The organism is Pseudomonas syringae pv. coryli str. NCPPB 4273 (assembly GCF_000972175.1).
GTDB lineage: Bacteria > Pseudomonadota > Gammaproteobacteria > Pseudomonadales > Pseudomonadaceae > Aquipseudomonas > Aquipseudomonas syringae.
In genome coordinates, this window is the sequence record NZ_AWQP01000007.1 from 1 (window position 1) to 57671 (window position 57671).

At 58.9% G+C, this 57671-nt stretch carries 28 protein-coding genes and 3 pseudogenes (1 of these 31 running past the window's edge); 23 read left to right on the forward strand and 8 right to left on the reverse strand.

Going from position 1 to position 57671, the window contains the following annotated elements; all coding sequences use genetic code 11:
• The 7 genes from P406_RS05130 to P406_RS05160 all read left to right on the forward strand — a co-directional run.
• Positions 1-5148, forward strand: a 5148-nt coding sequence (locus P406_RS05130; RefSeq protein ID WP_156174820.1) for a non-ribosomal peptide synthetase, incomplete at its 5' end; no start/stop codon positions are given.
• A gap of 22 nt (positions 5149-5170) precedes the next feature.
• Positions 5171-12727 (forward strand): non-ribosomal peptide synthetase, encoded by a 7557-nt coding sequence (locus P406_RS05135; protein ID WP_082100709.1) that lies wholly within the window; start codon positions 5171-5173, stop codon positions 12725-12727.
• The gene (locus P406_RS05140; protein WP_046235533.1) at positions 12727-14391 is read left to right on the forward strand and encodes an MBL fold metallo-hydrolase; all 1665 of its coding nucleotides are present in this window, start codon (positions 12727-12729) and stop codon (positions 14389-14391) included. Before P406_RS05135 ends, P406_RS05140 begins: the two co-directional genes overlap by 1 nt.
• Positions 14388-18632: a non-ribosomal peptide synthetase gene (locus tag P406_RS05145; RefSeq protein ID WP_082100710.1), complete on the forward strand. Its 4245-nt coding sequence runs from the start codon at positions 14388-14390 to the stop codon at positions 18630-18632. Before P406_RS05140 ends, P406_RS05145 begins: the two co-directional genes overlap by 4 nt.
• The gene (locus P406_RS05150; RefSeq protein WP_082100711.1) at positions 18620-19963 is read left to right on the forward strand and encodes an MFS transporter; all 1344 of its coding nucleotides are present in this window, start codon (positions 18620-18622) and stop codon (positions 19961-19963) included. The genes P406_RS05145 and P406_RS05150 overlap by 13 nt, the downstream gene beginning before the upstream one ends.
• Positions 19964-20163: 200 nt before the next feature.
• Positions 20164-21231, forward strand: coding sequence for a methyltransferase (locus P406_RS05155; protein ID WP_046235535.1), 1068 nt, complete (start codon positions 20164-20166; stop codon positions 21229-21231).
• A 110-nt stretch (positions 21232-21341) separates the two neighbouring features.
• Entirely contained in the window at positions 21342-22061 is a 720-nt protein-coding gene (locus P406_RS05160) for an aspartyl/asparaginyl beta-hydroxylase domain-containing protein (protein ID WP_046235536.1), read from the forward strand.
• Between the two features lie 515 nt (positions 22062-22576).
• On the opposite strand, the pseudogene P406_RS27180 reads toward P406_RS05160, so the two are convergent.
• Positions 22577-23430, reverse strand: a pseudogene (locus P406_RS27180) (IS5 family transposase).
• Between the two features lie 88 nt (positions 23431-23518).
• On the opposite strand from P406_RS27180, the pseudogene P406_RS05170 reads away from it, so the two are divergent.
• The 3 genes and pseudogenes from P406_RS05170 (at position 23519) to P406_RS05185 (ending at position 32510) form a co-directional block, all read left to right on the forward strand.
• Positions 23519-24494 (forward strand): annotated as a pseudogene (locus P406_RS05170) (IS5 family transposase).
• 1312 nt (positions 24495-25806) lie between these two features.
• Positions 25807-30132, forward strand: coding sequence for a tetratricopeptide repeat protein (locus P406_RS05175; protein ID WP_144431187.1), 4326 nt, complete (start codon positions 25807-25809; stop codon positions 30130-30132).
• A 1307-nt stretch (positions 30133-31439) separates the two neighbouring features.
• Positions 31440-32510: an alpha/beta fold hydrolase gene (locus P406_RS05185; RefSeq protein WP_046235540.1), complete on the forward strand. Its 1071-nt coding sequence runs from the start codon at positions 31440-31442 to the stop codon at positions 32508-32510.
• 26 nt (positions 32511-32536) lie between these two features.
• On the opposite strand, the gene P406_RS05190 is transcribed toward P406_RS05185, so the two are convergent.
• From P406_RS05190 to P406_RS05205, 4 genes are all read right to left on the reverse strand, one after another.
• On the reverse strand, positions 32537-33862 hold the full coding sequence (locus P406_RS05190) for an NAD(P)/FAD-dependent oxidoreductase (protein WP_032698527.1): 1326 nt from the start codon (positions 33860-33862) through the stop codon (positions 32537-32539).
• Between the two features lie 40 nt (positions 33863-33902).
• Complete coding sequence (locus P406_RS05195; RefSeq protein ID WP_046235541.1) at positions 33903-34571, reverse strand: haloacid dehalogenase type II; 669 nt, start codon at positions 34569-34571, stop codon at positions 33903-33905.
• A gap of 191 nt (positions 34572-34762) precedes the next feature.
• Positions 34763-36118: an aspartate aminotransferase family protein gene (locus P406_RS05200; RefSeq protein WP_046235542.1), complete on the reverse strand. Its 1356-nt coding sequence runs from the start codon at positions 36116-36118 to the stop codon at positions 34763-34765.
• Between the two features lie 26 nt (positions 36119-36144).
• Positions 36145-37230 (reverse strand): phosphotransferase, encoded by a 1086-nt coding sequence (locus tag P406_RS05205; protein ID WP_046235543.1) that lies wholly within the window; start codon positions 37228-37230, stop codon positions 36145-36147.
• Between the two features lie 287 nt (positions 37231-37517).
• Here P406_RS05205 and P406_RS05210 point away from each other — a divergent pair, with 287 nt between their 5' ends.
• Together P406_RS05210 and tspO are read left to right on the forward strand one after the other, a co-directional pair.
• On the forward strand, positions 37518-38201 hold the full coding sequence (locus P406_RS05210; protein WP_024692534.1) for a GntR family transcriptional regulator: 684 nt from the start codon (positions 37518-37520) through the stop codon (positions 38199-38201).
• Between the two features lie 155 nt (positions 38202-38356).
• On the forward strand, positions 38357-38797 hold the full coding sequence (tspO, locus tag P406_RS05215) for a tryptophan-rich sensory protein TspO (protein ID WP_046235544.1): 441 nt from the start codon (positions 38357-38359) through the stop codon (positions 38795-38797).
• A gap of 130 nt (positions 38798-38927) precedes the next feature.
• Here tspO and P406_RS05220 read toward each other — a convergent pair whose 3' ends face one another.
• From P406_RS05220 to P406_RS30100, 3 genes and pseudogenes are all read right to left on the reverse strand, one after another.
• The gene (locus tag P406_RS05220) at positions 38928-40106 is read right to left on the reverse strand and encodes a DUF2252 domain-containing protein (RefSeq protein ID WP_024960363.1); all 1179 of its coding nucleotides are present in this window, start codon (positions 40104-40106) and stop codon (positions 38928-38930) included.
• Positions 40107-40336: 230 nt separating this feature from the next.
• Positions 40337-41200, reverse strand: coding sequence for a methyl-accepting chemotaxis protein (locus tag P406_RS30095; protein WP_370737588.1), 864 nt, complete (start codon positions 41198-41200; stop codon positions 40337-40339).
• Positions 41195-41965, reverse strand: a pseudogene (locus P406_RS30100) (MCP four helix bundle domain-containing protein); the annotation flags it as partial. The gene P406_RS30095 and the pseudogene P406_RS30100, both read right to left, overlap by 6 nt.
• Before the next feature lie 595 nt (positions 41966-42560).
• Between P406_RS30100 and P406_RS05230 the strand changes: the two are divergent.
• The 11 genes from P406_RS05230 to P406_RS05280 all read left to right on the forward strand — a co-directional run.
• A complete protein-coding gene (locus P406_RS05230; RefSeq protein WP_046235546.1) occupies positions 42561-43916 on the forward strand; it encodes an SrfA family protein in 1356 nt (451 codons plus the stop codon).
• A gap of 11 nt (positions 43917-43927) precedes the next feature.
• The gene (locus tag P406_RS05235; protein WP_046235547.1) at positions 43928-47062 is read left to right on the forward strand and encodes a virulence factor SrfB; all 3135 of its coding nucleotides are present in this window, start codon (positions 43928-43930) and stop codon (positions 47060-47062) included.
• The gene (locus tag P406_RS05240) at positions 47059-49758 is read left to right on the forward strand and encodes a putative virulence factor (protein WP_046235548.1); all 2700 of its coding nucleotides are present in this window, start codon (positions 47059-47061) and stop codon (positions 49756-49758) included. Before P406_RS05235 ends, P406_RS05240 begins: the two co-directional genes overlap by 4 nt.
• 3 nt (positions 49759-49761) lie before the next feature.
• Entirely contained in the window at positions 49762-50790 is a 1029-nt protein-coding gene (locus tag P406_RS05245; RefSeq protein ID WP_046235549.1) for a hypothetical protein, read from the forward strand.
• A complete protein-coding gene (locus tag P406_RS05250; protein ID WP_004417697.1) occupies positions 50787-52778 on the forward strand; it encodes a vWA domain-containing protein in 1992 nt (663 codons plus the stop codon). The genes P406_RS05245 and P406_RS05250 overlap by 4 nt, the downstream gene beginning before the upstream one ends.
• Before the next feature lies 1 nt (position 52779).
• Complete coding sequence (locus tag P406_RS05255) at positions 52780-53472, forward strand: ABC transporter ATP-binding protein (protein WP_046235550.1); 693 nt, start codon at positions 52780-52782, stop codon at positions 53470-53472.
• A complete protein-coding gene (locus P406_RS05260; RefSeq protein WP_046235551.1) occupies positions 53456-54679 on the forward strand; it encodes an FtsX-like permease family protein in 1224 nt (407 codons plus the stop codon). Before P406_RS05255 ends, P406_RS05260 begins: the two co-directional genes overlap by 17 nt.
• Before the next feature lie 88 nt (positions 54680-54767).
• Positions 54768-56216, forward strand: coding sequence for an SUMF1/EgtB/PvdO family nonheme iron enzyme (locus P406_RS05265; RefSeq protein ID WP_370737589.1), 1449 nt, complete (start codon positions 54768-54770; stop codon positions 56214-56216).
• Positions 56217-56248: 32 nt separating this feature from the next.
• On the forward strand, positions 56249-56986 hold the full coding sequence (locus P406_RS05270) for a lipoprotein (RefSeq protein ID WP_011267834.1): 738 nt from the start codon (positions 56249-56251) through the stop codon (positions 56984-56986).
• A 7-nt stretch (positions 56987-56993) separates the two neighbouring features.
• Positions 56994-57494: a hypothetical protein gene (locus P406_RS05275; protein ID WP_046235553.1), complete on the forward strand. Its 501-nt coding sequence runs from the start codon at positions 56994-56996 to the stop codon at positions 57492-57494.
• A gap of 55 nt (positions 57495-57549) precedes the next feature.
• Positions 57550-57671, forward strand: the 5' end (the start) of a protein-coding gene (locus tag P406_RS05280) for a VWA domain-containing protein (protein WP_046235554.1). 1138 nt of this gene lie beyond the right edge of the window; 122 of the gene's 1260 nt are visible here — the first part of the coding sequence; its start codon is at positions 57550-57552; its stop codon lies off the right edge, out of view.

Below are 57671 nucleotides of genomic sequence, written 5' to 3' on the forward strand. Positions count from 1 at the left end.
TCCGTCGAGCATTGGCAGGTGCTGTTGAAGGCGATGGTGCTTGATGCCACGCAAACCCTGACCCGCCTGCCGTTGTTGACTGAGGCGCAACGCAAGCAAGTGCTGCACGACTGGAACCCCAGCGCGGTGGATTACCCGCGCGAAGCGCTGGTTCATCAGTTGGTTGAGCGCCACGCGGCTCAATCGCCCGACGCGATTGCCTTGGTGCACGAAGACCAGCACCTGAGCTACGCACAATTGAACCGACGCGCCAACCAGTTGGCCCACGCCCTGATCGCCCAAGGTGTTTTGCCCGATGCCCGCGTGGCCGTCTGCCTGCCTCGCGGAATGGAAATGGTGATTGCGCTGCTCGCGGTGCTGAAGGCCGGCGGCGCTTACGTGCCGATTGACCCCGACTACCCGCTTGAGCGTATCGACTACCTACTCGACGACAGCCAACCGCAACTGCTGATCACCCGCACCGCGCTGCCATCCGCGCTGCCTGTGCTCGACTTGGACGCCGCCGAGGACGGTGCGCCCTGGCCGGATGTGAACCCAGACCCACGCTTTTTGGGGCTGGACGCACAGCACCTGGCGTATGTGATTTATACCTCGGGCTCCACCGGCAAGCCCAAGGGCGTGATGATCGAGCATCGCCACGTGTGTCATCAGGTCTTCGCGTTGCAGTCGACCTATCACCTGAGTGCGCGTGATCGCGTGCTGCAATTTGCACCGTTCACCTTTGATATGTCGGTGGAAGAAATCTTCGGCGCGCTATGCTCCGGTGCCGCGCTGGTGCTGCGCACCCCGGCATGGATCAGCGACGCTTCGACGTTCTGGCACCTCTGCCAACGCAATGCGATCACGGTTGCGAACTTGCCGGTGGTGTTTTGGAATACCTTGCTGCGCGAAAAGCAGGCGTGTATTCCCGACTGCATTCGTCAAATCATGATCGGCGGCGAAGCGGTCAGCCAGGCCGCGATCGAGGTCTGGTACGCCCGCGACGGCTGGCTGCCTGCACTGTTCAACGCTTACGGCCCCACCGAGGCGACGGTGAACGCGACCGTGCACCTGATCGAGCGGGTCAACACACCCGGTTGCATCGGCCGACCGCTGCCGAACACGCGGGTCTATGTACTCGACCACGCGGCGCAACCGGTGCCGGTGGGCGTGATCGGGGAGCTGTATATCGGCGGCGCCGGTGTGGCGCGCGGGTATTTGAACCGGGCGCAATTGACCGCGACGTGTTTTGTCGATGACCCCTTTGCCGAACAGCCTGCAGCGCGCATGTACAAGACCGGCGACCGTGTGCGTTGGCATGCCGACGGCTCGCTGGAGTACCTGGGGCGCAACGACAATCAGGTAAAAATTCGCGGCTTCCGTATCGAGTTGGGTGAAATCGAGGCGCGCCTGCGCAGCCACGCAGCGGTAACTGACGCGGTGGTTAGCGCCTGGCAGGAGGCGGCGCAGGAGACGCGGCTGGTGGCCTACTACCTGGCCGCCGAGGCGCAGGATGCGAGCCAGCTTCGCGCCTGGGTGGCGCAGCAGTTGCCGGATTACATGCTGCCGGCGGCGTGGGTGCACCTGACGGCCTGGCCGCTGAACAGCAACGGCAAGCTGGACCGACGGGCATTGCCGGCGCCGGGTGCGGCGGCGTTTGCCTCGCAAGGTTACGTGGCACCGCAAGGCGAACCCGAAACCACCCTGGCGATGCTCTGGGCCGACGTGCTGGGCGTTGAGCGAGTCGGGCGGCACGACAACTTCTTTACCCTCGGCGGGCACTCGCTGTTGGCAGTGCAGCTGGTATCGCGCATTCGGCAGATGATGGGGCGCGCTGTATCACTGAGCGCGCTGTTCGCGCAGCCGTTGCTGGCGGATTTCGCCACGGTCGTCGAACAGGCACCGCTGGGCAGCCTGCCGCCGATTACACCGGTGAACCGGGCTGCGCCACTGGCACTTTCGTTCTCTCAGCAACGACTGTGGTTCTTGTCGCAGTTGCAAGCCAGTGCCAGTGCCGCTTATCACATCGCTGGCGGCGTAAAAATCAACGGCCAGCTCAATCGCCCGGCCTTGCAGGCGGCACTCGACCGTATCGTGGCGCGTCATGAGGCGTTGCGCACCGGTTTTACCAGCCTGAACGGCACGCCGTTCCAACACATTCATGAGCCTGCAGCGTTTGCGCTGGCGGTGCACGACCTGCGCCATCAACCTGACGTCGAGGGCGCGTTGCAGCATTTGAGCGCATTGGAGGCTGCAGCGCCTTTTGACCTGGAGCAGGGGCCGTTGATTCGCGGGCAATTGGTGCAGGTGGGCGAGTGCGAGCATGTGTTGCTGATCACGCTGCACCATATTGCCTCTGATGGCTGGTCCCTGGTGCGCTTTCTGCGCGAGTTGGGGGCGCTGTATGACGCCTTCTGCACCGGGCAGAGCGATCCGCTGCCACCGTTACCCCTGCAGTATGTCGACTATGCCGCGTGGCAGCGCCGCTGGATTGATGGTGCGGTGCTGCAAGGGCAACTCACCTACTGGCGCGAACAACTGTCGGACGCGCCGCCGTTGCTGACGTTGCCCGCCGACCGTCCACGCCCTGCGGTGCAGGAGTATACCGGGGGGCGGGTGGATTTCAGTTTGGACACTGCGCTGACCGCCGAACTCAAAGCATTGGCCGCACGCCACGACGTCACCCTTTACATGACGTTGCTCGCCGCTTGGGCCGCTTTGCTGGCGCGCCTGAGCGGCCAAGAGGACATCGTCATCGGTTCGCCCGTGGCCGGGCGCACCCGCACCGAGCTTGAGCCGCTGATCGGTTTCTTCGTCAACACCCTGGCACTGCGTTGCCGCGTGAACGGCAGTGAAACGCTGGCTGCGCTGCTGGCACAGGTCAAGGCCACCACGTTGGCGGCGTTGGCTCACCAGGACCTGCCGTTCGAACAATTGGTCGAAGCCCTCAACCCCCAACGCAGCCTGGCGCACAGCCCGCTGTTCCAGACGTTATTCGCCTGGCAGGAAGCTGGCGGCGATGGGCTGACGCTGCCCGGTCTGCAAACGCAGCCGCTGAACGTCGGGCAAGTGACCGCCAAGTTCGATTTGCTGCTGGCCCTGGAAGACGATGGCGAACAACTGCAGGGCAGTATCGAGTACGCGTCCAGCCTGTTTGATCAGTCGACCGTTGAGCGCTACGCCGAGCATCTGCAGATCCTGCTCGGTGCGATGGTGCGCGATGCTTCGCAGCCACTGGCGAGTTTGCCGGTGCTCTCGGACGCGCAACGCCGACACGTGTTGTACGACTGGAATACTACCGCCGCCGACTACCCGCGCGCCCAGGCTATTCATCACCTGTTTGAGGCGCAGGTGGCGCGCACACCGCAGGCCGTGGCGTTGCTCGACGACGATCAACAGCTCAGCTATGACGCGCTTAATCAGCATGCCAACGTGCTGGCGCACACGCTGCTCTCGAGTGGCGTTGGGCCGGGTGAGCGCGTGGCTGTCTGCCTGCCGCGCGGCGTGCAAAGTATCGTAGCGATTTTGGCTGTATTGAAGGCGGGCGGTGCTTACTTGCCGATCGATCCGGCTTACCCGGACGAACGCCTGCGCTACATGCTCCAGGATGGCCAGCCACGGGTGGTGCTCACCGATGCCGCGCTGGCAGCGCGTGTGCCTTCAAGCAGCGCCGGTGTGCGCTTGATCCTGACGGACAGTTTGCCGCCGCTGCCGGCATCGCCGCCCGCCAGCAACCCGGCTACCGCCTTTACCGCGCAGCAATTGGCCTACGTGATCTATACCTCCGGCTCGACCGGTCAGCCCAAAGGCGTGTGCATGCCACACCGCGCGCTGGTTAACTTGATGCACTGGCAGCAGCGCACTCAAACAACGCCGGGCGGGCTGCGTACGCTGCAATACGCCGCGCTGGGGTTTGACGTGTCGTTCCAGGAAATTTTCAGCACCTTGCTCTCGGGTGGCGAACTGGTGCTGATCAGTGAGGCTGAGCGCCTGGATATGGCGATGCTCGGCGAGTTACTGCGTCGACGTCGAATCCAGCGCCTTTATCTGCCTTACGTGGCCCTCAAGGCACTGGCCGATCAGGTGCGCGCCGACCGTCAGCCAATCGACGATTTGCAGCAGATTATTACGGCTGGCGAGCAGGTGGTGATCACCGAAACGATCCGGCAGGTTTTTGCCGATCAGCTCGCGCATGTGCGTTTGCATAACCACTACGGGCCTACGGAAACGCATGTGGTCAGCGCGTTTGAATTACCGGCGTGTGCGCACCACTGGCCGCGGCTGCCGTCCATCGGCCGGCCTGTCGCGAATGCTCGCGTGTATGTGCTCGACGCCTTGCAGCAGCCGGTGCCGGTCGGCGTCGGCGGGGAGCTTTACCTGGCCGGCGATGCCGTCGCGTGCGGCTATTTCAACCAGCCTGACTTGACCCTCGAACGGTTTCTGCCCGACCCCTTCAGCGCAGCGTCGGATCAGCCAGCGCCGATGATGTACCGCAGCGGTGACCTGGGCTGCTGGCAGGCGGATGGCACGCTGGCGTACCTGGGCCGTGCCGACCGACAGGTCAAAGTGCGCGGCTTTCGGGTCGAGCTGGAAGAAATTGAAGCGCAGTTGAATACCGTGGCCGGTATCTCGCAGGCAGTGGTGCTGCTGCGCGAGGACGACCCGCAGTCTCAGCGCCTGGTGGCGTATCTGTTGGTGGATGAGGCGATGCGTGACGCCTGCGATCCGCAGACGCTGCGCAGCTACCTGTCGAACCGACTGCCGGAATACATGGTGCCTGCCGCGTATGTGCCATTGAGCCATTTTCCCATCAGCCCTAACGGCAAACTTGATCGTGACGCGCTGCCGATGCCGGATGCCGGCGCCTATGCCAGCCAAGCCTACGAGCCGCCGCAGGGCGAGATCGAACCACTGCTTGCCGCCCTTTGGTGTTCGCTGCTGAACGTCGAGCAGGTTGGGCGCCAGGACCACTTTTTCGCGCTGGGCGGGCATTCACTGCTGGCGGTACAGCTTATCTCGCGGATCAAAAATCAGTTGATGGTCGAGATCCGCCTTCAGGACGTCTTTGCGGCACCGCAGCTTCACAGAATGGCTGATTTGTTGGTTCAACGTATTGATCTTCAACTGAAAGAGTTGATGTCGCAAGACGACTCTCTTGACCGCCGTTGAAGCAACGTAGTGGAGGTACAGGATGGCTGATAACACGTATTCAGGTAACGGCGATGACGGTGCTTCAGGGCAGATGTCGGTTACGCAACGCCTTGCTTTATTGAGTCGACTTAATGCAGAGCGGGCCGATCCGGCATTGGCGCTGGGACGTTGCAACCGTTCGGTGCCGATACCTTTGTCGTTTTCCCAGCAGCGCTTGTGGTTTTTGTCACAGCTCGAAGCGCGCGCCAGTGCCGCTTACCACCTTGCCGGTGGGTTGCGGCTGCGCGGTGAGCTGGACAGTGAGGCATTGCAGGCCGCGCTCGACCGTATCGTATTGCGCCATGAAGCCTTGCGCACGCGCTTTGTCGAGGTTGACGGTACGCCTTGGCAGCAGATTGATGAAGCCGCGCCCTTTGCGCTGACGCTGCACGACTTGCGCGGGCATGCGCGCCCCGCTGAGGCACTTGATCGACTGGCCGACGAGGAAGCCAGCGCGCCTTTCAGGCTCGATGAGGGCAAGCCTGTGCGTGGGCGGCTCATAAGGCTTGGCGAGCACGAACACGTGTTGCTCGTCACGCTGCACCATATCGTCTGCGACGGCTGGTCGCTGGGCTGTTTCATTCGGGAACTGGTCACTCTGTATCAGGCCTTCTCCAGCCAGCAGCCCGACCCGTTGCCGCCGCTGGCTATCCAGTACGCTGACTATGCGGTCTGGCAGCGCCATGCCGTGGCGCAAGCGCCGATTCAGGCGCAGCTGGCTTACTGGCGCGAGCAGCTGCGGCACATCCCGTTGACCCCGGTATTGCCCACCGACCTGCCGCGCCCGACCGCGCAAGACTACACCGGGCAATGCATTGAATTTACCCTTGAACCGGCGTTGGTCAGCGGGTTGAAGGCGTTGGCCGGGCGGCACAACGCCACGCTCTACATGACGGTGCTGGCCGCTTGGGCCTTGTTGCTGCACCGCTTGAGTGGGCAAGAGGATATCGTCGTCGGCTCACCGGTGGCGGGGCGCTCACGCACCGAGCTGGAGCCGCTGATCGGCCTGTTCGTGAATACGCTTGCGCTGCGTTTGCGCGTGGACGGCGATGCCTCGGTCAGCTCACTGTTGGCGCAGGTCAGGGAGACGACGCTGGCGGCGCAGTCACATCAGGATCTGCCGTTCGAACAATTGGTGGAAGCGCTCAACCCGACGCGCAGCCTGTCGTACAGTCCGATTTTTCAGACCATGCTGGCTTGGCAGAGTAGCGTCGACGAGTCCTTTGAGTGCGGCGGCCTTACCGCCACGCCGTTTAATGGGGAACAGCGCAGCGCCAAGTGTGACCTGTTGCTGTGCATGGGTGAACAGGACGACCGCCTGGTTGGCAGCCTCGATTACGCCGACAGCCTGTTTGAACCGGCTACCGCGCAACGCTATGTCGCGTACCTGAAACGCGTATTGGCGGCGATGGTCGGCGACGCGTCGCAGACGCTGGCAAGCCTGCCGTTGCTCGCCGATGCAGAGCGCCGGCAGGTGCTTGATGAGTGGAACAGGGTCTCGACCGATACGCCTGTTACGCGCTGCCTTCATCAGCAGTTTGAGGCGCAGGTTGCGCGCTCGCCCGAGGCGGTCGCGCTGGTGCATGAGCACCGACAGCTGAGTTATGACGCGCTCAATCGCCAAGCCAACCAGTTGGCCCATGCGCTGATCGCCCAAGGCGTGGGCGCGCAGTCGCGGGTTGCGATCTGCCTGCCACGTGGTGTGGAGATGGTGGTGGCGGTGCTGGCGGTGCTCAAAACGGGCGGTTGTTATGTTCCGATTGATCCGGTCTACCCACCCGAGCGCATTCAGTATCTGCTGCAGGACAGCCAGCCGCAGGCGCTGGTGACCTTTATCGAACAATGGCGCAGCGTGCCTGAAGGCGTCACGGTGGTCGACCTGAGCACCGCGTCGCAGCTGACCGCTCAACCCGACACCAACCCTGCGTCGAGCGATCATCATTCAAGCCAACTGGCCTACGTGATTTACACCTCCGGCTCCACCGGCCAACCCAAAGGCGTCATGGTCGAGCACGGGCAGGTCATCGGGTTGCTGCAGAGCACAGGCCGTCTGTTCAATTTCGGGCCAGACGATGTATGGACGTTATTCCATTCGCTGTCGTTCGACTTTTCCGTGTGGGAACTGTGGGGCGCGCTGCTGAATGGCGCGCGATTGGTGGTGGTTTCTCAGGAGACGGCGCGATCGCCCTCGGCGTTCTATCAGTTGCTGTGCACGCAGGGCGTCACGGTATTGAACCAGACGCCGGAGGCGTTCCGGCAGTTGATCCAGGCCCAAGCGCACAGCCACCAAGCGCATGCGTTGCGCTGGGTGGTGTTCGGCGGCGAAGCACTGGAGCCGGCCATGCTTGCGCCCTGGTTTGCGCGCAATGGCGAGCACACGCAATTGGTCAATATGTACGGGATCACCGAGACGACAGTGCACGTCACCTGGCGGCGTCTTGCGCCGACGGACACCGCGCTCAATCACAGCCCGATTGGCGAACGTATCCCGGACATGCGTACCTACGTGCTGGATGCGGCACGTCAGCCGGTGCCCGTGGGCGTGGTCGGCGAGTTGTACGTCGGCGGCAGAGGCGTGGCGCGAGGTTACCTCAATCGTTCGGAGTTAACGGCAGAGCGTTTTATCGACGATCCGTTCGTTGACGGTGCGCGCCTCTATAAGAGCGGTGACCGCGCACGCTGGCGTGCCGATGGCTCACTGGAGTATTGGGGGCGCAACGACCAGCAGGTAAAAGTGCGTGGTTTTCGCATCGAACCAGGGGAAATCGAAGCACGCCTGCGCGCCCATGCGCAGGTGGATGACGCGGTGGTGCTGGCCCAGCAAGAGGGCGATGGCGATACCCGTCTGGTGGCCTATTACCTGGCGGCTACGGCGCAGGATGCGCGGCAATTGCGCCAGTGGGTAGCGGCGCAACTGCCGGACTATATGGTGCCGGGAGCGTGGGTCCATTTGACGGCATTTCCACTGACCGCCAACGGAAAACTGGATCGGCGTGCGCTTCCAGCGCCGGATGCCACGTCTTATGCGCTGCATCAGTACGTCGCGCCGCAAGGGACAAGTGAAATCACCTTGGCGCAGTGGTGGAGTGAACTGCTGGGCGTGGAGCAAGTAGGGCGGCATGACCACTTTTTTGCCTTGGGCGGGCACTCGCTGCTGGCGGTGCAATTGCTCTCGCGGGTTCGCCAGGTCATGGCGCGTGATGTGGCGCTGAGCACGCTGTTTACGCAACCTGTATTGGCGGGCTTTGCTCAAGCGGTTGAACAAGCGCCCTTCGCTGCGCTGCCGCCGATTACCCCGGCCGACCGCAGCGCGCCCTTGGCGCTGTCGTTTGCCCAACAGCGTCTATGGTTTTTGGCGCAACTGGAAGCCCGCGCCAGCGCGGCTTACCACATGGCCGGCGGCCTGCAACTGAGCGGCGAGCTGAACCAGGCTGCTTTGCAGGCTGCACTGGACCGCATCGTGGCGCGACACGAAGCGCTGCGCACCTGTTTTGTAACCCGCGAGGGCGCGCCGGTACAGCAGATTAACGGCCCGGCCCCCGTTGCGCTGGGCCACTACGATTTGCGTGAGCAGCCAAACCCTGCGCGTGAGTTGCGCCAGCTGGCGCACGTGCAAGAGTCGCAACCCTTTGACCTGAGCCGTGGGCCGTTGCTGCGTGTGTGCCTGGTGCGGCTCGACGAGCAGCGTCACGTGCTGTTGATCACCTTGCACCATATCGTCTCGGATGGCTGGTCCATCGGGCGTCTCATGCACGAGTTGGACACGCTCTACAGCGCCTTTGCGGCGGGGCTCGCCGACCCGTTACCAGCGCTGGGCATTCAATACGCCGACTACGCCGCCTGGCAGCGCCAGTGGCTGCAGGGCGAGGTATTGCAAGGCCAACTCGCCTACTGGCGCGAGCAACTGGCAGATGCGCCGCCCTTGCTCGAACTGCCCACCGACCACCCTCGGCCGCCGGTGCAGAACTACGTCGGTGGCCGGGTGGATTTCACCCTGGACGCCGCGCTGACCGCTGCACTCAAACGCTTGGCGGCCCGGCATGACAGCACGCTGTACATGACGCTGCTGGCCGGCTGGGCGATGTTGCTCGCGCGTCTGAGCGGGCAGGACGACATCGTGGTCGGTATGCCGGTAGCAGGCCGCACGCGCACCGAGCTGGAGCCGCTGATCGGGCTGTTCGTCAACACCCTGGCCCTGCGCTGCCGGGTGCCGGGCACGGCGACAGTCGCCGAGTTGCTGGCGCAGGTCAAAGCCACCACGCTGGCGGCGCAGGCGCACCAGGACTTGCCGTTCGAGCAGTTGGTGGAGGCGCTCAACCCTGCGCGTAGCCTGGCGCACAGCCCGCTGTTCCAGACGCTGTTCGCCTGGCAGAACGCCGCCGATGACGCGCCCACGCTGGATGCCCTGCATATCGAGCCCTTTGCCTTCGAACAGGTGACAGCACAGTTCGACCTATCACTGGCGGTGGGTGCGCGCGCTGATCAGCTTGAGGGCAGCATCGAATACGCGAGCAGCTTGTTCGAACATGCAACCGTAGTGCGCTATGTCGAGCATTGGCAGGTGCTGTTATGCGCGATGGTGCTCGACGCCTCCCAGGCACTGGCGCACCTGCCGTTGTTGACGCAAGCGCAACGCCGGCAAGTGCTGTTTGACTGGAACGCCTGCGAGGTGCACTCCCCGCGTGAGGCGCTGGTTCATCAGTTGTTTGAGCGCCAGGCAGGGCGATCGCCCGACGCCATTGCCTTGGTCTGCGAAGAACAGCAACTGAGCTACGCGCAGTTGAACTTGCGCGCCAACCAACTGGCGCATGCCCTGATCGCGCAGGGTGTGCTGCCTGATGCGCGCGTGGCCATCTGCCTGCCACGCGGGCCGGAAATGGTGTATGCGGTACTGGCAGTGTTGAAGGCTGGGGGGGCTTATGTGCCGATCGATCCTGACTACCCGCTCGAGCGTATCAAGTACATGCTCGAAGACAGCCAGCCGCAAGTGCTGGTCACCCGCAGCGACCTGAGTGCAACGCTGCCGCAAGGCTTGAAAATGATCGAATTGGACGTTGCACCGCTGCCGATGCAGGTGGCCAATCCGAACGTTTCACTGGCAGCGGATAATCTGGCCTACGTGATTTATACCTCCGGGTCATCGGGGCAGCCCAAGGGAGTGATGGTTCCCCATCGTGGGGTGGTCAACGTGCTGTGTTCGATCACGCAGCATATCGATCTGCGCCCGGATGACCGCTTGCTCAGCGTCACTACGTTGAATTTTGATATTGCTGCGTTGGAGCTTTTCGCGCCCTTGCTGTGTGGCTCGCGCCTGGTGCTGGCGGATCGGGAAACCGTACTGGACCCGCAACGGCTGGCGCACAGCCTGCGGTATCACCAGATCAGCGTGATGCAGGCAACGCCTTCGGTGTGGCGCCTGTTGGTAGACAGCGCAGGGCTTGAGGGCGTGCACTTGCGCGTTGCCTTGTGTGGCGGTGAAGCCCTCAGTCATGAACTGGCACAGCCGTTATTGAACGTCACCGACCAGCTCTGGAACCTTTACGGTCCCACGGAGACCACCATCTGGTCCACTGCACAGCGGGTGCGCGCTACGTCGCAGGGCAGGGGGGCGCCGCCGATTGGTCGGCCGCTGGCTAATACCCGCATCTACATTCTGGATGAGCAAGGCAGGCCTGTACCGGCAGGTGTATGGGGGGAGATCTACATTGCCGGGGACGGCGTGACAAAGGGGTATCTCAATCGCCCCGAGCTGACCTCGGAGCGTTTTGTGCCCGAGCCTTTCATCACACCGCGTGCCGGGCAAAGCGGCGCACTGATGTACCGCACCGGCGACGTGGGTCGCTGGCTCGGCGACGGCAGCATTGCCTACTACGGGCGCAACGACAATGAAGTGAAAGTTCGCGGTGTGCGAATCCAGCCGGCTGAAATCGAATCGGTGTTGTTGGCTCACGACGATGTGCAGGAAGCGGTAGTTGTCGGTCAGCAAACCGAGCAGGGAAAACGCCTGGTCGCCTATGTGGTGACGCGCAACCCAATGCAGGCTGCCACCGAATCCGGCGAGCAAAGCGTCGGCTTCAGCCTGTTCTATTTCGGCGGCGATTCGCGCGATCAGCAGGATAAATACGCACTCTACCTTCAAGCCGCTCAGTACGCTGATCAGAACGGATTTGAGGCTGTATGGACGCCGGAGCGTCATTTTCACGCGGTGGGCGGCATTTACCCGAACCCATCGGTGTTGTCCGCCGCGCTTGCCACCGTCACCACGCGAATAGGCTTGCGCGCCGGGAGCGTGGTGCTGCCGCTGCATCACCCGGTACGGGTCGCGGAAGAGTGGTCGATGGTGGATAACCTTTCCCATGGGCGAGTCGGGCTATCGGTCGCCTCCGGCTGGAACCCGAAAGATTTTGTGCTGGCGCCGGGTGCTTACGCAGAGCGCAAACAAGCAATGTTCGACGGCGTGCTAACCCTGCGCTCATTGTGGCGCGGCGAGGCTGTGTGCCTGCCGGATGGCGAGGGCAAACACAGTGAAATGCGCGTGTTCCCGACGCCTGTGCAAGCGCAGTTGCCGCTGTGGGTGACGGCGGCCGGCAACCCCGAGACGTTTATTCAGGCGGGAAAATCCGGCACACACTTACTGACTCACTTGTTGGGCCAGGAGCTTGATGAGCTGGCGGAAAAAATCGCCCTCTACCGCGAAGCCAGGGCACAGGCCGGGCATGACCCGCAGGCCGGTCGCGTAACGTTGATGGTGCACACCTTTCTTGGCGAGGACTTGCAGGCCACGCTCGCCACAGCCAGAACGCCGTTTACCGACTACCTCAAACAGCACTTTGGGCTGAACTTTTTCTCGCGTGGTGTGAGCAGCGAGGCGTCCTCGATGCAGGAGCAAGACATTCAGGAAATGACGGCGCTTGCCTTTGAGCATTACTCCTCTTCTGCGGCACTGATCGGTACGCCACACAGCTGCTTGCCAACGGTGCAGGCGATCAGAAACTCCGGCGTCGATGAAATAGCCTGTCTGATCGATTGGATGGACGCGCAAAACGTAATGGCAGGGTTGCCGCACCTGAACGCTTTGCGCCAGTTGTCGATGTCGGTCGCTCCAGGCGTCAGAGACCTGCGTCAGTTCCTGACGGCGCGGTTGCCCGGCCACATGATCCCGCAGAACGTGGTGTTCCTCGACGCCATCCCGATGACGGCCAACGGCAAGATCGACCGTAACGCGTTGCCGTCCCCGGCGCAGGACACGCTCCAAACGCACGACTACGCGCCGCCGCAGGGTGAACTTGAGTCGCGGGTGGTTGCCTTGTGGCACGCGTTGCTGGAGGTCAAGTCGATTGGTCGGCATGACAACTTCTTTGAGTTGGGCGGCAACTCGCTGATGGTGGTCAGCTTGCTTGAACACCTGCGCCAGGCAGGTGTTCCCGCGCACGTGCGGATGCTGTTCGCCAACCCCACGCCTGCCTCCCTGGCCAACGCCATCGCCACCGAAAAACACGCAGGCGACCACGCGCCCGCCGACCATAACGCTGCCGACACGATCGAGGTTCTATTCTGATGCGTCCCTCAAATGGCTCTGCACCTCTGTATCGCCTCGCCGCTTGCGCGATTGCCGAACCCCTGGTCAATGGATGGAGCGCGTGGTGGTTAAACGTCGCACCCCTTCCGGCCAGCCTGCATTTTGCCCAAGTGCAGCGCAAAGTGATGCAGCTCTACCTGGACAACCCGGCGCTGAACTACCAGATGGCGATAGACCCCGCACTCAGCGGCAACGCCTGCATCGGTGTCCCGCCTGAGCACGCAGGGCAGGTCGCGGCGCTGCTGGCCAGTTCCGAAAGTGCGCTGCATGACTGCCTCGGTTTGTCTGAAGCGGTGCACGCGCTGCAGCAGCTTCTGCTTACGCACGGCAATGGTCAGTCACTGGAGCCGTTGTACGCGCAGATACCCGGCCCGTTGCGCGGGCTGGTGGAGCTGGTTTACGACTACTTCAACCGCCCCTCTTTTCGCACCATTGAGGCGCTGACTTACCGCAGTCGTTACTACAAGCCCTGGTTACAAAGCGTGCGTATCCGTCAGTTGCGGCATGACGGCGACCGGCCGTTTCTGTTCAGCACCCCGCATGCCATCGAACCGCAGGACGCTTGTTGGCAAGTGCCTTTTGCCAGCCCGCGCCTGGACGCGTTGTTCCAGCTCGACACCCGCCCTCAGCCGCTGCACGCGCTCTTCGAGCGGTGTGAGGCGGACGAGGCGCTGCAACGCCAGCTCTACCCGCTGTTGACGCAATGCTCGCCGCTACCGCGACCTGCGCAAACGGAGGTTGAGGCCGACACTGTGCGGTATCTGGGGCACGCCACGGTATTGGTCCAGACCCACGGTGTCGCTGTTCTGGTCGACCCGTTTATCAGTGCCGAGCCGTTGCAGGGTGGGGATGCACGGGTGACGTTTCAGGCGCTGCCTGAGCACATCGATTACGTGCTGATTACCCATGCCCACCCCGACCACTTCTCCCTGGAAACGCTGTTGCGCCTGCGTCACCGCATCGGTTGCCTGGTGGTCCCGCGCTCAAGCGACTTTTTGCTCGGCGACGTGTCGCTGCGGCTGATGGCCCAGACGCTAGGGTTCACCCATGTGGTGGAACTGGCGCCGCTGGAATCTATCGGCTTGCCGGACGGTGAAATCATCGGTGTGCCGTTTCTGGGGGAACACGGCGATTTAGCCCATGCCAAGAGTGCCTACGTGATCCGCCTGGGGCGTCGGCAGATGCTCTTCGCGGCGGATTCGGCCTGCCTTGACCCGGCATTGTACGAACGGGTGCGCGAGGCGGTGGGCACCCTCGAAACCGTGTTCATGAACACTGAAACCGAAGGCGCGCCAGCCTCTTACACCATCGAAGCACTGTTCCCGCAGGAGCGTGACCGGCAGCCGGAAAAGAACCGGCGTTGCCGTGGCAGTAATTCCGGCGAGGCGATCGAGCTGCTCAAAGCCGTTGGTGCCAAACGGCTTTACAACTATGCCATGGGGCTGGAGCCGTGGTTCCAGCATGTACTGGGCCCGGCGTCGAAACCTGGCGACGCCAGAATGCGCGACTCCGACGCGCTGCTTCGCGACGCTCTGGCCGCCGGGCTTGAGAGTGCTCAGCGTTTGCATGGCCCACAGTTGATTTCGTTGGGGGATAACCCTGCACCGCCCGGCCCCATCGGCGATTACGAGGTAACACTATGATGAGCCCTCCACGGGATTCCCGCGTTCAGATCGCAAACCCTGCGTTCTCGCAGTTGTTGCTCGAACTCGCCAAGCGCGGCGTGGCGCTGCGTCGTGAGGGCGACGATATTAAGCTGCGCGCCGATAAAGACAGCCTCGATCCTGCGCTGCTGAACAGCCTGCGTGAGCATAAGTCGCAGCTGTTGGAATGGATCGGCCAGCCTGGCCTCAACTGGAAATACGCGCAGGCCGAGGCCGTCCAGCTCTCGCCCATGCAGAGAGCGCGCATCGTGCAAAGCGTCAAGGGCGCGGAGCAAAACCTGCAGGATATCTATCCGCTTACACCGCTTCAGGAAGGTATTTTCTTCCACCATCTGGCCAGTCAGGACGCCGCTGACCCTTATGTGCTGCCATGGCTGATGGCGTTCACCTCGCGCGCTGAACTGGACCACTTCACCCACGCCCTGCAACAGGTGATCAACCGCCACGACATGCTGCGCACCGCCATCGCCTGGGAGGGCCTGCCAGCGCCAGTACAGGTGGTGTGGCGTGAGGCAACGTTGCACATCGAGACCCTCACACTAAACGAGGGTGAGGACGATATACAGGCCTGGCTGCTGGCGCGTTTCATCCATCAGCCCAGTCGCCTTGACCTTGAGCAGGCACCGCTGATGCGAGGATTCGCCGTGCATGATCGGCAACACAACCGGTGGTTGTTTATGTTGCTTTGTCACCACTTGGCGGTAGACCACACCACACTGGATTTCATTGTGGAGGAGGTGCAAGCCTGTTTGCGCGGCGAGCAGGACACATTACCGGTGCCGGTTCCGTTCAAGCACTTTGTCATGCACTCCCGGCAGGCGGCCAGCGATCCCTCGCATAAAACGTTTTTTCGCCAGATGCTCTCAGGCGTCGACGCGCCGACCGCACCCTATGGCCTCATCGATGTCAGGGCCGACGGCTCGCTGCTGACATTTGCCTCACGCCAATTGGAGGGCCGTTTGTGCGCTCGCCTGCGGGCCTCGGCCAAAGCCCTGGCGGTCAGCCCCGCAAGTTTGTTTCATGTGGCCTGGGCCGCCGTACTCGCGCGGTTGGCGGTGCGCGACGACGTAGTGTTCGGCACCGTGCTGTTTGGGCGAATGCAGGCCGGTGAAGGTGCGGGACGCATGCTTGGCGCTTGCGTGAATACGCTGCCGTTGCGCATCAAGGTCGGCCAGCGGTCGGTCGTCGACACCATCAAAGAGACGCATATTCTGCTGTCGGAGCTGCTAAGTCATGAGCACGCACCCCTGGCGATTGCACAGGGCTGCAGCCAGGTGCCACCGTCAATGCCGCTGTTCAGCGCCGGTTTCAATTATCGTTACAGCCAGCGTCAGCAGACCTTGGCCGCCAGCCAGCAGGCTGAGTGGGCGGGTATGGAGGGGCTGTTTAACGAGGAACGCGGAAATTACCCGTTGCATGTCGAGGTGGACGATTTCGGCGACAGCTTTGCATTAACCACGCATGTTCAGCGCCCGATGTCGCCACAGCGTGTGGCGCGCTATTTTGAGACGGCGCTGGAGGCGCTGGTCACCGCCCTGGAACGCTCACCTTCGCAACGCATGGACAGCCTGGACGTGTTGCCGGACGAGGAGCGTGCGGAGCTGATCGAAAGCTGGAACGACACTCGCAAAGACTTCCCGGACCAGACCTGCATTCACACCTTGTTCGAGGAGCAGGTTGCACGCACACCGCTGGCGACTGCGGTGGTGTTCGGCGAGCGTATCCTGACCTACGCGCAACTGAACGCAAAGGCGAACCAGCTGGCGCACCATTTACGCGCTCAGGGCGTTGGCGTCGGCGCGTTTGTCGCTATCTCGTTGCCGCGCGGCATCGACATGGTGGTGGCAATACTGGCCGCGCTAAAGGCGAGCGCAGCTTATATCCCGCTGGACACGGGCTACCCGGTCGAGCGCTTGCATTTCATGTTGCATGACAGCGCGGCCCAGGTTCTGGTCACCGACCGCCGCTGTCGCGCTGCGCTCGGCACACTGGGCGAAGGCGTGACGGTGATTGTGCTCGATGCTGAGCAGACGCCGTGGCTGGCCGGCGACGACACGAACCCGCACGCCGAGGCGCTGGGGCTGACGGCCGAGGCGATTGCCTATGTTATCTATACCTCAGGTTCCACCGGCACGCCAAAAGGCGTATTGGTCCCGCACCGCGGCCTGTGCAACCTGATCGTTGCGCAGGTTGCCGCCTTCAACGTGACACCGCAAAGCCGTGTGCTGCAGTACTCGTCGTTTTGTTTTGACGCGAGCATTTCAGAGCTGTTCATGGCATTCGTCAGCGGTGCTGCGTTGTACCTGCCTGCGCCGGGTCTGTTGGTGGGGGCTGAGCTTGCCGCCACCCTGGTCAGTCAGCGCATCACGCACGTCACCCTGCCGCCTGCGGTGTTGTCCGGGCTGCCCGAAGGCACGAGCCTGCCCGATGTGCAGACGCTGGTGGTGGTGGGTGAGGACGTCAGCGAGGCGCTGGTACGCCAATGGGCGCCGGGGCGCTGTTTTATCAACGGCTATGGGCCCACTGAGGCTACGATTGGTGCGGCGATGCAGGTGTGTGATCCTGATCGACCAGGCAAACCACCTATCGGCAAGCCATTTGCCAACGTGCGCGTGTACATTCTCGACGCGCAAGGACGGCCGTCGCCCGTGGATGTCGCTGGCCTGTTGCATGTGGCGGGGGCCGGCGTTACGCCGGGCTACCTCAACCGGCCGCAACTGACCGCGCAACGCTTCACTGTCGACCCGTTCAGTCCTGATCCCGGGGCGACGCTTTACAACACGGGCGATGTGGGGCGCTGGCTGCCCGACGGCACACTTGAGTTTTTGGGGCGCAGCGATCATCAGGTCAAGCTTCGCGGCTTTCGCATCGAACTGGGTGAAATCGAGGCCTGTATCCGTCTCTATCCCGGCGTGCAGGACGCGGTAGCGCTGATGCGCCAGGATAGTGCCGATGACCCTCAACTGGTTGCTTATTACACCGCGGCGCAGGGGGTGACGGACGTGCACCTGCGGGCGCACTTGATGCAGCACCTGCCGGATTACATGACACCGGGTGCCTATGTGCGCCTCGACAGCCTGCCGTTGACACCCAATGGCAAAGTGGATCGCGCGCAACTGCCGGCACCGGCGCAGGCGGGGGTAATCAAGGAAGGCTTCGAACCCGCGCAGGGTGCGGTAGAGCGGATGCTTGCGGGGGTATGGGCCACGGTCTTGAAACGGCCGGCAGAAAACATCAGTCGCGATGACAATTTTTTTGACCTGGGCGGGCACTCTCTGCGTCTGGTCGAAGTCGCAGGCCTCCTGCATTCGCTGGGTCTTACGGTCACGGTCTCCACGCTTTTCACCCAGGTGACCCTCAGGCAACTGGCCGAAAGCCTTGCCTGTGACCATGCACCGGCATGGGCCGGTGGGGCCATTCCTTTTCGCCTGCATGCCGACACTGCCCCGCTGTTCTTTGTGCATGAAGTCTGGGGCGAGTTGCTGTACGTGCCCGAGCTTATACGGCACATGCACGGCGACTTCAGCCTCTACGGCCTGTCGGGGCAGCCTGAAGGGTCGCCGCCGATCGATGACCTCGGCGCCCACGCGGCTTACCTGATAACGCTGATTAAAAGTGTGCAGCCGCAAGGGCCCTACCGGCTGGCAGGGTGGTCCTTTGGCGGGGTGCTGGCCTACGAAATCGCGCTGCAGTTACTGGAGCGAGGCGACGCTGTGGCATTTCTCGGCCTGCTCGATTCAGCCAATCCGTTGACTCAACGCATTACGCTGGCGCCGACGAGCAGCGACTCGGCACGTCTGTGGTGGGCGCTGGGTGACTCGCTATCGCCGGAGGCAATACAACGGTTGTTGCCACTGGTTGAGACTGAGTCGTTCGAAACGCTGGTTAAAGGCTTTCAAGCGGAGTCCGTGCTACCGGCACGCATGAGCGCCGCGCAGGTATTGCGTTACCTCAATCAGCATGAAGGCTATGTGCGCGCGCTTGGCCGCTGGCGGCCACGACCGCTGCCGGCTGCGTTGCACCTGTTTCGTGTCAGCGACGACAAGCCGTTGCAACTGGGATGGGACAGCGTGGTTGCGCCGTCAGACATTCACGTCATTCCCGTGGCGGGCTCGCACATGTCGATGGTCAGCCCACCGCACGTTAGCGTGTTGGGTGAGGCACTGACCCAGGCGTTGGGGCGCAGCGTTGAAGGGCAGGTCAGCCAATGGCAGCGGTAGCGATGTGGTTGTCCCCACTATGCCAGTTGGGCAGGCCGTTTTTTGTGCTGTTGCTGGCGGAAAACATCTTTGTCGCCGGCGCGAACATCGCTGTGTTCGCCATTGGCGCCTGGGTCTATCAGCAGTCGAACTCGTTGTTCGACTTCTCCCTGGTCGCCACTGCCGGCGCCTTGTCCACCCTGGCGGTGCTGCCGTTCGCCGGGGCGCTGGCAGATCGGTTCGACCGACGCAAGGCAATCCTGTGGTCTGACGCCGGTGTGTTGTGCCTGATGGGGGTGTTGCTGTGGGTGATGGCGAAAAACGGCGCGGCGTTGTGGCTGTTGTATGTGTTCAGCGTGATCGTGGCGTTGGCCCACGCGCTCAGAACGCCGGCTTACCGCACCACCATGAGTGCATTGCTGCAAAGCGAGCAGATGCCGCTTGCCTGCGGCTTGATGGGGATCGTCAACGGCCTGGTCGGCATCGGCGTGCCGATCATCGCAGGCATGTTGATGTACCGCTACGGCCTGGACGGCATCTTCATGTTCAACTTGGTCGCGATAGCATGCAGCCTGCTCCTGGCCGCCGCCGCGTTGTACCGCGTTCCCTCGTCGCTACTCAACTCCTCGGCCACGGCCGGCACCGGCGCGAATGTCGGCGGGCTTCTCAGGGACTTATCGCGGGCAATTGCCTATTTTCGCGAGCACCGCCTGATGGCTTTTTTGCTTGCGTACGTGCTGGTGCAGGAATGCCTGGAGGCGTTGGTTTCCACGCTGATCACCCCGCTGATACTCACCGGCCACAGTGTGCGCGAACTGGGGGCCATCTTGAGTTGGGGGGGGCTTGGGGCTGCATTGGGCGCGGTGCCGCTGCTGGCGTCGCGGTTGGCGTCACGCCTGACGCTGCTGCTTTTGGTGTGCAACATGCTGCTCTCCCTGTGTGTGGTGATAGCCAGCCTGGTTAACACCACGGTGTATTACGCCGCCAGCGTATTCGTTGCACTGTTTGCCGCCAGCCTGGCCACCGGTTGTGCCATGGCGCTGTGGATGCGCAAGGTTCCGCTCGATCGGCAGGGCAGTGTCTTTGCACTCATGGGGTCGCTTGCCGTAATTGCGATGCCGGTCACGGTGCTGTTGGCCGGCAGCGTCGTCGACCGTTGGTTGCTTCCGGCGTTCGCTACGGGGGCGAGTTGGACCTTGACTGCCAGCCTTTGGCTGGGGAGTGGCAAGGACGATGGCGCGCTTCGGCTGGTGTTGCTGTGCTGCGGCGTGCTGGGGGTGGCGATTTCGCTGGCGGGACTGGCCCATCGCACGATGCGATGTCTGGATGACCACATGCTGGACGCGTGTTAACCCAACTAATGAATGCCCTCAGGCTTTATCAGGAACTGACCGTGCTGCCCTCAGCATGAACGACATGAACGACATGAACGTTAGCGTTTGGACGTAATGCCCTGACGCCCACCCACTTCGTGGAACGTGCTGTTTAGCGTGTTCAACGGGGAACTCAACTTCACCTGAAGTATCGTTTATTACCGAGAAAGGAAAGTATCATGACAGGCACTCACCGCTCTTCCAACTACTCGACACCCACTCAGCTTGATATGCCGGGGTTGGCAAACTTGCTGTTCGGGCACGCCGCGTTTCAATACCTGCGTGCGGCCTGCGAACTGGACCTGTTCGAAACCGTTAATCTTGCCGGTGCTTCAACTAAGGAACAACTTCGCGTCGCCTTGAAACTTGAAGAACGGGCCGCTGATATTTTGCTCCTTGGTGTCACTTCGCTGGGGCTGCTGGTCAAGGAAAACAGCACTTACCGAACTGCGGATGTGCTGCGTGAGCTGATGGATACAGACGACTGGCAGCGTTTCAAAGATACCGTGGCCTTTGAACAATATATTGTGTACGAAGGGCAGTTGGATTTTACCGAGTCGTTGCAGCAGAATACCAATGTCGGGCTGCAGCGGTTTCCCGGTGAAGGGCGTGATCTTTATCATCGCCTGCATCAAGACGCGAAACTTGAAGAGGTGTTCTATCGTTACATGCGTTCCTGGTCAGAACTGGCAAATCAAGACTTGGTTCAGCATCTGGACTTGTCCTCGACGCGGCGCCTGTTGGATGCCGGCGGTGGCGATGCAGTCAATGCCCTGGCGTTGGCACAGGCCAACCCGGCATTGAAGGTGACCGTGCTGGATATTTCCCACTCCATACCGGTCACTCAATCCAAAATCGAGCAGGCTGGCCTGAGCGATCGGGTGGATGCGCGGGCACTCGACATTTTGCACCAGCCTTTCCCGGCGGGGTACGACTGCATTCTGTTCGCCCATCAACTGGTGATATGGACGCTGGAAGAGAACACCCTGATGCTGCGCAAAGCCTATGAAGCGTTGCCTGAAGGTGGACGAGTGGTGATCTTTAACTCAATGTCCAATGACGAGGGTGACGGGCCAGTGGTCGCGGCGCTAGACAGCGTTTACTTTGCCTGCCTGCCTGCTGAGGGCGGAATGATCTACGCGTGGCAGCAACACGAGCAGTGTCTTTCCGCCGCCGGCTTTAAAAATCCGCAGCGTATTTCGGTTCCGGGCTGGACGCCGCACGGCATTATTATTGCTCATAAATAAACGGCGAAAGCATTCAGTACATGACTTTAGCGCCATGTACTGAATAGTGTTTCATCTTCTAAGCTTGCAATGCGCTGATAACTTATCATATAGATTTAAGGACTGCGGGTATGAAATCATTTATGGAAGAATTCGAAGCGGCAATTAGTGCTGCACCGAATGGCAATGTGCGTTTTTTTGAGCAGCATCATTTCCCTTGGATAGACAAGATCGAAGCGAAATGGCCTCTGATTAAAGCGGAGGCTGCACGACTGCTAAGCGCTATCGAACTGTTGCCTGGTTTCGAAGAGATTCAGCACGAACAATCCGAACTCACCAACGATCGCCATTGGCAAATATTCCCATTTTATGTCTATGGGCAAACATTCGAACGAAACCTACTGCGCTGCCCTGAATCCAGTGCCGCACTCAAAGATATCGTGGGACTCAAGGCCGCAATGTTTTCAGTGCTGCGCGCGGGTAAGGTGTTGCCTTTACACCGTGGACCGTACAAAGGAGTATTACGTTATCACTTGGGTATTATAATTCCGACACCCGAAACACAGTGTGCCATTGAAGTCGCAGGTGAAATAGAGCATTGGGGGGAGGGTAAAAGCCTAGTCTTTGACGACTCTTATGAACATAGCGCCTGGAACTACGCCAGCGAAGACCGGATCGTATTGTTTGTCGATTTTATCCGGCCGCTGCCATGGGAGCTGGCGATAGTAAACGAACAAATAATCAATCAAATTCAAGACAGCAGTTTTATTGTCGATACTTTGATAAACTGGAATCGATGGGAACGGGCTTATGGCAAGCAACTTGACAGCGCATTGGGCATCATCAGCTAACAGTATGTCGCCCCTGTTAAGTCATCCATCTTGGTTTTCTACAGTTTTTGCAAATCGACGCGTCGTGCAAACTCGTTAAGCTAGATGGAGGCCTTGCTAGACTTGGCTTTCAGCGGGATGAAGGTCTTTTTTTTACTACTTTCGCGAACGCATCAGCGTGAGTGTGAATCGCCCCTAGTTTCCTACAGACTTTTCACCTCCCACAACTGATCAGCTTGGTTGTGTAGCTCTGACTCATCGGCTCACGACATCAACACATCCCTTACTGGAACCCGCGACCGGTCAAGGCCACGACGATTCATCAACTACTACAGGACGCCTACGAGGGCGCCCGCCCGCAATAAACTCAGCTCAGTAGGGCATGTTGAAAGGCGTCACGATCTGCACCGGTGACGATGCAATGGGGCCGGCGATCCATAGCCGGATACCGCCTGTAACTGGGGATGCTGCTGCAGCGCCTCGAGCATGCGATCGAATGTGCGATAGTAGACGCCATAACCTCCACTGATACGCACCTAGGTTTTGTACGAAAAGTATTGCCGCATACAACGTAGGCTACAGGCCAGCGTGACCATGGCTGCGTAGCTCTTGGCCAGCTTGTCGTAGCGAGTGCCGATTCGGCGGTTCTCTTTTAGCCAACGAAACATCCGCTCAATGATGTTGCGCTGCCGATACTTTGGACGATCAAAGAGTCGGGGCAAGCCAGGCCGGGGTTTGCGTGGCGTGGCGCGTAGCGGGATCACAGGCTGCATTCGATAGCGGTCGCAGTAGTAACGCAGGTGTTATGCGTCATAGCTTTTGTCAGCCAGTAACCATCTACTGAGCTTTCGTGGTCGCCCCGGCTTACCGGGAATGCGCACCTGATCCAGCAACGGCTGGGCGTGTGCGATATCGCTGGTTTGTCCCGGTGAAAGCATGAAGCGTAATGGCACGCCATTAGCGTCGCAAACCATATGAATCTTGGTTGTCAGGCCGCCTCGACTGCGTCCCAGAGCATGGTCTAGCGGTTCTTCAGGCCCCCCTTTTTTCCGGCGCCTGAAGAGGCTCGGGTTGCACGTACTGCCGTTGAGTCGATCATCCAGGTGTCCAGATCGATCAGTCCCTCCTGGTTGAGTCGAATGTGCAAGCGCTCCAGTATCCGGTCAAACGTACCGTCATCGCGCCAGTCACGAAAACGCTGATACACCGTCGACCAAGGCCCAAAGCGTTCCGGCAGATCACGCCAGGCAGCACCTGAGCACAAAATCCAAAGGATTCTGTGGAGTACCAGACGATCATCACTACGTGGGCGACCCATTTTCTGCTCGGGAGAAACTAGATCCTTGATCAATTCCCACGATGCGTCGGAGAGTTCGTAACGCTTTGCCATGCGGGCCTCCAGCCAATCATGGCGGCAATTTTACCCCCCTACCGACTTTTCGTACAAAACCTAGCACAAACTGTACGGTTGAGCCCCGATGAAACAGATGTCCTTCGCTGATGCCGTATTCCGGCAAACGTAAGCAGACCCGCCGCGAGCGCTTCCTGATCGAGATGGATCAAGTGGTGCCCTGGAAGGGCTTGGTTGCCTTGATCGAGCCGCATTATCCGAAGGGCGACGGTGGCCGTCCGGCATATCCATTGATGGTCATGTTGCGGGTTCACTTGATGCAGAACTGGTTCGGCTACAGCGATCCGGCGATGGAAGAGGCACTGTACGAGACCACGATCCTGCGCCAGTTTTCCGGGCTGCATCTGGATCGAATTCCTGACGAAACCACGATCCTCAACTTCCGGCGTCTGCTGGAAAAGCATGAGTTGGCGGACGGGATTTTGCAGGTCATCAATGGCTATCTGGGTGATCGTGGTTTGATGCTGCGCCAAGGCACGGTGGTTGACGCAACGATCATTCATGCGCCGAGTTCGACCAAGAACAAGGACGGTAAACGCGACCCTGAAATGCATCAAACGAAGAAAGGAAATATGTATTTCTTCGGGATGAAAGCGCACATCAGCGTCGACGCCGAATCCGGCTTGGTACATAGCCTGGTGGGTACGGCGGCGAATGTAGCGGACGTGACTCAAGTCGATCAGTTGCTACACGGCGAGGAAACCTATGTCATTGGTGATGCGGGCTACACGGGCGTGGACAAGCGTGCGGAACATCAGGATCGTCAGATGATCTGGTCGATCGCGGCACGCCCGAGCAGTTACAAAAAGCATGGTAAGACTAGTTTGATCACGCAGGTATACCGCAAGATCGAGTTCGCGAAAGCCCAGGTACGAGCGAAAGTCGAACATCCATTTCGCGTGCTCAAGCGCCAGTTTGGTTATACGAAAGTCCGGTTTCGCGGGCTGGCTAAAAACACCGCGCAACAGGCCACCCTATTTGCCTTGTCGAACCTTTGGATGGTGCGAAAACGGCTGCTGGCGATGGGAGAGGTGCGCCTGTAATGCGGAAAAACGCCTTGGAAAGGCGCTGTTTTAAGGGAAATCGATGAGTTAAAAGCGGGAAAAGTCTGATTATCTGACCAGGCGAGCTTTTTTGAACCTGAGGCCACGAGGGCGTCAAAAATCGATGCCTATTTCAGACCTTCCCTAGGCCGTACACGACCGGGCGGGTCTGCTTTGCCTTGGACTCGCCCGTTTACGTTTTCTGGTCTCTGACGCCAAGGGTAAGCCTGTCTGGATGGGATATTAACTTCGATGCGTGCTATCGTAACTGATTTCGAAATGCCACAATTTTCAGTTGCAGCCTGTCCTGTTCGCGTCTTGGCCGGGCTGCAATCGACCAGATAACGTCACCCCGCGGCGGCGGTGGATGAGCATCCAGGAGAGCCGATAATCGCCCACTTAGACTGCGTTCTGGTTGAGCTATCGGTTGAACTATGTATGGATTACCACACGGTAGTGGCTCCATCGGCAAACTTGAACTGCCAGCATCTAGCGACTGTGCGGCTGGAATTCCTATAGGCGCCACCGTGGCACGCCGTAGTAAATCGCGACAGACGCATTTGGGCGCATAGATAAGAGCAATTAGTCCCAAAATTAATGACCAAATTCGGTGGACTTGGGAGAGCGCCATGCCCATTATTCAACATTAAACGAAATAGGAACTGTCTAATCTTTTAAGGTTTTCTCTTAAAATGAGCGTTGTCTAACTTTTAAATGTTTTCGTTCCTAGGAGATTGATAAATAAAGGGATTTGTGCGTGGCATATTGGCGCGCTGGATGGTGATTGCTCCAGCCCGGCAGACGGACGCGCGGATAACTGACTGATTCTAAAGGATTATAATTTTAGCGTTCAATATTCTATTTTTTTAAAAATCCTCACAATCTCGTCATGTACCATCGCCACGATGCGTCCAGAGGTACGCATAATGTATATTATGTTAAATTGTGTATATTTCTATCTGCTATCCGTTTTGCCACCGAATACGCCGTGTTCACCCATTACTTTCATCGGGTGCTTTCCTGGGCGTTTGCGAACGACCTGACTCATCTTTTCTTCCGGAACGGTCATTTCATACCTCCGGGCTAAGAAATGCCCCTACGAATCCAAGCCTAGAGCTCAGTTTATCTGCGCCCAACGTTAAAGATGATAAGATGGCCAGCATCTTCTTTGCGCGAACCAGGTATGGCAAGGCCTCCAAGGACAAAGGCAGCAAAAGCTCCCGCTTCTAAATCGAAGAGTCGACAGAAACAGGTCGCAAGCCCTATTTCTACGGGTGCGCGAGGCGTTGCGTTCGAGCATCGTGTTCAGGCAGTGCGCCTACTCGCTATGTGCCTTGGCGATCACTGTGCAGGGTTGCGTGAGGGCTTTTTCATCGACGGCCTGCTGTTCCAAGGCAGGACGTTTGGCCATAACACCGACGATCTTGTGATCCAGGCTGTATCTCCTAACACCGGCCAGAAAGCAACCATCAGAATGCAGATGAAGCGTTCGCCCAGGGCGACCGCCAGCAACGAAGCATTCAGAGAGTCCGTGGGGCTCGCTTGGCTCGACTTCAAAGCGCCGACATTCCAACGCGGTGTCGACGACAACCTAATCGTTTATCACGTAGCCAGCTCATCGCACATGGAGAGCGCTGTAGAGGTTGTGAGGCTTGCGTTTGGCTCGCGGTCTCACGAAACCTGGTGCACCCGTGTTCATGCTGAAGGGAGCAATGATCGGAACAGGGCTGCATACGCGGCCATTAGAGCCGCAGCTGAGCACTACAGTGAAGCGCCTGTCTCGGACGAAGACTTGCTGCATTTTGCGATTCACCTGAAGTTCTTCCCTCACGACCTGGACTCGGATCGTAGCCAGGACGTTGGATTGCAGAAGCAACTGATCCAGTACGCGTTGCCGCATAAGGACAGTGGCGCTGTGTGGGCGAAGCTGGTCGGCGTTTGTGCTGAGCTCAATGGCAGCGGCGCAGAAATCGACCTGACCTCACTCCATTTGCACTTGGAAGGACTAGCCCAAGATGTTCACAGGTCGCGGCTTGTGCGTGAAGCCATCAAAGACCTGAGCTTAGGTACCGTAGTTGTCAGCCAAGAGCGGCGCGCACAGCTTGCCCCGTTAGCGGAGTACTTGGAGCCCCTGTTCTCAAGCAGCCGCCCTGACACGAGTACCCTCCTCGCGGATGAACTTCCGCCGGTGAGCCCGGCATCAGATAACACCCTCGCCACTCGCCAGCTGGATCGCATCAGTCAATTCCACAACGACCATCGTTACCGGGATGCGCTGGCGCAGTTGGAGGTGCTCGAAGACGGTCTCTCTACATACGATGCGCACCAACAGGCCCGATGGTATTTCCTACGAGGGATGTGCTTCTGGCATTTGGCTGATGACGTGAAAGCTGCTGCAGACCTCGAAATGGCTGCCAGCCTTTACCTGGACGATGAGCGTATCACGGCGGGTCTTGTCCGGGCATCGATGCTCAAGCATGACGTGCAGAATGCGATTCAGGTTGGACAGGAGGGCATCGCGCGTTTCCCGGACTCATACTCGGTCTGGGTTGCGTTGACCAACGCAAAGCTTCTGAACAGAGAGCAGCTGACGACCGAAGAGATACCTGAGGCATTCCGTGATAAGTCGGGAGCTTGGCAATTGCTGGCTAGCTCAATGGCTGGAGCCGGAGATGATAAAGGCGCTGTGGATGCCATCCGGACAGCAATGGAGCAGTCTGACAGTTCCATTTTCATACTCGAAAACTATCTCCGGTTTGTCCTTCGATTGGTCACTGCCAACCCTTTTCACGTAAATACACGATCGCAGCCCCAAGATCGGCGTGCACTGATCCTTGACGCCATGTCGAGGTTCGATGATCGCGAGGGTGTGTTATGGGCTGAGCAGAGCCCCAGGACAAAATCCGTAATCGTCTTCCACCTGGCTTACGCCCATCTGTTACTGGGTGAGCCAGCTGAAGCGCTGAGCATGATCGAAGCTGGCAGGCAGCGTGGCGTTCCCGAGGATGAATTAACGGTCAGAGTGGAGTTAGAGGCGCTCTGCGATCTCCAGCGTCACAGCGATGCTGTTGCCTGCTGTGCCGATCGAATCGAACAGCTCCCGAATGAAGCGCGGGTGATTTTTGGGCAAGCGTGCCTGATCGCCAACAACCCGGAGATGCTTGCCGCGGCTTACAACGCTCAGGTCGGTCAGCCTGATACGGATGACTCTCGCAAAGCGACCCGAATGCTGCGACATATGCACTGGGAGTTGCTCCTACGCCAAGACCAGCACCAGGCTGTGCGTGGTGAGCTCGCCCATCTGGGTATCACTCCGCAAAACAGCAGTATCTGTGATTGTGTGTTTGCTGCCCGAGCGTATGCGGGTAACGAGGCGATGCGTCAGGCATTCGAAGATCGCGTAGTTGGGCTGGCACCGCATAGCAATGACCTTCTGGATCTATCCATGGCATCGCAATGGATGCTTCACGTGCGGCGTTACGGTGACGCCATCGCGATGTTTGAACGCCTCCTTCCAAGAGACTCGTTCAGTCCCATGCACGTTGATTTACTGCAATGCTACGCGCTCAGTGGTCAGAGATCCAAGGTTCGAGACCTGTTGGAATCGCTTCCGGAGGAATGGCGACACTCAGCAGATGCACGCCAGGTGGCATTGAGTATTTACGGCGAGGCCTGTGACTGGCCAAGAATGCGCGAGATGGCTGAGTTGCTCGTCGCTGAAAGTCCTAGTGAGGCCGCCGGCTGGTTACTGCTCATTCAGGTTCTCGCGAACGAGAGCCCAGGTCGAATGGATGAAGCTCTTGCCAGGTTACCTTCACAGCTGAACGGCTCTGTTCAAGAACAGTTAAAGCTGGCCAACGCAGAGCTCAGCAGAGGTCTGCAGGAGCGTGGCCTTGACCGTATCTACCATGCGATGCGGTTGAATGGGGAGGACGTTGAAGCCGCAGCTGGCCACATCTCTCTCATGTTCCTCGCATCGAAGGAAATTGAAGCCGTTCATGCCCTTCCCTTCACAGTTGAGGAAGGCACCGCTGTCGAGCTTGAAGACAGCACCGGCAAGACTGGATATGTCTCAATCGATTTCGCCTCCGAGCTGCCACTGGCACCTGCGGGTGAGTTCGTTGCCGCGGACTCGCCACGGGCTGCCCGGCTGCTCGGTTTGAAAGTTGGTGATACCACAACCGTCAGCAGTGTGGTGGGTGAGCAGACGCTCACGGTGAAGCGGATCATCACCCTGCATCGACGCCTGATCGACCTATCCTACGAGCGGGTGTCCAATTCGGTTGTCCCGAGCAAGACAGTCGTGGCGATGAGTATTCCAACGCGAGAAGACGGCGAGATCGATGTGTCCTTCTTCGTCGATCAGCTAGAGCAAAAGAAAACTCTGAGCCTTAATACCATCAGCCTGTACGGTCAGCATCATGCCACCCTCGCCCTGCTCGCTCGGCTGCTTGGCACGGATATCATTGAACTGGTGAGGGGCTGGCCTGATGAAGGGGCACTTCTCCAAGTTTCGACAGGCTTAGGCCCCTTCGATGTCTTCCCGGCTGACACATCCCAGGATCAAGCATGGCTCATTGACCTGTCGATGCTGGTGGAGCTTGCAACCCTCGGGTTGCTTGATGTCCTGGAGCTCTTGCCTCGCTTGTACGTCACAGCTGCCACCAAGCAGCTCTTGGACGTAAAGTTAGAGAAATCGGCCCACTATCGAAAGAGCGGTACGCTCTTTTCCCACGATGGCCAACTTGGCATGCAGGAGCTTACTGAGGAAGCCTGGCGCAAGGATCGTGAGTATCTCGAATCAATCGAGACGGCTATCGAAGCGTTCTGTCAGGTGGTTCCGGCATACGGGCCGCCAGAGGCGTCCGAGCAACTGCAGATGCTTGAGGACATCCTGGGCGATGAAGATCATGCAGTTCTGCTCGCTTGCCAAGAGTATAGTGCAGGGCTGTTGTCGATTGATGCGCGGTTACGCGATCTTGCCAGCATGCTGAGTATCGTTGGCGCGTCCACTCAAATGTTGCTAAGGGAGGCTCAACGGGCAGACGAGCTTTCGCAGGAGGAGTATTCCCGTGCCGTTATGCGGCTTGTCATGACCAGGCGTAGCTTTGTTTCGGTTCGAGCGGTGGATCTCATCGTCATGATGAATCAGGGGGAGGCGTTTGCGAATTTCGGCATCAACCGCCTGCGTAGCTATCTGGCTGAAGAACACCTCGCGTTCCACACTGCGGTACCCGTGCTCGTAGACTTTGTGTGCGGAATGTTCACGCAGAACCGTTGCAACCTAGGTGTGATGCTCCAACTGATCGAGTTCTGCTTTGAGCCGTTGTTCAGACACCCTCACTGTCCAGAAGGCTTCCGCCAGCTGGCCATTGAGCAGGTCTTCTTCAAATTCCGCAGCTACAGAATCAGTCCAGCGGCTCGTCGAGCCATTGAGCAAAGCCTGCAAGCGGCTGAACAGCGAGCGGAGCGTCCATGCAAGCTGGTGAAGCTGAATGCGGAGATCACCTACGCCTTCGTAGTCCCATTCTGGTCAGAAGTAGCTCCGTCCATGTTGACTGCCACCGAGGTAAAGACCGGAAGTGAGGTACCTGCACTTGGTTCGGATGGACAGCAAACTGAAGGGCGTGGTGCATGATCTGCCCTCGGTGCGCTGGTCGTAGATCTCACTGGTCGCCGATTTTCATCCAGCCAAAGCCGTTCCAGATTGATGTTTCAACCGGGAACGGCTCTCCAGGGTTAGATAAGGTCATATGGTGAGTAACGGGATACTTGAGCAGCTATTCGGGCAGCTGCCCATCCTCATCCGTTTCGCTCAGGTCGTCTGGACTAATAGGCTCCAGGTTATAATTAAGGAGGACGCCAGCTTTGGAGTCTTGATAAGTAACCAGTTTGTATTTCTGCTCTACTGCAGAGGGGGCTTCGTCGGCGAGCAGACAATCTATGACCGTGTAGTCCACCTGCACAACTCTGGGCCATTTTTCATCTGATCTTCTCCCCGCTTTATTGAAGCCATGCTCAGTGGTCTACAAGGTAGGTCAACGTTGTCTGCCAGGCAGATGCGCCCTACTCCAATCTTTCCTTGATAGGGGTACAACAAGAGCCCCTGATGAAAAAGTGGGGGTAGGCTAACCCCCGCCGGCTTGCAGCGAGCTGAAGCTCTAGGGCTTGGCCGGACGTGGATGCAGTGACCGGCCAGGCTTAAGTCAAAAAAAGTACTCGACTGATGCCATTCATTGAACCCAAACGGATGTCGGGTTTTCGCTTAAGGCCGAATATTCACACGTAACGGTCTTGAAGCCTTCTGGGATAGCCACCGAGCGCAGATAAGACACTTTTCTCCACTCGAACCCTGCAAACTCATCTAGGGTTGGAGCAACAAGAGCCAAGCGTTTATCGGCGTCCAGAAATACCATGATTGTTGTGGAGCTATCGATATTCGCGCAAGGAGATTACTGGTTAATTTTCCTTAGCCATTGCATTTGACGTCCTGGCGAAATTCCGAGCAAGGTCATTGCTTCCGGCCAAACCGTTTGAGGTTTCCAGCTGCGTTTCCATCGCTTCGACTGGGCTGACTGGGCTTTTGGCCCAGTCAACCCTCTTACGGGCGCAACTCACTCACCCCCTCCACCGCTCCCTCGCCAACGCGCGAACTCGCTTTTTTCAAGCCTGTTCTTCAAAACAAAGCTGCTCCAAGGTGTTAAGTAATGTTATATAAAAATTAACTTAACATTATCTGATCGTTGGACGATGATCCTTTCGACATCCATGACGCCCTGAAAAAAATACAAAACGGGACGGGAACCAAGATCCCCTGTATCGACACCGGGGACATTGCGCCGCGGTGGCACCATCCCAAGGGCCAGCGAAACGCGCGCCAAGTAATCACTCCTGCAGGCATCGGAACGCAGGACCTCCTAAAACAAAAACAATAGGACATAACTCATGCATAGATTCATTTCACGTCCCGCGATCGGGCTGTTGTTTTCTGTAGCGCTACTGGCCTCCGCCGTCAGTGCCGCGCCGTTACCTGCCGCGACCGAGGGCGACTGGGTTGCACCGCAGTTCACCTTCCATACCGGTGAGAAACTCGCCAACTTCAAACTGCACTACATCACCCTTGGCAATCCCAAAAATCCCGCCATCCTCTTTCTGCACGGCACCTATCGGCCAGGCAGCGATATGCTGAGCAAGGATTTTGGCGGGGAGCTGTTCGGCCCTGGTCAGCCGCTGGATGCAAGCAAGTACTACATCATTTCCACCGATGGCATTGGCGTAGGCCAGTCAAGCAAACCATCGGACGGCTTGCGCACCCGGTTTCCGACGTACAACTACGACGACATGGTTCAAGCCCAGTATCGCTTGGTCACCGAAGGCCTGGGTATCAAGCACCTGAGGCTGATCATCGGCAACTCCATGGGCGGCATGCAAACCTGGATGTGGGGCCAGAACTGGCCGCAGATGATGGATGCGCTGGTGCCCATGGCGTCTCAACCCACCGAAATGTCATCCCGCAACTGGATGATGCGCCGCTTGCTGGTCGAGTCAATCAAGCAAGACCCGGCCTGGAACAACGGCAACTACAGCGCGCAACCGCCGTCCCTACGCTTGGCCAACGCGATGTTCAGCATCGCTACCAGTGGCGGTACTCTGGCGTATCAGGCGGCTGCCCCGACCCGCGCTCAGGCCGACAAACTGGTGGATGAACGCCTCAGCGCTGCACAAACCGCCGACGCCAATGACTTTATCTACCAATGGCAATCTTCCGCCGACTTCAACGCAGCCCCCGGTCTGAAGAAAATCCAGGCGCCGGTGCTGGCCATCAATTCGGCGGACGATGAGCGCATCCCACCGGAAACAGGCCTGATGCAGGCCTCGATGAAAGAACTCAAGCACGCACGGCTATTACTTATCCCCGCCAGTGCCGACACCCGTGGTCACGGCACCACGAGCATGGCGAAGTTCTATAGCAAGGAACTCGGGCAGTTTATGCGCGAGACTGAAAAGGTGAAATAAATCCGCCCCCTCGCCCCAGCTTCAGCTCAAAAGTCCGCCACCTTGCCCCAGGCAGACGTTTGAAAACGGTCCGGGTGATAAGGACGCGGATCAACAATGGGGCTCACACCGCTGACAATATCGGCAATAAGATGACCCGCGCCCGGTCCAATGCCAAAGCCATGCCCGCTGAACCCGGCCGCGATCACCAGCCCCGGCAGGCTGGCCATTTCGCCGATACCGGGAACGCCGTCTGGCGTACTGTCCACGTAACCGGCCCAGGACGCCTTGATCGACGTACCCTGCAGTGCCGGCACCAATTCCACCGCGCGCTTGTAAGTCAGCGCAACTGCGGAGGCGTCAGCGCTTGGGTCGAGAATGCGCATTCTCTCCATCGGCGTGGGCTGGTCCAGGCGCCAGCGCTTCAAACTTTCGTGGCCTGCTTGCCAGCCTTCCAGCCCCCCAGGCGCAAGGTTGCGCCAGCGGCGCTGAAACATTGGCAGGAATTGTGTAGAGAACCTCAGCAACTGCGGCGTGATATCGACTCGCCCCCGGCCACTGATCGCCAGCGTGTAACTGCCATCAAAGCGGCGGGTCATGGACGCGCCGGTGGTATGCAGCGCACTGGGAATTTCCTGGCTTGGTGCGGTGACCGAAAGTACGGTCTGACGAATCGTCGCTTGCGGGAAGCGAATACCATACTGGCGACAGAACGAAGATGCCCAGGCGCCTGCGGCAAGCACCGCGAGCCGGGTGCGGATGGTGCCTTTTTCGGTGACGACTGCCGACAAGCGACCGCCTTCGGTCTCGACGCCCCGCACGGCGCAGTCCTGATGAACGCTACTGCCCAGTGCCATGATCGCGCGCGCGACTGCGGGGGCTGCGCGGGACGGATCGGCAATGCCATCGGTGGGCGCAAACACCCCGCCTTTCCAAGGCTTACCCGTCGCCCTGCCCCGTTCGGCGGCCTGCTCGGCGGTGAGCATCTGGGTCTGCACGTTGACAGTGCGCGCAAACTCGCCCCAGCGCGCCCACCCTTCCAGCTCCTGGTCGTTGTTGCTCAGGTAGAGCAAGCCGCACCGCGTAAAGCCGGTCTGTTCACCGGATTGCTCGGCGAATTGCTCCCACAGTTCCAGGCTTTTGGTGGCCATCGGTAATTCACGCGCATCGCGATTCTGCTGACGGCACCAGCCCCAGTTACGGCTTGACTGCTCGGCGCCTATGCGGCCCTTTTCGACCAGCGCGACCTTCATGCCGCGCCTGGCAAGGTAATAGGCGGTAAACGCACCGATGATACCGCCGCCGATCACAACCACATCGGCCTCCGCCGGCAGATCTGCAGAGGTATGCACGGGAGTTAAAGGTGCTGGCATGTTCTGGTTATCCACATGAGTTCAAAAGAGAAACCTGTTGCTAGAGCCCGACCAGTCCGGCCAGCCCTCCGATATCCGCGATCTGGTGGTAGCCGAAAGCAGCGTTGGCCGGCTGTTCATGCCCCCGGGCCACGAAGGCTTTGTGCTTGATCTTCATGTCGTGGGCCGACATCAGGTCATAGCGGAAGCTCGACGAAACGTGCAGCACATCCTCTGGCCCGCAGCCCAGGTTATCGAGCATGAATTCGAACGCCGCCAGACGTGGCTTGTAGGCCTGGGCCTGCTGGGCGGTGAAGACCTTGTGAAACGGTGCGCCGAGCTTGTCGACGTTTGACATGATCTGTTCGTCCATGGCGTTGGAAAAAATCACCAGGGGAATCTTGCCAGCGATTTTCGCCAAACCCGCCGGCACATCAGGATGCGGCCCCCAGGTCGGCACGGCGTCGTAATACACCTGGCCTTCGTCGCGGTATTCGATGCCCCAACGCTTGCACGTGCGCGCCAAGGCTATCTTGAGAATCTGGTCATAAGGCAGCCAGTCACCCATGACCTGGTCCAGGCGATAGGCCGCGTAGTCCTTGATGAATTGTTCCATCCGCTCAACCGGTATGCGATCGGCAAACAGATCGCGCGTCAGGGCTGCGGTTTTGAAATTGGTCAATGTGCCGTAGCAGTCGAAGGTGATGTACTTGGGGCGAAGATCGCTCATGAATGCGGTCCTTGATCAGTGATGAGGTCATTACGGCGCAAACCGCTGTGGTGTGCCGAGCATCTGGTCCTCATGGGTTTATTACACCATCATGAGGCCGTAAATAAGCGCTTAAACGCAGGGCTGTCTGGTACAAAACGCCGTTTAACAGGCCCGCCTCGGCAGACTTTATCGAGGCGCCTGGGTGGGCTTCACAACTCGGCAAAAACGCTTTCCAAGGCGTCTAGCAGGCGACCCGCCTCCCTTGCTGTCCAGATCAAGGGCGGGCGAATTTTCAGAATGCTCGCATCGGGTCCGGTGGCGGAAATGAGCACCCTTTTTTCCCGCAGATGGTTGACCAGGCGCAGAGCGGTCTGCATGTCAGGCGTTTTGCTGGCCCTGTCCTTTACCAGCTCGACGGCGAAGTACATGCCGGTGCCTCGCACGTCGCCAATCTGCTCATACCGCGCAGCCAGGTCTTTAAGGCCCGCCATGATCAGGCTGCCCACACGGTTGGCGTTGGCCATCAACTGCTCTTCGGTAATGACATCCAGCGTTGCCTGGGCGGCCGCAATCGCCACGCTGTTGCCGCCAAAGGTATTGAAATAGCGCATGTCGCGACCGAAGCTTGCGACCACCTCCGGACGCACCATCAACCCCGCCACCGGGTAGCCGTTACCCATGGGTTTGCCCATGGTGATGATGTCCGGCTCCACCGCGTGGCGCTGATGCCCCCAGAAATGCGTGCCGCTGCGACCGAACCCTGACTGGACCTCATCGGCGATGAACAGGCCTCCAGCCTTGCGCACCACCTCGGCGATCGGCCCGAATACATCGACCGGATCACAGAAAACGCCATCGGACGAGAACAGGCAGTCGGCAATGAACGCCGCGACGCCGCCGCCATGGCGCTGGATATCGCGGATCTGTGCCGCCACCTGGTCGGCCATGTAGCGACCCAGTGCTTCACGTGGGATGCGATAGGAGTCCGGAGCAGGCACCCGGCGCACGAACGGGTCGAGCTTGGCATTGATACCCAGCGACGGCGAAAAGGCTGCCACGGTCGCCGAGTTGCCGTGGTAGGCCTCGGCGGTGACGATGACCCCCGTATTGCCAGTGTGATGCCGTGCAATGCGGATGGCAAGATCGTTGGCTTCCGAACCGCTGCACGTGAACATCAAGTGCCCGTCGGCGCCCATCTCTCCGTCCGCCGTGGCGCGCAGCTGCTCGGCGTAGTCAAGAATGCCGTCCTGCATGTAACGAGTATGGCTGCACAGCTTATTCATCTGCTCAGTGATCGCGGCGATAACGCGCGGATTGCAATGCCCCACCGACACCACATTGTTGTAGGCATCCAGGTACTCGTTGCCGTCCTTGTCGTACAGGTAAGCCCCTTTGCCACGCACGACACCCACCGGCTCGTTATAGAACAATCGATAGGCAGGCCCCAGCAAATCGGTCCGACGCTGAATATGTTCACGTGCAGCAGCGTCGAGGCGATCAACGTTGGCAGGGTTGAAGCCGTTGGGCATGTCACCACGGATGGCCTGGATGTTTGAGTTGCTCATTTAAAACCCCCTAAGCAATGGATGAATCAGTGGGCGAAGTCCATCAGAAGCGCTGATATCTGTGACGGTGACCGGTTAAGCATCCAGTCCAGCTGGCCCCATCCGGGCGCCGCGTTCCTCAAGATGTAGGCACTGTTCTGCGGGAAAAGCTGCGAGCGCCAGGTGGTAATCAACGCTCTGGCAACCAGGCGCGCCATGGCCAGGTGCGGGATAAGGGCCAGCTCCTCAGGCGTGAGGTCGGCAACGTGCAGGTAGCCTTTGAGCAGATCCTTGGCGGGGGCAAAAATGTCGAGGTCCTGGCCGGGGTGCACTGCGAGCAACTGGTTCATCATGGCAGTGGACACATCGATGGCAATGGCGGTCTTGACCGTGTCGCCGAAATCGATGATCGCCCCGACGCACTGCGGGCGATGGGCATCGATGACGATGTTCGAGGTATTGAAGTCGTTATGCAGTACTTGTTGTCGGCACCCGGCGATCAACCCCTCGACCTCGCCAAAGCGTTCGAGCGCCCGCTCCAGCGAGTGCCGACGCGCGGGCTCGACGACACCATTGAGCAGGGGCTCAAGCACACGCAGGTGCTGCACATCCCAGCACACCTTGCGGGACGCTGCCGGGTGGGCGAAGTCGGCAGTCGCCAGCCTGAGGTGCGCGAGCAATTGGCCGATCTGCTCGCGCCCCTGGGTATTGAGGGTGGTTTTATCCAAGGGTGTGCCTGGCAGAAAGCTCAGAAGCCTCACCTGCCTTGATTCACCACTTTCCGTTACGACGGGGGTCAGGTACCCGCCGTCCAGCGTGGGGTAAACCCTGGGAATCGGCAATTGGGGCGCCCTGCGCCCAATATGCTGCATGACTTCGATTTGCAGCGAGAGCTCAACAGGAGCTTCCTGCGGGTTAGCGATCTTGAGCACATAAGACTGACCGCTTGAACAATCGCAGCGAAACGTATCGTCTTTTTCTGTGGCGAAGCGCGTCAACTGCGCGCTGATACCAAATTGCTCCAGCACAATGCGCCGGCCTTCTTCCAGCGACACTGGCGTGAAAGGCGCCGCCAAATCGCCCTGCAAGGCGATAAGGCTTTCGCTGAATTCTTCTTTTCCAATCACTTGCATCGCTGGACTCCTGAACCTGGAAGCCGTGCATGGCACGACGTCGATGCGCAGATATTGTGCTACAACTATTTTTATTGGAAGCGAAGATTTTGGCTGAAAGGCCTGATTTGCAGGTGATATCTTTTAAAAAGTCTTAATAATCATACGGATGAAATGATATGAAAAAATATTGAAAAATAAAATTGTTGTACAAATTAAAAAGAAGCTTGGTGGCTTACTGGTGTGCGCACACCCAGTCGTACTAGAATCGCGCACTCTACCGAGCCCCAACCCCCGTCGTGGTTACCATGATTCTTTCCAGCGCGAACATCGAAACATCCCCAGCCAGGCTCTCGGCGGTCGAAGCACTGGCCGCGAAGCTCAAGGCCAGGATCCTGAACGGTGACTTCGAGCCAGGCGAATTCCTTCGGGACGTCAAGATGGCGGAAGAGTACGAAGTGGCGCGCAACACGTTTCGCAGTGCGGCACAGTTGCTGGTGTCATTCGGCTTGCTGCTGAAAGTGCCTCATCGCGGATTCTGCATACCCGAGTTCGGCCCGGACGACGTCGTCGACATCGCCCGGCTGCGCGGGGTACTGGAAACTGAAGCGGTGCGCATGATTATCCTCAATGGAACGGTCCCGGCTGATGCGCTGGACGCCGTGGAAAGACTGCGCAATGCCGCACCCGATACCCCACGCTCCGACATTGTCACCGCTGATGGTGATTTCCACCGGGCGATCATCCGCGCCAGTGGCAGCGCACGCCTGCAGCGCAGCTATGCCATGCTGGAAAGCGAGATTGAACTGCTGCTGGTGCTGCAACAGCCGTGTTATGAGGACCCTAAGCAAATCGTCAAGGACCATGAGCACTTGATAGCCTGCCTTCGCAGTCGCGACTTCGAAACAGCCCGCACGGCGTTTGTCGAGCATTGGGAGGATTTGAGCGCCAAGCTGTTACGCGCACAGTTCGAGCGACGGCAATCGCTGTGAAGCCGTGCAACATCGTTTGTCATTCCATGCTGGGACATTGCACCCCTACGCCCTACCCCTCACATCAAAAAAACGGACCTTTTCAACGCAAAGGCGTCAAACCTGGGTATCGCTACCACCGATCAGCCTCATAAGCCCTCGACCCAGGACAACCCATGACCTTCTTCATTTTCCTTCTAGCCTGCTGCGCCGCCGGAGCAACCGGCATCATCTTCAAGCCGGGAGCATGGTACGAATCTCTTGAAAAACCGAGCTTCACCCCGCCTGACTGGGCGTTTCCGGTGGCGTGGACGACGATTTATCTGCTTCTCGCCTGGGCAGGCTATCGCCTGACGCTGATCCCCGGCAGCGAGAGCGTGCTGGCCTTGTGGGCGGCTCAAATTGCGCTGAATACGTTGTGGACGCCGGTATTCTTTGGCGCGAACCGCCTCTTTGCTGCGATGGTTGTTCTGGTTTTGTTGTGGATCGTGGTTGCCGCGATGATCGTAATGGCCTTGCAACTGGACATCATCACCGGGCTGATTTTGTTCCCCTACCTGGTCTGGCTCTCGGTGGCAGCGGCGCTGAATTTTTCCATTCTGCGCCACAACCGATAAGTGCCTGGCGCTAACTGCCTTATGCTTTCCGAAGAATATGAGCGGAATGTCGATTAACTGAATCATGTGCGCCAAGGACGGCCAGCATTAGCAGCTAATCTGTTCCGCTCATCTCGGCATTCATAAGGCGCTACAGCGCGTAACGCCGACAATGCTCAAGGTAGCCTTGCTCGTGACTGCCGACCAGTTGAACGACGCTCGACCATAGCCAGGAGGGAGCGTCCAGGGTATCGGACCGATTGGCTTGCAGATCCCTGATCCACGCCGCGCGTGTGGCCAGGTCCATCTGTCTGGCGTGGGCGTTACCAACCACTTTTGCGAGATACGCTGCGGCCTGCATGGCCTCTTGCTCAGTGAGCTCATCAAGTTCCAGCTTCATGTCCTGAGGAAGCAGCTCACGTATGAAGAACGAATGATCCAGCATTCGTACGGCAACCATTCGGCTACCCAGGCCGGGAGACAGGTTCCGGGCGCCCTCCACTACCCGTTTGCCATTGTCTCTGGGCATGCGAGCCCTTGCCGTACGTGGGGCCGCCGCTGCGACGGCTTCCTTGACGTCGAGCAAGCAGAACTCTTCATCCTCTTCATCGCCAACACCCATTAGCACCGCATAGCGAAGCAGCCCCAGAGAGCTACATCCTTTTACCCAATAGGCGGAGTCGAGTAAGCGCACACGGTCATCCTGGGACCGGCCTTTGAGCGATGTCACCAGCGCATGAATCTCCGGTGTCTCACAAAGCTCCTTGATTGCATCGCGTTCCGCACGTGACAGTTGCCAGAAATGCTTGCCAAGCGGAATGGTCGGTTGTGTACCTTCGAAGCGTTCTTTGGCAAGGTGCTTCCACGTGCGTTGTACCGCGCTACGCATTCCGGCTTTCACTTGCGCAGGACGATCGGGCTCTTCATCGTCGTCGCCCAAAAAAGCTTCTTCGTAGCCCTGCATCATCTCTTCCAGCATTCTTGCCGTGGTAACGCCGGGCAGATCCGAGCCACGAGCAGCCGTCGCTAACGACAACCCCAGCCTCACCAGGTCATGGGCAGGATTACCGATGACGGCTTGATCGAGGTCGCGGATATGCATGTCGATGCGCCCTCTCGAATCCCCTGTGGGCCCCAGATTGCCGGCATGACAATCGCCACAGATCCAGACCGGCGGACCGCTGGGCAGACGTCTCCCCGACTGGCTGTGAAGCCACTCATAGAACTGCGCGGTATTGCCTCGAACGAACGCGTGCGCAGATCGCGCCATTTTTAGATTGCGTAGATTGATGAGGGATTTGAGACGTGTATTGGGACGAGGCGTTTTCATCGGAAAACCTTGAAGAGGGTTATTCCATTGACTCTTCATGTGACACGAATGTTTCAAGATATTTCATGTCTGATCGCTATTTGTCTTCAGCGTCCAAGCCGGACTCAAACTGCCTCAAGCCCTTTGCCCCCCGCAAACTGGCGAGGTCGACCGTCAACAAGAGAAAGCAGTGTGTATTCCCGGTCAAAGCGGTCCAGACGACCAGACCGGGAATACACCTGCACACAACGTTACAGCTTGAACTGCGCAACCATGGTGTTGAACGAAGTCGCCAGACGCGACAGCTCCTGACTGGATGCACTCGTCTGGTTGGCGCCCGCGGCCGACTGTGCGCTCAGCTCCTGAATGTTGACCAGGTTGCGATCCACTTCGCGTGCGACCTGGGCCTGTTCTTCGGACGCCGAGGCAATCACCATGTTGCGCTCGTTGATCATCCCCACGCCGCTAGTTATTTTTTCCAGAGCGCTGCCGGCGCGCTGAGCGAGTTCCTGGGTGCTGGTGGCCGTCGCCAGGCTTTTGCTCATTGCAGCGACCGCACCGTCGGCACCGGACTGCACGGTACCGATCATGCCTTCGATTTCCACCGTTGAAGCCTGGGTGCGGTGCGCCAGAGCGCGCACTTCGTCGGCTACCACAGCAAACCCTCTGCCTTGCTCACCGGCGCGTGCAGCCTCGATGGCGGCGTTCAGCGCGAGCAGGTTGGTCTGTTCCGCGATACTGCGGATGACCTCAAGCACTTTGCTGATATCCCGGACGTGGCCAGCAAGCGTAGTGACAGATCCCGTCGACTCGGTAATCTCGCTGACCATCGTGCCGATGCCCTTGACGGTGTTATCTACCTGGCCACGACCTTTGGCGGCGTCGGTTGCCAGTGATTTCGACTCCTCCGACGTAGACACCGCATTGCGGGCTACCTCTTCAACAGCCGCTGTCATTTCGTTCACTGCCGTTGCAGCCTGTTGAATCTCGTCATTTTGCCGAGTAAGGCCGCGAGTACTTTCTTCGGTGACCGCGCCAAGCTCTTCGGCTGCGGAGGCAAGCTGATCGGACGCGCTGGAAATCTCCTGAATCGTGCGTTTCAAATTGCCCTGCATCGTGCCGATCGCATTGAGCAGGTGCCCCGCTTCATCGCCTCGGGTGCTGGAAACGCTCTGGGTCAAGTCACCCGATGCAATACGTTGTGCAACTTCGATAGCGCTTCTCAGTGGTCCGGTAATCATACGAGTGATCAGAATACCCAACATGATCGCCACCACAAACGCGATGACAATACCCGCCGTCAGCATGAATACCGAAGTGCTTTGCAACCTGTCAGCGGCCTCTGCACCCTCTTTGATCTGGCGCTTGTTGGAGTCGATCATGATCTGCAGGTAACCGCGAGCCTTATTGAACTCCCCATCGGCCAGCGCGTTGAGACGATTGCGCGCGTCTTCCAGTTTGCCTGCCTGCTGCAGGTCAAAGATGTTCTGGGAAGCAGACATGTAGGCTGGCATCAAGGCGTCGTACTGATCACCCGCTGCACGTTCATCGTCCTCCAGTGGAGTCGCGCGGTAGATGGCATAGACTTTCTGCGCACGCTCCAGCTCGGCATTGATACTTTGGCGCATTTTCTCCGCCGTGGCCGTGTCCTTGGCATCGAGCAAACGGTAAAGCCCGCGGTTATGCGTGGTCAGGGCGGTCATCGTCTCGTTGGTGTTGGCCACTGAAACCAGATTATTCGAGAACGTCAGCTCAAGGGCATCGGAAAGCCGGTTGATACCGAGCATCCCCAAACCACCCACAGCCGATGTGATCATGGCGCAAACGATGAACGCGGCCATGAGTTTTTTAGCGAAACTGGTGCGATTTATCATGTTCATTGATTATCCATCATCTTTAAGTAAACGGCTGTCACTACCCGGAAGCCCAGCGGTGCTCATGTAAGCAGTAACAAGAGGGTTATGCGCGCTACTGCTATAAATCGCTCATCGTTCTATGAAAGCTAGCTATCCAATTATTGTGCCAACGTTGAAACTTGATTTCGCTAGGCGAAAGGTGCTCTAGCGTCGTTATAACGCGGGCACTAGACCGTGAATTTCACAGGTCTTCAAGGATAGAAATCTTAATCATTTAGCGCTGATTTTCTGCGATCTATGATCTTATCGGCATGGGGAGGATTTTCTAAATAGGAATGAAATCTTAGATCACGTCCATTGGATGTCTTCACTAAAGCACACTGCGATTACGCCTATCCGTTGATAACGGTGTGCGGGCGGTGATCGCTAGAGCCAGTAACCTGCAAGTACAGATAGCTTCCTTTGCTGTAGCTCCCGACTCTTCATGGTCACACCGCCCCAGGCCCGCCAAGACAGAGGGCACATATAAATTGACAGCAACGGCAATTTGCCACTAATGTGGCGCCCTGCAGACGTATAACCGTCAGCCAACGGATTGAATTACAAGGGAATGTTTAGTATGCACGGTGCGCTCCTTCGTACTGGCAAAAGCGATGAATTCATTGCTGTAGGCGAAACCGGGCAACCTGTCTACAAGGCTGCGTTGCAACTCATTGCCGCCCTCACCCGTAAATCGCCGTCTCTGGTGAATTTCCTCGCCGTGCCGAAAAGCAACGAGCAAGGCAGCGTCATCGACTGGTACAGCCCTGTTCAAGGTGATGTTGTGCCCTGGAGCTCGGCGACAGAAGCTGAGCGTGAAGTCGCAAGAGCCCAGCTGAATCATTTCAAGACTGCTATCGCTGAGATGAGCTCGACGCTGGTGCAGGCCGGCAACAAGGGTGGTCAAAGCGATCAGATTATTTTCGGCAAGCTGCTGGGGTTGGTCCCGCATGCGCCCGCGGATGATTACGTTTACCTGATTGAAGCCACACGCATCAACGCACAAGGCGAAGCCGAGCGTTACACCCAGCCGATTCTGACGTTTTGGGGCTTCGTGCAGAACGAGGGCGACAGGCATCGTGATCCGCTTTACTTCCTGACTCCCCGAGTAGCAGCCCCCGCACCCTCCTCCTTGCCAATAACGCCTGTGCCGGAAGCTCCGGCAGTGCTGCCGTTTGTTGCAGAGCCGGCTCGGCCCTGGTGGCGGCGTTTCTGGTGGCTTTTGCCGTTGCTGCTGATTCTGGCGCTGCTGCTGTTTGGTCTGCTGAGAGGCTGCTTGCCTGTCGTGGACGTGACGTTGCCAACCGTGCCAGTCACCACAGAGAGCATTCAGCTAAAAGACCCGGCAATAGAAAGCAGCGTGGTCAGCGCTACGCCAATGCCCTCTACCGCGAACGTGGCCACTGGCGAGCCTTCTTCTGAAACGCCCGTCCAATCGCCTGCGGTAGCGCCAGTGTCCGAGCCGAAGCCGGAAGTCAGCGAGCCTGTTCCTGCCGAGCAGCCAGAGAAGCAAGAGCCGCCACAGTCGCCAGTATCCAGCGCCGAATCTGCCCAGGTCAGCACTCCCGGTGCACCGTTGAGTATTCCACCTGACGCTGCCGAAGGTCCTGCAGAGTTTCTGAACGGGAATTACCGCGCCGGTGCCGGGATCATGGATGCCAAGACTTCCAGGCCGTTACGGCTTGAGTACGCGTTCGAGAAAGGCCAGGGCAAAGTCACTATCCGACGCCCGGATGGCGTGTCCTGCTCCGGCGCGATCAACGCGGCCATGAATGGCGGCAATCTGGCATTGAACAGTCAGGCCCAAGCCAGTTGCACTGACGGTAGCGGCTACGACATGCCTCAGGTGTCCTGCAAACCGGGTGCCCAGAGCGTCGCTGATTGTAACGGCAACTATGGCAACACCCAATTTCCCATGTCCATGCGGCGCGAATAAAGGCTGTACCCATGCTGCCAGAACTGACGCAATTTGAAGACACCGTTCACCTGATCAACGACAGCGGAATCCAGTTTCTGGACTTCGCCGTCAAGCTTGATCTGCGTAACGAGCCTGCCGGACGTTTTGCGAAAATGGGCAATACGCTCATCGCGCGTCTGCTGCAGAACCAGGAAACCAAGCAGTACTTCCATTTCGGGCCGGTGGGCACCGCCAACCAGTCCGGTGAGCGGCTGGCGCAATCGCAGGCTCAGGAACGCCTGGTCAGCGAAGTCGATGACGAAGACCTCACGCTGGGCATGCAGTCCAGTTTCAAATTGCTGGACGGCTTGTGGCTGCCAGCACCGGTGTTTCGTTTTTTGCCGCCAGAGCGTTACGACGAAGGTCCGACCAATTGGGCACGTGTTCGTCTGATCGAGCTTGAACAGCCTGATGTCGATGGCAACACCCACCGCCTGACACTGGCATTCGACACGCGCGCGATGGCGTCGGCGACGGGCATGCAATACCTGGCACCGACCCGAGACGACATCAATGCCGGCTCATCCTTCCGCCTGGCGTGCCACGCGCGCCAGAGCCGCTGGTTTCTGGACCAGAAATGGGTGCAGGACTGGCTGGCGGAAATCTACCGTGAAGGCAACCGGCATCGCCCCGGCGAAGATGTTGAAGAAGAGTTGGTCGAACAGCGCCATATCGGCCACTACCTCAACCTGCTGAGCCTCATGGCCAAGCCTATTCCAGAGCAGCGCAGCAGCGAACCGGCACGCGTTGTCGTTCCGGAAATAAAGCTGGCCGCCAATGGTGCAGACTCAATAGATCTGCCGATTCAGGTGGATCTGGTGCTGGACGTAGGCAACTCGCGTACCTGCGGCATCCTGATCGAGAACCACGGGCAGTCCGGCGACGGGATGAAGCACAACTACATCCTGCAGATTCGCGATCTGGTCAACCCTGAGCGGGTCTACAGCCAGCCGTTCGAAAGCCGCGTGGAGTTTGCCCAGGCGTCGTTCGGCAAGGAAAACTTCTCGGTCCAGAGTGGCCGGCATGATGCGTTTCAGTGGCCGACGATTGCTCGTGTCGGCGTAGAAGCCGGGCGGTTGTCTGGCCGTCGGCGTGGTACTGAGGGCTCTACCGGCCTGTCGAGCCCCAAACGCTATCTGTGGGACGAAAACGCCTACACCCACGGTTGGCGATTCAACAATTCCTACGTGCAGACCGACAGCGAGCCCAAGGCTACTGCCGCACCGTTCTCGCACAAGATCACCAAACTCGGCCAGGCGTTCTACAAACTCAAGAATGAGGACGACCGCCTGCCTGCGTTCTCCCCGCAATACTCGCGCAGCTCGCTGATGACCTTCATGCTCGCCGAGGTGCTGACGCAAGCGCTGTTGCAAATCAACAGCCCGGCGCAACGCACGCGCATGGGGCACACCCAGCGCCCTCGTCAGTTGTCCAGCATCATCCTGACAGTACCGCCGGGAATGCCGCAGGTAGAACGCAGCCTGCTAAACGACCGGCTGCTTCAGGCGCTGGCGCTGGTCTGGAAATGCATGGGTTGGCACGAAGGTGACCTCGACCCGAGTAAAGCCAAGGGGCTCAATTCGCCGGTGCCCGCACCTCGTGTGCCGCTGCCGCGTGTGAAAGTGGAATGGGATGAAGCGACGTGCGGCCAGCTCGTCTACCTGTACACCGAAATTCGTGAAAACTTTGCCGGCCACGCACAAGAGTTCTTCGACACGCTGGCACGACCGGACAAGACCAATCGCGAACACCTGACGCTGGCGAGTATCGATATTGGCGGCGGCACCACCGATCTGGTCATTACGGATTACTCCCTGGAACGCGGTGCAGAACAGGCGAGCGGCAGCAACGTCTCGATCATCCCAGAGCAGCGCTTCCGGGACAGCTTCAAGGTCGCCGGCGATGACATCTTGCTGGACATCATCCAGCGCTTCGTACTGCCTGCTCTGGAACAAGCGCTCAGGGATTTTGGTGTGGTTTCACCGCGCTCGCTCCTGTCGCGACTGTGCGGGGACGAAAGCACCAGCGCTCAGGAAGCCATCCTGCGCCAACAGCTCAACCTGCAAGTGTTCGTGCCGCTGGGCCTGCGCTTGCTCAAGGACTACGAAACGTACGACCCTGAATTGCCAAGCCCGGTTCACGACTACCTTTTTGCTGATTTGCTGGAAAAAGATGCGATCAGTGAACGTATTCGCGAATACGTGGCGGGTGGCGTACGACGCATTGATGGTGGCCGTGATGGCTTCGAGCTGGGTCAGGTCGTGCTGCGTATCGATCTGCCAGCCATTCATCAGGCTTTCCTCAAAGGCCAGATCAACCTGAGCAAGATCCTTGATGCATTGTGCGAAGTGGTCTTCCAGTACCCTTGCGACGCGCTGCTGCTGACCGGCCGTCCTTCGCGCCTGCCAGGCGTGCAGGCTTACATACGCCGCAAAGTGCCGCTGCCACCAGGGCGCATCGTGCCCATGAACGGTTATCGTACCGGCGGGTGGTACCCCTTCCACCGCAATGGCCAGATTGACGACCCCAAGAGCACGGCTGCGGTCGGCGCGATGCTGTGCCTGCTCAGCGAGCAGCGCAAAGTGTCGAACTTCTATTTCAGTGTGGGCCGGCTCAAGCCGTATTCGACCATGCGCCATATCGGCAAGCTGGACGAAAACAATCTGGTCATCGATCACGACATGCTTTATCGCGATGTGATCAAAAGCGACGCGCAAGGCAACGAATTCCTGCAATTGCACGAGCCGCAACTCGACGGGCCGCAGTTGCGGGTGCTGGGCAAAACCCGTCTGGGTTATCGACAGCTCAACGCCGAGCGCTGGGTGGCGGCGCCCTTGTATCTGATCGAACTCACCGAGCGCGGCACGCGAAAACTGGTGGGCAAACCGACCAAGGACGGCAAGGAAGCCTGCCTGCTGCTGCGTTTTCGAGTTGATGGCGCAGATGCCGACCGTGGCGATGCAGAGATCATCGCCGAAACTCTGGTGATCGACGACAACATCGAAAGTAACACAGGCGAGTCCTTTGATCGCAAGGACGTGAAACTACAGCTCTACACCATGTTGAGCGCCGAAGGTGGTGCCTCCAACTATTGGCTCGACAGCGGGAGCGTGAGTCCGAAATGACTACTCTGACCACCAGACAGATACAACTCGCCCATGCCTGGACATCCGTTCACACCGGTGCTGGCCTGGCCCTGGACTGGGTCGCCGATGTGGCCGAAAAGGTCGAAGAAGTGGCCACCAAGGCCGACGCCCTCAACCGTGACTTGCACCGCGCGCGCAGCCTGTCCCGCAGCCTGGGGCGGGTTTCGACGACGCCCATGGGTATCGGTTTCTTCGGCCTGTCACAAGCTGGCAAGAGCTACCTGATTTCCGCCTTGGCGGCGGACGAGAAAGGCCAATTGCTAACCCGGCTGGGTACTCAGCAACTGGACTTCATCAAGCACGTGAACCCGGTGGGCGGCGGCAAGGAGGCTACCGGTCTGGTCACGCGATTCACCCGCACTGCTGCGCCAAGCCTGGACCCTCACTTTCCGGTGGAGCTGCGTCTGTTTCGCGAGATCGAGATCGCGATCATCCTGGCCAACGCCTGGTTTGAAGACTTCGATCATCAACGCCTTGACAGTCAAGTCACCGATGCGCAGATAGAGGCTGTTCTGCAGCGCTTCGAAGCACAATTGGCAGCGGCTCCAACACCCGGAGTCAGCAGTGACGATGTGGTACTGCTCTGGGATTACCTGGAGCATCATTACGCTAACGCCATGCGCCCGCTGAACGCGCGCTATTGGCCTTGCGTGATAAAACTGGCTCCGCGATTGTCCGTACGCGAACGCGCCCAGTTGTTCGAGCCGCTGTGGGGCGGCATCGGCAAAATGACCGAAACCTATGAACAACTGGCCTCTGCCCTGCACCGCCTGGGTCTGGCGGAGACGGTCTTTACGCCTATCAGCGCACTGGTCACCGAGCGTGACGGGCAACTGGTGCAAAGCAACAGCATCATCAACGTCGACATTCTCAGCCGTCTTGGTGGTAGTGCGGATTCACCCATAGAGGTGCGTCCAGCCCATGATGGCACCTTGCGCCCCGCCGTATCGGTGAACAGGGCCGAGCTGGCGGCGCTTACCAACGAGCTTATTTTTCGTCTGGACAACGAGCCGGCCAACGCGATTGTCAACAGCGTCGATCTGCTCGACTTCCCGGGCTACCGCAGCCGCCAAAAGCTGATGAGCCTCAACGAGGCCAGCGAAGTCGACAGCAATGGCACCGCCAACAATCCGGTCGCCCGGCTGCTGCTGCGCGGCAAGGTCGCTTACTTGTTCGAACGCTACACCAACGAGCAGGAAATGAACGCGCTGGTGATGTGCACCAGCACCTTCAAGCAGAGCGAAGTGGTGAGCGTCGGTCCAGTGCTCAAGAGCTGGATCGACAAGACTCAGGGCACTAATCCCCAGCAGCGCGATGGCCGCGCCAGCGGGCTGATCTGGGCGTTGACCATGTGTGACGGCTTTATCGGCGGCGCGCTCAACGGCGAGACCGTGCAGTTTCCCGAAGGCTGCGACAACATGCTCAAACTGACCATGATCGAGCGATTCGGTAACGAAGACTGGATGAAGCAATGGGGCAGCACGCCCTTCAAGAACACCTATCTGGTGCGCAAGCCGCGCTTCAAGACCAGCTTCATCGAGTTGGCGGCGGACGGTGAAGAACGCGCTTACAGCGACTCATCGCACACTGCGCTACAGGCTCTGCAACACGCGTTCAGCAACAGTGAGCTGGTCAAACGCCATGTGGCGGAGCCGCAGGAAGCCTGGCAAGCGATGCTTACGCTGAACGACGGCGGCATGACCCGTTTCAGCTCGGCGTTCAGTCCGATCGCCAACATCGATTTCAAGTTACAGCGTATTGCCGAGCAACTGGACGAGTTGATGGTGCAATTACTACCGCGCCTGGAGGAGTACTACGAAGCCGGTGGCGAAGACGAACGGGCCAAGAAGAAGGTCATCGCCAACATGATTGCCCGTCCGTTCGCGACGACGCCGCACGGTAAGCATGTACTTGGCGAACTGCTCGGTTACATGGCGCTGCCAGAACAGCAGTTGCGCGACCTTTACCTGAACGGTGATTTCGGCAGCCCTGCCAGCGAAGCCACTGCAGCGGTGCAAGCTGTCGGCAAGCCTGAAGTGGAATACGACATATTCGGCGAGGCCATCGCATCGACTGCCACGGTTGAAACGCCCGCAGCAGCGGCGGTAGCGCCGCAATACCAGAGCCACGAACACCGCTTCGCCCGAGCCGCATTCGACCTGTGGGCAACGCACCTGCGGAACCTCAGCCGGCGCCAGCACCTGCTGGACCTTTTGGAGTTGCCCGCCGAGGCCATCGCCCTGCTGGTCAAGGAACTGGTGGTCTGCGCCGAGCGCCTGGACTTGCCGTTGCAGCTCAGCAACGCGCTGCTCAAACGTGCCCAGAGCGGTGTGCGCAGAGAAAACCTGGTGCAGCGCCAGGTGCTGACCGCGCAACTGCTGCTCAACGACTTCGCCGCCTGGTTCGGGCACACCGCCCAGCCGGCGGGTCAGCGGCCAACGGGCCTGCTGGGTGCCAAACAACCTTTGTTTGCCTTTTATCAAAAGGAAATGCCAGGTCGCTTCCCGCACCTCGCAGCGCAAGCCGACGACCAGAGCGTGATTTTCGCTGATGACTGGATTTCTGGCATTGCCATTCATACCCAGAAAAACGTCGGTCACCGCAAAGGCAAAGAAATCACTCCTGAGCAAAACGAGGCCATGGGCCGCGTTATCCAGGCGTTCAAAGCGAGATAATTCATGCCCATCACAATCAAACTCTCACCGCTGGCAAGTCCGGTTCCCGGCTTTGGCTTTCTCCAGGTACGTGGCTGGGAGCATGATGCAGGCAATCTGGAATTTGCTATCCAGCGCAACCAGGACGACTACTACCTGCAGCACAGCCAGCAATGGGCCAATGCGCCCTGCTGGTTCGCCCAGCATTTTGTGGAAGACGCCCAAGGCGATTCGATCAGTCATGAGGTAGGTCCGGATATTGTCGACCCACTTCTGCAGAATTCGGCAACCGGGGTATTCAATTTTCGTTTGCGCAAACCGGATGGCAGCGGCGAAGACGATAATCCGATGAAGCTGATGGAGGGCCTGGCCCTGTCCGGCGCGGGTAGTGCTACCGGACCCGGCGCCGCGCAAACCACCGTCAGCCTCGCCGCGGCGTCACAAACAGTGCTTCCGGTAGTGGACCCTGCTACGTCGCCATTGCCTGAACCAGCCGAGCCGGCATTGCCGGACCCGATTGTCGAGCCAGTCACTCCGACACCGGCGCCCGAGAACCAAAACCGCAAGGTATTGTTGCTGATTATCGGTCTGGCATTGCTCGCGATCATCGCGGCGGGCCTGTGGTTCTGGCTCAAAAAAGCACCCGCCCCCGAGCCCGCGCCCGCCGTTGCGACGACAACTCCTGCGGCTGTGGCTCCCGCTGCCGCTGCGCCCTGCAGCGTAGAAGCGTTAAACAGCGAAAACGAGTTGAGTTTTGTTCAAGGCTGCATCAAGCAGGCGCCTGACAGCGCAACCCTGTTGAACGTCATCGGTCTGGCCAAAAACAACAAGCAGTGCGGGGTCGCCCAGCGCCTTTACGCGAATCGCGCCCAGGCCGGCAACGTCGAAGTGGCCCAGGCCTATGCGCGGGAGTACGACCCTAAATACCTGCAACCCAGCGCTTGTTTCACCACCCCTGACAACGCCACTGCCGCTTACTGGTACGAAACCATCCTGGGCTATCAGGCAGATAACGCAGAAGCTGCTCAGCGCCTGAAGGAGCTCAAGCCGTGACAGTGCGCAATTTTTCACTGACCCTCATAGCCTGCGCATGTCTGGGATCCGGCTGGGCCTCGGCGGCCGACAAACCGTTGTTGCAGGAAGGCAAAAAGACCCTGTTCCAGCGCGTGCTGACGACTCCGGGTTGCCACCTGAGTGCAGCCGCTGGCGGCCCTGCCGGTGCTGAGCAGCCTCCTTTCAGTCGTTTCTATGTCTACGAGCATGCCAATCCAGGCAATGCCGACTGGATCAAGGTCGGCCCGGACAGCTTCGGCAAAATTTCCGGCTGGCTGCCGACAGCATGCACCGTGGATTGGAAAATGCAGCTCACACTCGCATTCACCAACCCGGCCAACCGCGACCGGCTGATGTTTTTCAAAGAACGCAAAACGCTTGAAAGCATTCTAGATGCACCGGATCCGGTAAGCCTTGTCGCACCATTACGCGCCAAGCTCAAACAAAGCGCGCTGGCGCCCGGTGTGCTGGCCCAGGAACCGGAATACTTCATCGACATGCAGAAACAGTTTTATTTGCTGCCGGTTCTCAGCGGTGAAGAAGTCATGACCGAAGCGGGTTTTCGCACTCGCATCCTCAATGTGGCGTCGGTGAGCAAGGCCGATGCAGTTACAGCAGCAGCTGCTCAACAGGCCCAGTCCGGAGCGAGTCCGGGCCAGGCGCAGGCAGCGGCAAACGCCACCAGCCAGCTCAAAGAGTTCAGCGCCGCGGTAGTGTTCGTGATTGACTCGACCATTTCCATGGACCCCTACATCGAGCGGACCCGAGAAGCGATCAGCAAGGTATACGCGCAGATTGCCAAAGAGAACCTCGGGCGGCAGGTTAAGTTCGGTCTGGTGGCATTTCGTTCCAGTACCCAGGCTGTGCCAGGGCTGGAATACGTGACCAAGATGTATGCCGACCCCAATACCGTAAAAGACGGTGCAGATTTCCTTGCCAAAGCCGCGGACCTGAAACAGGCCAAAGTGTCGAGCAAGAGCTTCAATGAAGACTCCTACGCCGGTGTCATGCAAGCCATCGACAAGGTCGACTGGAGCCCGTTCGGTGCGCGCTATGTAGTATTGATCACCGATGCGGGCGCGCTGGATGGCGATGACAAGCTATCCGGGACCGGGCTGAACGCCGAGCAGGTACGGATCGAAGCCAGCAACCCGGGCGTCGCCATTTACACCCTGCACCTGAAAACGGCGGCAGGTGCCAAGGACCACGCCAAGGCAGAAGCGCAGTATCAGGCGTTGTCCACTTACACAGGCACCAACACCTCGCTTTATTACCCGGTTGATGCAGGTGATCTGGATGCCTTTGGCAGCAAGGTCGACGCGCTGGCCAGCGCTATCACCGGTCAGGTCAAAGCCGCCTACATGGGCGACGACGCTATTGGTAGTGCGATGAACTCCAAGGCTGCGCCTGCCGAGCAGAAAATGCTCGATGATGCTGCTCTTATAGGTCATGCCATGCGCCTGGCTTATCTCGGAGAAAAAACCGGCGCCCAGGCACCGCCAGTCTTCCAGGCATGGATTGCCGACCGCGACCCTATCAAGCAGAACGTCCCGACTACCGATGTTCGGGTCCTGCTGACCAAGTCACAGCTCAGCGACCTCAGTGATGTGCTCAAGAAAATTCTTGATGCCGCCAATGAAGGCCTTATTTCGCCAAGCGAAATGTTCGAACGGTTACGCTCGGTTGCCGCCACCATGGGGACCGATCCCAATCAGCTCAAGCAGGACGGAACTGCCAAGCTCTCGGAACTGGGTGTGTTAGGGGAATATCTGGACGATCTGCCTTACCACAGTGAAGTCCTCAACCTCGATGAAGAAACCTGGAAAAGCTGGGATGGTCTCGCTCAGGAGAAATTCATCCGCACCCTGTCGACCAAGCTGCGCCATTACCAGGTATACAACGCAGATGTGGACCGCTGGGTGCCGTTGGCCGAGGGCAGTGATGCCCGTGACAACGTCTATCCGGTACCACTGGAAATGATGCCCTGACATGCTCCGGATCAAAGGACTGAATGTGCAGCGAGGGAGCGGCGTACAGGCACATCGGGTACAACTGCCCGAGCTGAGTCTGGCTCGTGGGCAGGTCGTGGCAATTACCGGCGAAAGTGGTTGCGGCAAGAGCACCCTGCTCGAGGCTCTTGGCTTGCTGCTGGCGCCTGAAAGCGTCGCGCACTATTGCCTTGATGGTATGGACATCGCGGCTTTGCTTAAGGCTGATGATCAACCTGCACTGGCTGATGTAAGAGCGCGATCATTAGGCTTTGTTCTGCAAAGCGGCGGACTGCTGCCGTTTCTCAACGCCCGGGACAACATCAATCTGCCCCGTCGGCTACTGGGGCTGGCCAGCAAAAGTGATCACGTTGAACGAGCCATTGCTGCGCTGCACCTGGAGACGTTGCTGGACCAATTTCCCCAGGCTCTGTCTATCGGCGAACGTCAACGCGTGGCCTGCGTGCGCGCAATTGCCCATCAGCCGCGCCTGATACTCGCCGACGAACCTACAGCTGCCCTGGATCCACATAACGCCCGTCAGCTGTTCGAGTTGTTATTGGGCCTGGTTGCTGAGCGGGGTTTGAGTGCTCTTATTGTTTCGCACGATTGGCAACTGGTGAACAGTTTTGGCATCACCCGTTTGAATGCCGTCAGCCTGCCTGGAGTGACGCGTTTTGAAACGTCCCTTTGAGCGCCTCGGCCTTCTGGCAACCCTGGCCATTGCAGACTTGTGGCATGACCGCAAAGTGTCGCTGTGCATTGCGGCTTCGCTGGTGGCCGTCATCGCCCCGCTGTTACTGCTGTTCGGGCTCAAACACGGCGTGGTCGGCCAGTTGCAGGCAGAACTGTTGCGCGACCCGCGCAACCTGGAAATCAAGTTGCTCAGCAGTGGCAACTACGACGAACAGTGGCTCAGTAGTCTTCAGCAGCGACCCGAAACCGGCTTTGCCCTTGGGATGACTCGCTCGCTGAACACCCAGGCCGACCTCATCGGCAGCGGTGGTCGCTTTGTCGACAATGCGGAAATCCTGCCAACAGGGCTCGGCGATCCGTTGCTGGGTAAGCATGCCAGTGCGCTTCTGCCCGGCCAGGTCATTCTCAGCGAAGCAGCTGCCAGACGTCTGACATTGGCCGTTGGCGACACTTTGCGCCTGGTCGTTCAGCGGCGTCTCGACGGGGTATCCGAGCGTGGCGAGGCTACCCTGACCCTGATCGATATTCTGCCGGCAGCCAGCTTTTCGAGACCTGCCGCATTTGCTCATCCCGATCTCTTGCTGCAACTGGAGCGTTTTCGAGACGGCTTTGCAATTTCTGCATTGGGCGCCACCAGCGGCCAGGCAGACGAGCATCTGACGCCCCGCTACGCCCGCGCCCGTCTGTACGCGCGTGATATCGACAGCGTCGCGCCGCTGGAGCGCTGGTTGAATGCTCAACATATCGAAACAGGAAGCCGGTTGGCCGATATCGACAATGTAAAAGCCATCAATCATGTGCTCGGCGTGATCTTCGGGGTTATCGCCGGGGCCGCTTTGTTGGGCTGTATCGCCTCGCTTATAGGTGCCTTCCTCGCCAACATTGATCGCAAACGCCGCAGCCTCGCATTGCTGCGGCTGATGGGGTTCACAGCCCCCGCAGTGGCGGGTTATCTGGTTCTGCAGGCATTGCTGCTGGCCGTGGTTGGCTATCTGGGAGGACTGGGTTTCTACTTTGCGGGCAGTGAGGCGTTCAATCACCTGCTGGGCGGCCAGCGCATCACCGGCGGTTTCGTTTGTCAGATCACCCCCTTTCACGGCCTTGCCGCACTGGCGCTTGCGTTAGTGGTTTCAGCGCTGGTCGCTCTGGCAGGTGCCACCCGAGCCATCCGAATTCAACCTGCGGAGAGTCTGCGTGAACTCTAAATACTGGGGCCAGGTGCTCTTTCTACCCTTCACCCTGATCTGTTTTCAAACGTTTGCTGCAACGTGGGACGAGAAACTCTACAACCCGATGCCTGACGCTGAAGACGTAGTGCTGCCTATGCCGTGTGACGGCGCCATGGTCTTTCGCAAGGTATTTATCCCGCTGGCCGGTCCGCTTGATGATTATCCAATCAATATCGGTGGCGATAACGCGGAATATGGCTACGTAGAACAGACTCGTCCGGCCTTTATTGCAGGCAGCTTCACTCACGAAAAAGACGCTAAATCACGTTACTACCTGTTGGCGAAGTACGAGATGACTGCGCTGCAATACACCGCACTGACACAGGCAGAATGTCCGACACCGTCGAACAAGCAGCGCTTGCCCATAGTCTCGTTGAGCTGGATACAGGCTATGGACGCCGCTGATAAATACAATGTCTGGCTACGCGAAAATGCTGCAGACAAACTGCCGAAAGAAGATGGTGTAGCTGGGTTTCTACGCTTGCCGACTGAGGTCGAGTGGGAGTTTGCGGCGCGCGGAGGCTTGAGCGTCAGTACTGCGGAGTTTCGTGACCTGCGGTACCCGATGCCGGAAGGCTTAAACGCCTACGAATGGTTCGCCGGGACGCAATCTTCCAATGGCCAGTTGCAACTGGCCGGTTTGCTCAAGCCGAACCCGCTTGGCCTGCATGACATGCTTGGCAATGTCGACGAGATGATGTTTGAACCGTTCCGACTGAACAAGCTTGACCGCCAACATGGCCAGGCTGGCGGCTATGTGGTGCGCGGCGGTGATTACCGCACAGCGCAGGGCGAGCTGCGCAGTTCGCTGCGCAAAGAGCGCAACTACTATGATGCGAAAGCCGCAGCCACCAGCAAAACCACTGGCGTACGCTTGGCATTGGCGTCCAGCACGTTGACCTCCCGCGAGCGTGTCAGCAGCATCGAGAGCAGTTGGAAAAAGCTTGGCACCGGCAGTGGAGAGGCTGGCCAAACTGAGGACAAGAATGCCGTGCAGACGCTTGGGACGTTGGCCTCGGGCGTATCCGACGAAGCATTGAAAGAAAAGCTCAAAGCGTTGGAAAACCAGTTGCGCGCGAGTAACCAGCAACAGGAGGAAACTCGCGATCAGGCGATTCGCGCCAGCCTGAATCTTGGTGCCTTTCTGTGCACGAAAATGCTCGACGATGGCAAATACCTCGACTTTCTGCAGAAAAACTACGCGCTCAACTGCTCTGCCGCCGAGCAGGATGCCAGTTGCCCGATGCGTAAAGGCAAGCTCGACGAGCAAAAAGACCGCCTGCACAAGCTCAGCCGTTACTACGCAAGCAGTTTGGTAGATTCCGCCACCCTCTACGGAGAGCCTCTACTGGCGAGGCAAATACCGGTCATGGGCGAAATCATCAGTCGCAACGAGCAGCTCAAAGAGCTCAAGCCCTACTTGCAGACCCATTGGGTCAATCAGCAGGCTTTTCTGAAAACCCAGAAAATAGACACCGATGCATGGCTGAACCGCTGTAAGGCAGTGCAGTAATTCGTCGTCAGGATTAATCAAGGAGCAACAGTATGGAACATGTACGTCGTCATCTGCCGAGGGCCATGTTGGGCCTGATCATCTCCGTCAGTCTGGTGCTGGCCGGTTGCGCCAACAATGGCACCGGCAGCAGCCTGCTTGGCTCAGGCACCGCCCCCGATCCACGTCTGACCAAAAGTACCGATTCGTCATTTTTCTCTACTTCAGGCCTTACCGCCTGCGCCGCTGCTGCAGGCGTAGGCATTCTGGCCTGTGCCGTTGCGAGTCCCAGCGACAAGGTAAAATGCATGGTTGTGGCGGGTATTGCTGCTTGCGGCGTTGCCATGGGAGCGAACTATTACTATGACTACCGCCGCAGCAAGTATTCCGACACCACCCAACGCCTACAGTTGATGAGTGACGATGTAAAAGCCGACACCGAAAAAGTTGCCCAGCGTACGTACACGCTGCAGCAGGTTATCAACGACGACAAAGAGCGCATCGCAGGTATTCAGAAATCGATCAAAACCAAGACTCTGGACAAAGCCAAGGCTCAGCAAGAGATCGCCAGTGTCGACAGCAACCTGGCTCAGATGAATAAAGACCTGACCGGCATGCGTTCCAAAGTAGCTGAATACAAGAAGACCGCTGACCTTGAGCGCGCCAATAGTGGCGGCACACAGGTCACTGCAATCGACGGTGAGATCAGCAAAATGAACAGCAAGGTCGCGTCTTTGCAAAAAGAAGTGGACGGCCTTTACAGCCAGCGCCAAGCCATCACATTGGGTTGAACTGAACATGAATATTAGAGCACTGATTGCCAGCTCAGCCCTATTGCTTATGGCCGGTTGCGCCACTCAACCCGGCAGCTGTGATTCAAACAACGCCGAGGCTAGCCTGATCACCAAGATGAACTGCGACCATTCCGGTGGTTACAGCGATCAGGTCCGCAAACGCGAGCAGGCGCTGACCGATGCACGCGCTGAAAACGCCTCCTTTCGCGACGTGTACAACGCCCTTCAAGAGCAGCGACAGTCGACCAGCAAGAGCCTTGCCGAGCAACAAAGGCAGCAGGCGACGCTGGACAGTTCAATGAGCAAACTCTTGAGCCAGCTCAAGGCCCGGCATGCCGACAAGGCGCAGGTGCAACAACAAATCGTAGATCTTGAAAAACAGATGGCCGACAAGAAAGAGGCTGTCGCCAGTACCGACCCAGCAGTGGTCGAGGCACGCCAGCAGGAACTCAAAGCTCTGCAGCAGAAGGTTTCCAGGCTGCAGCTAAGTCTGGGTTACGAATAAAGCGTAAACATCTTCAGAGGCCCCATTGGGCCTTATCTGATCCGGGACCGGTCCCATGCAACGCATCACAATCGACGCCACGTCCCATCCTGCCGAGCTGCTGAACACACTGGAGAGCAAGGTTGCGTTGCTGCGTCGCCACTTTCCGCCCAGCGTGTCCAGCCTGTTTGCCATTCC

What these genes read in the sequence shown, in the direction of transcription:
- P406_RS05135 (WP_082100709.1), top strand. Translation starts at nt 5,171, where the DNA reads ATGGCTGATAACACGTATTCAGGTAACGGCGATGACGGTGCTTCAGGG.
- P406_RS05140 (WP_046235533.1), top strand. Translation starts at nt 12,727, where the DNA reads ATGCGTCCCTCAAATGGCTCTGCACCTCTGTATCGCCTCGCCGCTTGC.
- P406_RS05145 (WP_082100710.1), top strand. Translation starts at nt 14,388, where the DNA reads ATGATGAGCCCTCCACGGGATTCCCGCGTTCAGATCGCAAACCCTGCG.
- P406_RS05150 (WP_082100711.1), top strand. Translation starts at nt 18,620, where the DNA reads ATGGCAGCGGTAGCGATGTGGTTGTCCCCACTATGCCAGTTGGGCAGG.
- P406_RS05155 (WP_046235535.1), top strand. Translation starts at nt 20,164, where the DNA reads ATGACAGGCACTCACCGCTCTTCCAACTACTCGACACCCACTCAGCTT.
- P406_RS05160 (WP_046235536.1), top strand. Translation starts at nt 21,342, where the DNA reads ATGAAATCATTTATGGAAGAATTCGAAGCGGCAATTAGTGCTGCACCG.
- P406_RS05185 (WP_046235540.1), top strand. Translation starts at nt 31,440, where the DNA reads ATGCATAGATTCATTTCACGTCCCGCGATCGGGCTGTTGTTTTCTGTA.
- P406_RS05190 (WP_032698527.1), bottom strand. Translation starts at nt 33,862, where the DNA reads ATGCCAGCACCTTTAACTCCCGTGCATACCTCTGCAGATCTGCCGGCG.
- P406_RS05195 (WP_046235541.1), bottom strand. Translation starts at nt 34,571, where the DNA reads ATGAGCGATCTTCGCCCCAAGTACATCACCTTCGACTGCTACGGCACA.
- P406_RS05200 (WP_046235542.1), bottom strand. Translation starts at nt 36,118, where the DNA reads ATGAGCAACTCAAACATCCAGGCCATCCGTGGTGACATGCCCAACGGC.
- P406_RS05205 (WP_046235543.1), bottom strand. Translation starts at nt 37,230, where the DNA reads ATGCAAGTGATTGGAAAAGAAGAATTCAGCGAAAGCCTTATCGCCTTG.
- P406_RS05210 (WP_024692534.1), top strand. Translation starts at nt 37,518, where the DNA reads ATGATTCTTTCCAGCGCGAACATCGAAACATCCCCAGCCAGGCTCTCG.
- tspO (WP_046235544.1), top strand. Translation starts at nt 38,357, where the DNA reads ATGACCTTCTTCATTTTCCTTCTAGCCTGCTGCGCCGCCGGAGCAACC.
- P406_RS05220 (WP_024960363.1), bottom strand. Translation starts at nt 40,106, where the DNA reads ATGAAAACGCCTCGTCCCAATACACGTCTCAAATCCCTCATCAATCTA.
- P406_RS30095 (WP_370737588.1), bottom strand. Translation starts at nt 41,200, where the DNA reads ATGCAGGGCAATTTGAAACGCACGATTCAGGAGATTTCCAGCGCGTCC.
- P406_RS05230 (WP_046235546.1), top strand. Translation starts at nt 42,561, where the DNA reads ATGCACGGTGCGCTCCTTCGTACTGGCAAAAGCGATGAATTCATTGCT.
- P406_RS05235 (WP_046235547.1), top strand. Translation starts at nt 43,928, where the DNA reads ATGCTGCCAGAACTGACGCAATTTGAAGACACCGTTCACCTGATCAAC.
- P406_RS05240 (WP_046235548.1), top strand. Translation starts at nt 47,059, where the DNA reads ATGACTACTCTGACCACCAGACAGATACAACTCGCCCATGCCTGGACA.
- P406_RS05245 (WP_046235549.1), top strand. Translation starts at nt 49,762, where the DNA reads ATGCCCATCACAATCAAACTCTCACCGCTGGCAAGTCCGGTTCCCGGC.
- P406_RS05255 (WP_046235550.1), top strand. Translation starts at nt 52,780, where the DNA reads ATGCTCCGGATCAAAGGACTGAATGTGCAGCGAGGGAGCGGCGTACAG.
- P406_RS05265 (WP_370737589.1), top strand. Translation starts at nt 54,768, where the DNA reads ATGCCTGACGCTGAAGACGTAGTGCTGCCTATGCCGTGTGACGGCGCC.
- P406_RS05270 (WP_011267834.1), top strand. Translation starts at nt 56,249, where the DNA reads ATGGAACATGTACGTCGTCATCTGCCGAGGGCCATGTTGGGCCTGATC.
- P406_RS05275 (WP_046235553.1), top strand. Translation starts at nt 56,994, where the DNA reads ATGAATATTAGAGCACTGATTGCCAGCTCAGCCCTATTGCTTATGGCC.